At 58.8% G+C, this 54,138-nt stretch carries 59 protein-coding genes and 1 tRNA gene (1 of these 60 only partly in view); 36 read left to right on the forward strand and 24 right to left on the reverse strand.

The window, feature by feature from the left end; all coding sequences use genetic code 11:
- Positions 1-305: 305 nt before the first annotated feature.
- The 3 genes from ACR0NO_RS19985 to ACR0NO_RS19995 all read left to right on the forward strand — a co-directional run bounded on the left by ACR0NO_RS19985 (position 306) and on the right by ACR0NO_RS19995 (position 3,960).
- Positions 306-1,460: a phosphoserine transaminase gene (locus tag ACR0NO_RS19985; protein WP_480725254.1), complete on the forward strand. Its 1,155-nt coding sequence runs from the start codon at positions 306-308 to the stop codon at positions 1,458-1,460.
- Between the two features lie 57 nt (positions 1,461-1,517).
- Positions 1,518-3,113, forward strand: a complete 1,596-nt coding sequence (serA, locus tag ACR0NO_RS19990; protein ID WP_480725255.1) for a phosphoglycerate dehydrogenase — start codon at positions 1,518-1,520, stop codon at positions 3,111-3,113.
- 121 nt (positions 3,114-3,234) lie between these two features.
- Positions 3,235-3,960, forward strand: coding sequence for a metallophosphoesterase family protein (locus ACR0NO_RS19995; protein ID WP_480725256.1), 726 nt, complete (start codon positions 3,235-3,237; stop codon positions 3,958-3,960).
- Here the strand turns inward: ACR0NO_RS19995 and ACR0NO_RS20000 are convergent.
- A complete protein-coding gene (locus ACR0NO_RS20000; RefSeq protein ID WP_480725257.1) occupies positions 3,947-5,464 on the reverse strand; it encodes a malonate--CoA ligase in 1,518 nt (505 codons plus the stop codon). The two genes, ACR0NO_RS19995 and ACR0NO_RS20000, sit on opposite strands and share 14 nt — an antisense overlap.
- Positions 5,465-5,608: 144 nt before the next feature.
- On the opposite strand from ACR0NO_RS20000, the gene serB reads away from it, so the two are divergent.
- Complete coding sequence (gene serB / locus ACR0NO_RS20005) at positions 5,609-6,484, forward strand: phosphoserine phosphatase SerB (protein ID WP_170637804.1); 876 nt, start codon at positions 5,609-5,611, stop codon at positions 6,482-6,484.
- On the opposite strand, the gene ACR0NO_RS20010 is transcribed toward serB, so the two are convergent.
- Together ACR0NO_RS20010 and ACR0NO_RS20015 are read right to left on the reverse strand one after the other, a co-directional pair.
- Complete coding sequence (locus tag ACR0NO_RS20010) at positions 6,481-8,784, reverse strand: caspase family protein (protein WP_480725259.1); 2,304 nt, start codon at positions 8,782-8,784, stop codon at positions 6,481-6,483. The genes serB and ACR0NO_RS20010 overlap by 4 nt on opposite strands.
- Positions 8,785-8,801: 17 nt before the next feature.
- Positions 8,802-9,128 (reverse strand): hypothetical protein, encoded by a 327-nt coding sequence (locus ACR0NO_RS20015; RefSeq protein ID WP_170637808.1) that lies wholly within the window; start codon positions 9,126-9,128, stop codon positions 8,802-8,804.
- A 183-nt stretch (positions 9,129-9,311) separates the two neighbouring features.
- On the opposite strand from ACR0NO_RS20015, the gene ACR0NO_RS20020 reads away from it, so the two are divergent.
- The 3 genes from ACR0NO_RS20020 to ACR0NO_RS20030 are packed head-to-tail and all read left to right on the forward strand — an operon-like array spanning position 9,312 to position 10,400.
- Positions 9,312-9,641: an ArsR/SmtB family transcription factor gene (locus ACR0NO_RS20020; RefSeq protein ID WP_480725261.1), complete on the forward strand. Its 330-nt coding sequence runs from the start codon at positions 9,312-9,314 to the stop codon at positions 9,639-9,641.
- Positions 9,629-10,057, forward strand: a complete 429-nt coding sequence (locus tag ACR0NO_RS20025; RefSeq protein ID WP_480725263.1) for an SRPBCC family protein — start codon at positions 9,629-9,631, stop codon at positions 10,055-10,057. The genes ACR0NO_RS20020 and ACR0NO_RS20025 overlap by 13 nt, the downstream gene beginning before the upstream one ends.
- 22 nt (positions 10,058-10,079) lie before the next feature.
- Positions 10,080-10,400, forward strand: a complete 321-nt coding sequence (locus tag ACR0NO_RS20030; RefSeq protein WP_170637813.1) for a YciI family protein — start codon at positions 10,080-10,082, stop codon at positions 10,398-10,400.
- Positions 10,401-10,405: 5 nt separating this feature from the next.
- Here the strand turns inward: ACR0NO_RS20030 and ACR0NO_RS20035 are convergent, their stop codons facing one another.
- Positions 10,406-11,404, reverse strand: a complete 999-nt coding sequence (locus tag ACR0NO_RS20035; RefSeq protein ID WP_170637815.1) for an asparaginase — start codon at positions 11,402-11,404, stop codon at positions 10,406-10,408.
- A gap of 181 nt (positions 11,405-11,585) precedes the next feature.
- Here ACR0NO_RS20035 and ACR0NO_RS20040 point away from each other — a divergent pair, with 181 nt between their 5' ends.
- The 4 genes from ACR0NO_RS20040 (at position 11,586) to ACR0NO_RS20055 (ending at position 14,566) form a co-directional block, all read left to right on the forward strand.
- Complete coding sequence (locus tag ACR0NO_RS20040) at positions 11,586-12,119, forward strand: invasion associated locus B family protein (protein WP_170376002.1); 534 nt, start codon at positions 11,586-11,588, stop codon at positions 12,117-12,119.
- A gap of 147 nt (positions 12,120-12,266) precedes the next feature.
- A complete protein-coding gene (locus ACR0NO_RS20045) occupies positions 12,267-12,434 on the forward strand; it encodes a hypothetical protein (protein WP_170376001.1) in 168 nt (55 codons plus the stop codon).
- 117 nt (positions 12,435-12,551) lie between these two features.
- A complete protein-coding gene (gene rlmN, locus ACR0NO_RS20050; RefSeq protein WP_480725265.1) occupies positions 12,552-13,742 on the forward strand; it encodes a dual-specificity RNA methyltransferase RlmN in 1,191 nt (396 codons plus the stop codon).
- 200 nt (positions 13,743-13,942) lie between these two features.
- Complete coding sequence (locus ACR0NO_RS20055; RefSeq protein WP_480725266.1) at positions 13,943-14,566, forward strand: cytochrome P460 family protein; 624 nt, start codon at positions 13,943-13,945, stop codon at positions 14,564-14,566.
- Between the two features lie 2 nt (positions 14,567-14,568).
- Here the strand turns inward: ACR0NO_RS20055 and ACR0NO_RS20060 are convergent, their stop codons facing one another.
- Both ACR0NO_RS20060 and ACR0NO_RS20065 read right to left on the reverse strand, forming a co-directional pair.
- Positions 14,569-14,907, reverse strand: a complete 339-nt coding sequence (locus tag ACR0NO_RS20060; protein WP_480725267.1) for a hypothetical protein — start codon at positions 14,905-14,907, stop codon at positions 14,569-14,571.
- Positions 14,904-15,824 carry a DnaJ C-terminal domain-containing protein gene (locus tag ACR0NO_RS20065; protein ID WP_480725269.1) on the reverse strand — a complete coding sequence of 307 codons (921 nt, stop codon included), beginning with the start codon at positions 15,822-15,824 and terminating at the stop codon, positions 14,904-14,906. Before ACR0NO_RS20065 ends, ACR0NO_RS20060 begins: the two co-directional genes overlap by 4 nt.
- Before the next feature lie 159 nt (positions 15,825-15,983).
- Here ACR0NO_RS20065 and ACR0NO_RS20070 point away from each other — a divergent pair, with 159 nt between their 5' ends.
- Positions 15,984-16,367, forward strand: a complete 384-nt coding sequence (locus ACR0NO_RS20070; RefSeq protein WP_170644204.1) for a hypothetical protein — start codon at positions 15,984-15,986, stop codon at positions 16,365-16,367.
- Here the strand turns inward: ACR0NO_RS20070 and ACR0NO_RS20075 are convergent, their stop codons facing one another.
- Together ACR0NO_RS20075 and ACR0NO_RS20080 are read right to left on the reverse strand one after the other, a co-directional pair.
- On the reverse strand, positions 16,368-17,465 hold the full coding sequence (locus tag ACR0NO_RS20075) for a cystathionine gamma-lyase (protein ID WP_480725270.1): 1,098 nt from the start codon (positions 17,463-17,465) through the stop codon (positions 16,368-16,370).
- A gap of 3 nt (positions 17,466-17,468) precedes the next feature.
- On the reverse strand, positions 17,469-18,311 hold the full coding sequence (locus ACR0NO_RS20080; protein WP_170459791.1) for an LOG family protein: 843 nt from the start codon (positions 18,309-18,311) through the stop codon (positions 17,469-17,471).
- 79 nt (positions 18,312-18,390) lie between these two features.
- Here ACR0NO_RS20080 and ACR0NO_RS20085 point away from each other — a divergent pair, with 79 nt between their 5' ends.
- The 3 genes from ACR0NO_RS20085 to dapD all read left to right on the forward strand — a co-directional run bounded on the left by ACR0NO_RS20085 (position 18,391) and on the right by dapD (position 20,883).
- Positions 18,391-19,302, forward strand: a complete 912-nt coding sequence (locus tag ACR0NO_RS20085; protein WP_480725272.1) for a threonine/serine dehydratase — start codon at positions 18,391-18,393, stop codon at positions 19,300-19,302.
- Between the two features lie 44 nt (positions 19,303-19,346).
- The gene (locus ACR0NO_RS20090) at positions 19,347-19,946 is read left to right on the forward strand and encodes a GntR family transcriptional regulator (RefSeq protein ID WP_480725273.1); all 600 of its coding nucleotides are present in this window, start codon (positions 19,347-19,349) and stop codon (positions 19,944-19,946) included.
- Positions 19,947-20,055: 109 nt separating this feature from the next.
- Positions 20,056-20,883, forward strand: a complete 828-nt coding sequence (dapD, locus tag ACR0NO_RS20095) for a 2,3,4,5-tetrahydropyridine-2,6-dicarboxylate N-succinyltransferase (RefSeq protein ID WP_480725274.1) — start codon at positions 20,056-20,058, stop codon at positions 20,881-20,883.
- A 51-nt stretch (positions 20,884-20,934) separates the two neighbouring features.
- On the opposite strand, the gene ACR0NO_RS20100 is transcribed toward dapD, so the two are convergent.
- Positions 20,935-21,270, reverse strand: coding sequence for a cupin domain-containing protein (locus ACR0NO_RS20100; RefSeq protein ID WP_170375979.1), 336 nt, complete (start codon positions 21,268-21,270; stop codon positions 20,935-20,937).
- Positions 21,271-21,368: 98 nt separating this feature from the next.
- Here ACR0NO_RS20100 and ACR0NO_RS20105 point away from each other — a divergent pair, with 98 nt between their 5' ends.
- From ACR0NO_RS20105 to ACR0NO_RS20155, 11 genes are all read left to right on the forward strand, one after another.
- Positions 21,369-21,713, forward strand: a complete 345-nt coding sequence (locus ACR0NO_RS20105; RefSeq protein ID WP_170375977.1) for a hypothetical protein — start codon at positions 21,369-21,371, stop codon at positions 21,711-21,713.
- A 70-nt stretch (positions 21,714-21,783) separates the two neighbouring features.
- A complete protein-coding gene (locus ACR0NO_RS20110) occupies positions 21,784-23,169 on the forward strand; it encodes a trypsin-like peptidase domain-containing protein (protein WP_480725275.1) in 1,386 nt (461 codons plus the stop codon).
- Positions 23,170-23,172: 3 nt separating this feature from the next.
- On the forward strand, positions 23,173-24,486 hold the full coding sequence (locus ACR0NO_RS20115; protein ID WP_480725277.1) for a replication-associated recombination protein A: 1,314 nt from the start codon (positions 23,173-23,175) through the stop codon (positions 24,484-24,486).
- Between the two features lie 94 nt (positions 24,487-24,580).
- Positions 24,581-25,387 carry a crotonase/enoyl-CoA hydratase family protein gene (locus ACR0NO_RS20120; protein WP_480725279.1) on the forward strand — a complete coding sequence of 269 codons (807 nt, stop codon included), beginning with the start codon at positions 24,581-24,583 and terminating at the stop codon, positions 25,385-25,387.
- A 117-nt stretch (positions 25,388-25,504) separates the two neighbouring features.
- Positions 25,505-26,548 (forward strand): RluA family pseudouridine synthase, encoded by a 1,044-nt coding sequence (locus ACR0NO_RS20125; RefSeq protein ID WP_480725280.1) that lies wholly within the window; start codon positions 25,505-25,507, stop codon positions 26,546-26,548.
- On the forward strand, positions 26,545-27,216 hold the full coding sequence (locus ACR0NO_RS20130; RefSeq protein WP_475220629.1) for an HAD-IA family hydrolase: 672 nt from the start codon (positions 26,545-26,547) through the stop codon (positions 27,214-27,216). Before ACR0NO_RS20125 ends, ACR0NO_RS20130 begins: the two co-directional genes overlap by 4 nt.
- A gap of 4 nt (positions 27,217-27,220) precedes the next feature.
- Positions 27,221-27,928: an ATP12 family chaperone protein gene (locus ACR0NO_RS20135; RefSeq protein WP_480725282.1), complete on the forward strand. Its 708-nt coding sequence runs from the start codon at positions 27,221-27,223 to the stop codon at positions 27,926-27,928.
- 206 nt (positions 27,929-28,134) lie between these two features.
- On the forward strand, positions 28,135-29,151 hold the full coding sequence (locus tag ACR0NO_RS20140) for an amino acid ABC transporter substrate-binding protein (RefSeq protein ID WP_170375963.1): 1,017 nt from the start codon (positions 28,135-28,137) through the stop codon (positions 29,149-29,151).
- A gap of 125 nt (positions 29,152-29,276) precedes the next feature.
- Positions 29,277-30,509 carry an amino acid ABC transporter permease gene (locus ACR0NO_RS20145; protein WP_170375961.1) on the forward strand — a complete coding sequence of 411 codons (1,233 nt, stop codon included), beginning with the start codon at positions 29,277-29,279 and terminating at the stop codon, positions 30,507-30,509.
- 3 nt (positions 30,510-30,512) lie between these two features.
- Positions 30,513-31,811 carry an amino acid ABC transporter permease gene (locus ACR0NO_RS20150; RefSeq protein WP_170375959.1) on the forward strand — a complete coding sequence of 433 codons (1,299 nt, stop codon included), beginning with the start codon at positions 30,513-30,515 and terminating at the stop codon, positions 31,809-31,811.
- Between the two features lie 12 nt (positions 31,812-31,823).
- On the forward strand, positions 31,824-32,615 hold the full coding sequence (locus ACR0NO_RS20155) for an amino acid ABC transporter ATP-binding protein (RefSeq protein ID WP_170375957.1): 792 nt from the start codon (positions 31,824-31,826) through the stop codon (positions 32,613-32,615).
- A gap of 44 nt (positions 32,616-32,659) precedes the next feature.
- On the opposite strand, the gene ACR0NO_RS20160 is transcribed toward ACR0NO_RS20155, so the two are convergent.
- From ACR0NO_RS20160 to ttcA, 10 genes are all read right to left on the reverse strand, one after another.
- A complete protein-coding gene (locus ACR0NO_RS20160; RefSeq protein ID WP_480725284.1) occupies positions 32,660-33,157 on the reverse strand; it encodes a SixA phosphatase family protein in 498 nt (165 codons plus the stop codon).
- Positions 33,154-33,828: a ferredoxin gene (locus ACR0NO_RS20165; RefSeq protein ID WP_480725286.1), complete on the reverse strand. Its 675-nt coding sequence runs from the start codon at positions 33,826-33,828 to the stop codon at positions 33,154-33,156. Before ACR0NO_RS20165 ends, ACR0NO_RS20160 begins: the two co-directional genes overlap by 4 nt.
- A gap of 18 nt (positions 33,829-33,846) precedes the next feature.
- Positions 33,847-34,710 (reverse strand): acetylglutamate kinase, encoded by an 864-nt coding sequence (gene argB, locus ACR0NO_RS20170; protein ID WP_170375950.1) that lies wholly within the window; start codon positions 34,708-34,710, stop codon positions 33,847-33,849.
- A gap of 114 nt (positions 34,711-34,824) precedes the next feature.
- Positions 34,825-36,228 carry a PepSY-associated TM helix domain-containing protein gene (locus ACR0NO_RS20175; protein ID WP_480725287.1) on the reverse strand — a complete coding sequence of 468 codons (1,404 nt, stop codon included), beginning with the start codon at positions 36,226-36,228 and terminating at the stop codon, positions 34,825-34,827.
- A 69-nt stretch (positions 36,229-36,297) separates the two neighbouring features.
- Complete coding sequence (locus tag ACR0NO_RS20180; protein WP_480725289.1) at positions 36,298-36,666, reverse strand: DUF2946 domain-containing protein; 369 nt, start codon at positions 36,664-36,666, stop codon at positions 36,298-36,300.
- Entirely contained in the window at positions 36,663-37,316 is a 654-nt protein-coding gene (gene yihA, locus ACR0NO_RS20185; protein ID WP_480725291.1) for a ribosome biogenesis GTP-binding protein YihA/YsxC, read from the reverse strand. Before yihA ends, ACR0NO_RS20180 begins: the two co-directional genes overlap by 4 nt.
- Entirely contained in the window at positions 37,313-38,050 is a 738-nt protein-coding gene (locus ACR0NO_RS20190) for an MOSC domain-containing protein (RefSeq protein WP_480725293.1), read from the reverse strand. Before ACR0NO_RS20190 ends, yihA begins: the two co-directional genes overlap by 4 nt.
- Positions 38,047-39,876 (reverse strand): membrane protein insertase YidC, encoded by a 1,830-nt coding sequence (gene yidC / locus ACR0NO_RS20195; protein WP_170375940.1) that lies wholly within the window; start codon positions 39,874-39,876, stop codon positions 38,047-38,049. Before yidC ends, ACR0NO_RS20190 begins: the two co-directional genes overlap by 4 nt.
- 126 nt (positions 39,877-40,002) lie before the next feature.
- Positions 40,003-41,538 (reverse strand): putative bifunctional diguanylate cyclase/phosphodiesterase, encoded by a 1,536-nt coding sequence (locus tag ACR0NO_RS20200; protein WP_480725295.1) that lies wholly within the window; start codon positions 41,536-41,538, stop codon positions 40,003-40,005.
- A gap of 66 nt (positions 41,539-41,604) precedes the next feature.
- Positions 41,605-42,498 (reverse strand): tRNA 2-thiocytidine(32) synthetase TtcA, encoded by an 894-nt coding sequence (gene ttcA, locus ACR0NO_RS20205; RefSeq protein ID WP_480725296.1) that lies wholly within the window; start codon positions 42,496-42,498, stop codon positions 41,605-41,607.
- Between the two features lie 115 nt (positions 42,499-42,613).
- Between ttcA and ACR0NO_RS20210 the strand changes: the two genes are divergently transcribed.
- Positions 42,614-43,549, forward strand: coding sequence for an alpha/beta fold hydrolase (locus ACR0NO_RS20210; RefSeq protein WP_480725298.1), 936 nt, complete (start codon positions 42,614-42,616; stop codon positions 43,547-43,549).
- Here the strand turns inward: ACR0NO_RS20210 and yidD are convergent.
- Genes yidD through rpmH form a run of 3 tightly spaced genes read right to left on the reverse strand, consistent with a single transcriptional unit; the run spans position 43,546 to position 44,365 of the window.
- On the reverse strand, positions 43,546-43,782 hold the full coding sequence (yidD, locus tag ACR0NO_RS20215; protein ID WP_170482350.1) for a membrane protein insertion efficiency factor YidD: 237 nt from the start codon (positions 43,780-43,782) through the stop codon (positions 43,546-43,548). The genes ACR0NO_RS20210 and yidD overlap by 4 nt on opposite strands.
- Positions 43,779-44,204, reverse strand: a complete 426-nt coding sequence (gene rnpA, locus ACR0NO_RS20220; protein ID WP_480725300.1) for a ribonuclease P protein component — start codon at positions 44,202-44,204, stop codon at positions 43,779-43,781. The genes yidD and rnpA overlap by 4 nt, the downstream gene beginning before the upstream one ends.
- A 26-nt stretch (positions 44,205-44,230) precedes the next feature.
- Positions 44,231-44,365, reverse strand: coding sequence for a 50S ribosomal protein L34 (gene rpmH, locus ACR0NO_RS20225; RefSeq protein WP_005980833.1), 135 nt, complete (start codon positions 44,363-44,365; stop codon positions 44,231-44,233).
- A gap of 269 nt (positions 44,366-44,634) precedes the next feature.
- Between rpmH and ACR0NO_RS20230 the strand changes: the two genes are divergently transcribed.
- From ACR0NO_RS20230 to ACR0NO_RS20260, 7 genes are all read left to right on the forward strand, one after another.
- Complete coding sequence (locus ACR0NO_RS20230; RefSeq protein WP_480725302.1) at positions 44,635-45,393, forward strand: TVP38/TMEM64 family protein; 759 nt, start codon at positions 44,635-44,637, stop codon at positions 45,391-45,393.
- Between the two features lie 5 nt (positions 45,394-45,398).
- A complete protein-coding gene (locus ACR0NO_RS20235; RefSeq protein WP_480725303.1) occupies positions 45,399-46,817 on the forward strand; it encodes a dihydrolipoyl dehydrogenase family protein in 1,419 nt (472 codons plus the stop codon).
- A gap of 18 nt (positions 46,818-46,835) precedes the next feature.
- Positions 46,836-48,218, forward strand: a complete 1,383-nt coding sequence (locus ACR0NO_RS20240; RefSeq protein WP_480725304.1) for an ATP-binding protein — start codon at positions 46,836-46,838, stop codon at positions 48,216-48,218.
- Between the two features lie 64 nt (positions 48,219-48,282).
- Positions 48,283-48,359 (forward strand) — tRNA-Arg (locus ACR0NO_RS20245).
- Positions 48,360-48,507: 148 nt separating this feature from the next.
- Positions 48,508-49,686: a tyrosine-type recombinase/integrase gene (locus ACR0NO_RS20250; protein ID WP_480725306.1), complete on the forward strand. Its 1,179-nt coding sequence runs from the start codon at positions 48,508-48,510 to the stop codon at positions 49,684-49,686.
- Entirely contained in the window at positions 49,679-50,587 is a 909-nt protein-coding gene (locus ACR0NO_RS20255; RefSeq protein ID WP_480725308.1) for a hypothetical protein, read from the forward strand. Before ACR0NO_RS20250 ends, ACR0NO_RS20255 begins: the two co-directional genes overlap by 8 nt.
- 191 nt (positions 50,588-50,778) lie before the next feature.
- Positions 50,779-50,988, forward strand: a complete 210-nt coding sequence (locus tag ACR0NO_RS20260) for a MerR family transcriptional regulator (protein ID WP_480725310.1) — start codon at positions 50,779-50,781, stop codon at positions 50,986-50,988.
- A 198-nt stretch (positions 50,989-51,186) separates the two neighbouring features.
- Here ACR0NO_RS20260 and ACR0NO_RS20265 read toward each other — a convergent pair whose 3' ends face one another.
- On the reverse strand, positions 51,187-51,348 hold the full coding sequence (locus ACR0NO_RS20265; protein WP_480725312.1) for a hypothetical protein: 162 nt from the start codon (positions 51,346-51,348) through the stop codon (positions 51,187-51,189).
- Between the two features lie 226 nt (positions 51,349-51,574).
- On the opposite strand from ACR0NO_RS20265, the gene ACR0NO_RS20270 reads away from it, so the two are divergent.
- Both ACR0NO_RS20270 and ACR0NO_RS20275 read left to right on the forward strand, forming a co-directional pair.
- A complete protein-coding gene (locus ACR0NO_RS20270; protein ID WP_480725313.1) occupies positions 51,575-52,033 on the forward strand; it encodes a helix-turn-helix domain-containing protein in 459 nt (152 codons plus the stop codon).
- A 31-nt stretch (positions 52,034-52,064) separates the two neighbouring features.
- Complete coding sequence (locus ACR0NO_RS20275; protein WP_480725314.1) at positions 52,065-52,700, forward strand: hypothetical protein; 636 nt, start codon at positions 52,065-52,067, stop codon at positions 52,698-52,700.
- Positions 52,701-53,315: 615 nt separating this feature from the next.
- Here the strand turns inward: ACR0NO_RS20275 and ACR0NO_RS20280 are convergent.
- A protein-coding gene (locus tag ACR0NO_RS20280; protein WP_480725316.1) for a FecR family protein crosses the window boundary here: on the reverse strand, positions 53,316-54,138 show its 3' end. 2,795 nt of this gene lie beyond the right edge of the window; 823 of the gene's 3,618 nt are visible here — the last part of the coding sequence; its start codon lies beyond the right edge, outside the window; its stop codon occupies positions 53,316-53,318.

Genomic DNA, 54,138 nt, shown 5'->3' on the forward strand with positions numbered 1-54,138 from the left:
GGCGTCGACAAATACTGGTCCCCCGTCAACCGCGTCGACAACGCATACGGAGACCGAAACCTCGTCTGCACATGCCCTCCAATGGAAGCATACGAAGAAGCCGCTGAATAATACAATAAACCCCGCCGCGAAATCGGCGGGGTTTTCGCTTATCGGAAACCTGCGTTCTGATTTGTACGCCTCAGGCATGTCGTTTTCTGTCGCAATAGCGTCTTTTCCGCTTGCTGCATCTGCAAAGCCCCCATAGCTCTGTCCGTGGGACACCCCTCCCCAACGAGGGGCGTGTATCTGGAAGGGTAATACAGATGACAAAAGAACAACCGGTCACGCGGCCGGCGAATCCGCGTTTTTCCTCAGGCCCCTGTGCCAAACCCCCCACATTTGATCTGTCCAAACTGGCCGATGCCGCGCTGGGTCGTTCGCACCGTGCGGCCGTGGGCAAGGACAAGCTGAAAGCGGCCATCGAAGGCACTCGCGAAGTGCTGGGCATTCCGGCGGATTACAAGATCGGCATCGTGCCAGCCTCGGACACCGGTGCGGTTGAGATGGCGCTGTGGTCTCTGCTGGGCGAACGCAAGGTTGAGATGCTGGCCTGGGAAAGCTTTGGCGCGGGCTGGGTGACTGACGTGGTCAAGCAGCTGAATATCGACGCCGAGGTGAAGACCGCAGATTACGGTCAGATCGTTGATCTTGCTTCGGTCGATTTCTCCAATGACGTGGTGTTTACGTGGAACGGTACGACTTCGGGCGTGCGGGTGCCCGACGGCGACTGGATCGCCGATGACCGTCAGGGCCTGACGATTTGTGATGCGACCTCGGCGGCCTTTGCGATAGACCTGCCCTGGGACAAGCTGGATGTGACCACCTTCAGCTGGCAGAAAGTGCTGGGTGGAGAAGCTGCACACGGGATGCTGATCCTGAGCCCACGCGCGGTTGAGCGGTTGGAAAGCTATAGCCCCGCATGGCCGCTTCCGAAGATTTTCCGCCTGACCAAAGGCGGCAAGCTGATCGAGGGTATCTTTACCGGGGCTACGATCAATACGCCCTCGATGCTAGCAGTCGAGGACTACCTGTTTGCGCTGGACTGGGCACGCTCGGTTGGTGGGTTGCAGGGGCTGATCGCCCGTGCTGATGCCAATGCCGGTGCGGTTCACGCTTTCTGCGACCAAAACGACTGGATCGCCAATCTGGCCGAGGATGTGGCGACGCAATCGAACACCTCGGTCTGCCTGAAATTCACAGATGGGCGCATTCAGGACGGTGCAGTATTCGCGAAAGCCGTGGCCAAACGGCTTGAAGCAGAGAATATCGCCTTGGACATCGGTGCCTATCGTGACGCGCCTTCGGGCCTGCGCATCTGGTGCGGCGGTACGGTTGAGACCTCGGATATCGAGGCGATGCTGCCGTGGCTGGCATGGGCCTTTGAGGCCGAGATCGCGGCGCAGTCTGAGGCTGCCTGACTTTTAGCCGGGCCGTCCAAGGCCCGGACCTTCCATACAATTCAAGGACCAGAGAAAATGGCCCCCAAAGTACTCGTATCTGACAAGCTCAGCGAAACCGCCGTGCAGATTTTCCGCGATCGCGGCATCGACGTGGATTTCGTGCCCGATCTGGGTAAGGACAAAGACAAACTGGCCGAGATGATCGGTCAGTATGACGGCCTTGCCATCCGTTCGGCCACAAAAGTTACACCGACCATTCTGGAGAAAGCCGACAAACTGAAAGTGATCGGTCGTGCCGGGATCGGGACCGACAATATCGACAAGGATGCGGCGTCGAAGAAGGGTGTGATCGTGATGAACACCCCCTTCGGCAACATGATCACCACCGCTGAGCATGCGATTGCGATGATGTTCGCCGTGGCGCGGCAGATCCCCGAGGCCAGCACCTCGACCCATGCGGGTAAGTGGGAAAAGTCCAAGTTCATGGGCATCGAGCTGACCAACAAGACCCTTGGCGTGATCGGGGCGGGCAATATCGGCGGTATCGTTTGCGAACGCGCGCTTGGCCTGAAGATGAAGGTTGTGGCCTATGACCCCTATCTGGGTGAAGAGAAAGCCGCGCAGATGGGTGTCGAAAAGGTCGAATTGGACGAGTTGCTGGCTCGCGCTGACTTTATCACTCTGCACGTTCCGCTGACGGATCAGACACGCAACATCCTGAGCCGTGAGAACCTCGCGAAAACCAAGAGGGGTGTACGGATCATCAACTGTGCCCGTGGTGGTCTGGTCGACGAAGACGCGCTGGCCGAGGCGCTGCAATCGGGTCATGTTGCAGGTGCGGCGTTTGACGTGTTCAGCGAAGAGCCGGCGAAAGAAAACGCTCTGTTCAACCTGCCCAACGTGGTCTGCACGCCTCACCTTGGCGCGGCAACGACCGAGGCGCAGGAGAACGTGGCGCTACAGGTGGCGGAGCAGATCTCGAACTATCTGCTGACCGGTGCGGTGGAAAATGCGTTGAACATGCCCAGCGTCACCGCTGAAGAGGCTAAGGTCATGGGGCCGTGGATCAAACTGGCGGGCCATCTGGGCAGTTTCATCGGCCAGATGACCGATGAGCCGGTTCAGGCGATCAACATCCTCTACGATGGTGTAGCGGCTGAAATGAACCTGGCCGCTCTGAACTGCGCCGTCGTTGCGGGGATCATGAAGAAGTTCAATCCCGAGGTGAACATGGTCTCGGCGCCGGTTGTCGCCAAAGAGCGTGGCATCAAGATCTCGACCACCAATCAGGACAAGTCCGGTGCGTTTGAGGGCTACATCAAGGTCACCGTCGTGACCACCAAGCGCGAACGCTCGATCGGTGGGACAGTGTTCAGCGATGGCAAGCCTCGCTTCATCCAGATCAAAGGCATCAATATCGACGCCGAGATCGGGGCGCATATGCTCTACACCACCAACGAGGATGTGCCGGGCATCATCGGTGCGCTGGGTCAGACCATGGGCGAGAACGACGTCAATATCGCGAACTTTACTCTTGGCCGGTCTGAAGCGGGTGGGGAGGCCATCGCTCTGCTTTACGTGGACGAACCTGTCCCGGCCGAGGCGCGCGCAAAGCTGGCGGAAACGGGCTTGTTCACGCAGATCAAACCGCTGGAGTTCGACGTCGCCTGATTGGCACCCTTTGTCATTTCAGACAATTTGACACCCGCGCCAAGGACCGGCGCGGGTGTTCCTGATTGCGCTATCAACGCTTTCGCCTCTAAACTGCCGTAACAGCAGACGAGACCTTTTCATGACCAAACCGATTTACGCCATTGGCGACCTGCACGGGCAGAGCGCCGAGTTCGACCGACTCCTCTCATTGATCGACCGCGACGGCGGGCCTGAGGCTCAGGTGGTGTTTCTGGGCGACTATACTGACCGGGGACCGGATAGCCGGGGCGTTCTGGACCGCTTGATCGCGGGATGCGCGGCAGGGCGGGACTGGATTACCTTACTAGGAAATCACGACCGCATGTTTGCATGGTTCCTCGAGGATTTCCCCCGCCATGATCCGCATCTTCTGGTCGGTTACCACTGGCTGCATGAGCGTCTGGGCGGGGTCGAAACACTTGCCAGCTATGGTATCGTTTTCGAGGGACAAACCCGGCTTGAGGATCTGCACGCCATGGCGTTGCAGGCCGTGCCCGAGGATCATCGTGCGTTCCTGCGCGGGCTGGTTTTGATGCACCAGACACCCGATCTGGCTTTCGTTCATGCGGGCATCCGCCCCGGTATCGCGCTGGATCAGCAGGACGAAAACGATCTGGTCTGGATTCGGCAGGAGTTTTTGAAACATACCGCGCCCCATCCCAAGTTGATCGTCCATGGCCATACTCCGGTCGACCGGGTGACGTATTGCGGGAACCGTCTGAATCTGGATACCGGCGCGGGGTATGGACGCCCGGCCAGTGTCGTTGTCTTCGAAGGCCGCACCTGTTGGGAGTTGACTGAAAAGGGCCGGGTCAGCCTTGTGTAAAGCTGTCTTTATAGGTCTCGCGCAGGGCGTTCTTTTGCACCTTGCCCATGGTGTTGCGGGGTAGCTCATCCAGCACGATCAGTTTGCGCGGATGTTTGAACCGGGCCAGCTGATCCTGAACAGTTGTTTGAATGGAATCCAGATCCAAGACTTGTCCGGGCCGAGGCACCAGAATGCCCAACACTGTTTCGCCAAAATCCGGATGCGGCACACCGATGACCGCGCTTTCCAGAACACCGGGTTGGTCATCCAGCAGAAGCTCGATTTCCTTGGGGTAGATGTTGTAGCCGCCCGAGATGATCAGGTCTTTGCCACGGCCGACGATATGGAGATAGCCATCCTCGTCCACCCGACCCAGATCGCCAGTGATAAAGAACCCGTCCTCGCGCAGCTCAGCGGCGGTTTTCTCGGGCATCTGCCAATAGCCCTTGAATACGTTCGGACCGCGCACCTCGATCATGCCGATCTCGCCGTGTGGCAGCAGCGCGCCGGTTTCGGGGTCCGTGACCTTCAACTCGACATCCGGCAGCGGGAACCCGACGGTCCCGGCGCGGCGTTCGCCGTTATAGGGGTTCGAGGTGTTCATGTTGGTTTCGGTCATTCCATAGCGTTCGAGGATACGATGCCCGGTGCGGGCTTCGAACAACTCATGGGTTTCTGCGAGCAGCGGTGCCGAGCCTGAGATGAACAGCCGCATATGGCGCGTCAGATCTCCGGTAAACCGGTCATCGCCCAGCAGGCGAGTGTAGAAGGTTGGCACACCCATCATCGAGGTGGCCTCCGGCATCAGACGCAGGATGTCGTCCAGATCGAATTTGGGCAGAAAGATCATCGACCCACCCGAAGCCAGCACCACATTGGTCGCTACGAACAGGCCATGCGTGTGAAAGATCGGCAGCGCATGCAGCAGCACATCGTCCTTGGTGAAGCGCCATTCCTGCACCAGCGTTTCGGCATTGGACAGCAGGTTGGCCTGCGTCAGCATCGCACCTTTCGACCGCCCCGTGGTGCCTGAGGTATAAAGGAGCGCCGCCAGATCATCCTCGGACCGGCTGTCAGGTTCAAACGCAGGCAGCATCCCCAGCGCCCGGCGCATCAGGCTGCCGCCGCCATCGGCGTTCAGTGTTTCAAGGTGGGCGTTCTGTGCTTGGGCAATCGGGGTCAGGCCTGCCTCGTTCGCGGTATCGCAGACCACCAGCTTCGCGCCGCTGTTTTCGATGAAATACTGCAGCTCAGTAGTTGTATAGGCGGTGTTGAGCGGCAGGAAAATCAGCCCGGTCAGCGCGCAAGCGGCGTAGAGTGCAAGCGCCTCGGGCGATTTTTCGACCTGAACGGCGACGCGGTCTCCGGGCTCAAGCTCCAGCCCGGTCAGCGCGTTGGCCAGCCGCGCGGCCATGTCGAGAAAGGCGGCGTGGGTCAGAACTTGACCGTCGGGCAGATGCAGGAACGGCGTGGATTTCCCAGCGTGAATGCCAAACAGACGATCATAAAGCGGGTTGGCCATTCGGTGTTCCTTTCTGTGCGTCGCGGGCTGAATCTGGCTGGGAAAACCGGGACCGTAAAGCCCCGTTTGCCAGATATTTCCAACCAACTCTGGCGAAAATGCTGCACCTGCGATATGCGCTATGCAGATTGCCGGAGACCTGCCATGTACGTTGCCACCTTGCTGACAAATCCCACCACACCCTCGCTTGAGGTCCCGATGGTGGACGCGCTGCGAAATGCGTGGGGCGGAGGTGAGGTCACGTGGCTCAACACCGGTGAGGCGGCCGAGTTCAGGCTGCCCGAGATGCCAGACAATCGCTGGGATGTCTGGGCCGATCTGCAAGAGATGAGCGTTGATCTGGTCGTTCAGCCATCCGAGGGGCGGCGCAAGAAAATGCTTCTGGCGGATATGGACAGCACCATGATCCAGCAGGAATGCATTGATGAGTTGGCGGATGAGGCGGGCGTGGGCGAGCGCGTCAAAGACATCACCGCGCGCGCAATGAATGGTGAGCTGGATTTCGAAGGCGCGCTGATCGAACGGGTCGGCCTGTTGAAAGGGCTGGACGTGGCGGTCATAGACCATGTTCTGAACACGCGGATCACCCTCATGCCAGGCGGGCGCGAACTGGTGGCGACCATGCGCACGGCTGGCGGCTATGCGGCCTTGGTCTCGGGCGGGTTCACCGCGTTTACAGCCCGCGTGGCAGAGCAGTTGGGGTTTGACGAGAATCGGGCGAACACACTGTTGACCGAGAATGGGCAGCTGACGGGTGATGTGCAGCGCCCGATCCTCGGGCGGCAGGCCAAGGTTGAATCGCTGGAGCGGATCACCGCAACGCTTGGATTGTCCGAGGGCGACGTGATCGCGGTTGGTGACGGAGCTAACGATCTGGGCATGCTGGGGCGGGCCGGAACCGGTGTTGCACTGCACGCGAAGCCCTCGGTTGCGGCTGAATGCGACGTGCGGATCAATCACGGAGACCTGACGGCCCTGCTTTATATTCAAGGCTACAGCAAGGCTGACTTCAGCGTCTAGAACAAGTCAAAGCGCACCGGATTCTGCGCCCAGTACACACGCGCGGCCAGCAACAACCGGGCCTTTGGATCGCTGGCGGCCGCATAGGGAACCGGAACACCGAACTTGGCGCTGATATTTTCGAGCGCAGTCAGAGTCGCCGGGCCGACTTGGCCATCGACGGTGACATTTTCCCCAAGTTCATTCAGCGCCAGTTGCAAAGCCCGATCCAGATCCCAGCGCGAGAGGCTGTCCAGCTGCGACTGAGCTTGCGCGGCAGGTTTCTCATTCGGCAGCAGGGCCGCTTTGGCCGCCCGTAGTGCTGCATCAGCCGGACCTTTGCCCGGTACCTGACCGTCCAGAATGATATAAGCTCCGTTCGCACCGCCCCAGGCATCACCGCGTTCCAGAGATGTATCGTACCAGGCCAAAGCCTCGGTACGGGGCCGGCCCTGTAGCTGGTCCCGCATGATCATGCGGGCGATACTAGCCGGAGCGGTTGGATGCCCGCCTTGGGCTGCCGCCAGAAAATAGGATTCAGCTTTGTCGAAATCGACCGGATTGCCGCCCAGACCATTCAGCGAAACATAGGCCAGATTGTCGTATCCATAGATATCCTGCCGCAGTTCGGACGCCCGTAGATATCGCAACCCACGCTCGGGGATATAGCGTTCCGAGTTTTCACGCAGGAAATACATGCCCAGTTCATTCATCGAATAGGTATGTCCAAGTTCGACCGACCGTTCCAAAAGCTCAAAGCCGCGGTTTTTCTCTTCGGTCGTTTCACCTTTGCGCAGCAATTGTTGGCCCAGCCGGTGCATGGCATAGGGGTCTTGCTGGGCAATGGCTTCTTCTAGCAAGGCGCGCGCTTTATCCGGGTCATAAGGGGTCTTAGTGACTGCGCGGTCGATGCGCTGTGTATCCAACAAAGTTGCCAGAGCGTATTTGGCGCGGATATGCCCGCCGTTTACAGCGGTCGTGAAACTCTCAAAGGCGCCTGGCACATTGCCTGCGGCTTGTTGCAAACGGCCCAGTTGATACTGGAACCGCGCGTTTTCCGGATAGTCCTCGACCGCTTGCGAACAGGCGGCCAGACCTTTGGTGATATCCAGCTCATTCGGCAGGCGAAACACGCCAACGCCATTAAGATCCAGCGCGTCCCCCGCTTCGAGATCGCAGGCGTTCATCCCCAATTCCAGAGAGACCTCAACCGTCTGTCGCGTCTGATCGGCGGTTACGACCTCGACTGCAAAGGTATCGGCAAAATCGGTTTTGGGCAGGTCAACGGCACGTGTGTCCGTGATCTCGGGCGTATAGGTCAGAGATGTTTCGCTTGCGCTGACAGCACCCCGGTCAGGGGTTTCCGTAACGCGCACATCTACGATATCCCTTCCCAGCGCTTGGCTTAGGCTTTGGGACAGCGGGACAGATTTGTCGAACTGATAGCTGAGCGATAGGGATTGGGGGGCGCCATCCTGCAGCGCCTCAGGTTCAACCTCGACCTTTTGCTGCGCCAGATAGAACGGGCGCACCAGCGTCGAGCTTTCCCAGGGGATCTGCTGCCCCGATGTTTTGGTGTGAACCCTCTCGCGAATGACCGGAAAGAGCTGTTGGATGTTCTCAAACGGAGAGGATTGGGCAGTTTCCAGAACAGCCGCCGTATAGGGGCTATTGTGGCCGATCTCGCCATCACTGGCCACCGCACCGGGCGAGGTGGAATAGGCCACCAGAGAATTCAACGGAGTCTTGAAAACATCGAACCCTTCGCGGGTCTCAAAAAGGTTGGCGTCCAGATCGGCCGCCAATCTGAGGTCTTGAAACGGATTGTCCCTGCAAGAGTCCAGAATGGCCACGTGGGCCGCGCTACGGGCGGACAGGGTGTCAATCACGCGATCCAGCGTCATCGTTGCCAACGGCACGTCATAGACGCTTTCAAACTTGGCATCCACGGGCAGCAAATAGTTTCGCCGCCCGATCTGAATGCCGTGACCCGCATAGTAGAACAGAACATCTGCGGAATCCGGGATGTTCAGAACCGCTGTGCGGATCAGCTCTTCAAACTCGCGTTTGGTCAGGTCATAGCCATCGAAGACTTGGAAATCGAAGTCCCGCAGCATGTCCGCAATGTCTTCGGCGTCTTTTCTGGCATTTGTCAGGTCGCCAACGCTCGTGTAGTCCTGATTGCCGATGACGATCGCAACCCTGCTGTTGGCGCTGGTTGCCGACGAGGACTGAGCGCTGAGGCCGCTAGCGCAAATCGTTAAGATAGACGCAGCTGCTAGTAAATGGCGCCGACCAGTTTTAGACCCAAGCTTAAGCATGTGGTGTCGTCTCCGGCTTAACCGCCCCAGCCGCCACCGCCGCCGCCACCGTCTCCACCACCGCCGCCACCGCCGCCGCCACCACCATCTCCGCCGTCGCGGTCATACGCATTTTGAGGCGCTGTCGATGAAACGGCCGTCGGGGTCACCGCGGGGGCTGCTGCAGGGGCTACTGCCGCCGTCGTTGTGGGCGCAGGCGCGGGAGTTGTCGCTACGGCCGCCGCTGGGGTTGGTTGAGGGGCGGTTGCAGCCGGGGTGACAGTCTCAGTCTGTGACCAAGGGGACGCACAGCCTGCAACAGCAAGGGTACAGGCGATAAACAATGAAGTGGACGCGAAGCGCATCTCAAGCCTCCTAAAATAAAACAACTTATTAAACTCACACATAACACCGTAACTTGTGTCTTTGGAGCAGGTCTATGAACCTTTTCACATATACACGAAAAGAAGAGGATCGGCCAATTATCCTGATTGGCGCTGACAAAAGGTAGGCTTTCCTTAATTTAACATTTTTGTTAAATAAGAATCATGACCGATCTTATTGCCGCCTTTTCCGCACTATCTGACCGCACTCGGTTTGCCATCGTCGAGCAACTGATGGAAGGCGGTGAACTGCCCGCCGGAGACCTGATCGAAGGCAAAGGCATGTCAGGTGCCGCAATCTCGCGCCACCTGAAGGTGCTGCGACAGGCCGGATTGGTGCAACAACGCGTGCTGGGCACCCAGAGGTTGTATTCCGTCCACTCCGAAGGTCTTCGTGCGATTGCCGAGTGGACGATCTCGAAACGGCAAGTCTGGGAAAGCAGTCTGGATCGTTTGGGTGACATTTTGGAAAGGGAAAATTCATGGCCGACCTGAAATTGGAGCGGGACTTTCCCGTCAGCCCAGAAGACCTTTTTGTTTGGGTGACAGATGGCTCAAAACTGCTGCAGTGGTGGGGGCCGGAAGGCGTGCATGTGCCGGATCACAATCTGGATTTTTCAAGAACCGGCCCATGGTTTTCGGTGATGGAAAACAGCGATGGACAGCAATTCAAGGTTTCGGGGCATGTCACGCATGTTAATCCACCGAACTCGGTTGGTTTCACGTGGGGTTGGCATGACGACCAGGATCAACGCGGGCCGGAAAGCCATGTGACTTTTTCTATAGCGGCAACTGAAACCGGTGCCCGACTTGTTATCGATCACAGAGAACTCGCAGACGCCGAAGCAGCTGAGAACCACAACACAGGCTGGACATCCTCGCTGCGCAAACTCGAGGCGCAGTGCCAATAGATTTCATTCAGGGAGGACCGAAATGCCCCAATATCTATTTGTTTATCACGGGGGCCACACCCCAACTGACCCCGCAGAGATCGAGGCAACCATGGCCGCGTGGGGCGCATGGTTTCAGAACATGGGCGAGGCTTTGGATATCCCGGGAAACCCGGTAGGCCAATCCTATACCGTCAGCAACGGCGGCGTTGTCGACAATGGCGGGGCTAACCCGGCCTCTGGCTTCACGGTGATCAAAGCCGATAGCATTGATGATGCAACCGAGATGGCCAAAGGCTGCCCGATGGTCATAAACGGATCTGGCTCGGTCGAAGTGGCGGAAATCCACGAAATCGAGATGTAGCTGCCTTAGTTCGGAAAGCCCGGCGCGGGTCGGATCACGCCGCATTCCAGTCCTCGGCGGCTGTATTGCGTGGCATTCATGAATTTGCGCGTGGCCGGGTGATCAGCCTCCAACACCCCGAGGCTGACCAGAATGGCCGCGATGGCGCATTCACTGGCGCGGGTGGTGCCATCGGTGATCTTCAGAGCAACGCCCATGCGTTTATCCGGCAGGATCGCGACAAAGACGGCTTCGGCCCCGGTCTTGATCGCAGCGCGCCCATTCATTGCGCGCATCAACTCTGTGCAGGCGCGGGTTTCGCCCGCGACAAGCTCTGGGTGCTTGATCATCGCGGCGGTCAGTTGCTGCGCCGCATCGCTCGACCGGTCTGACCGATCAGCGGCCGAGGCAAACCACGCCATTGAGCGCGCAAGCCCAACCAGCGAAGTCGCGAAATTCGGGGCCGAGCATCCGTCGATGCCGTACCCGGGGCTAGTCTCGCCGGTTGTTTCCTCGATGGCAGACAAGCAGGCCTGTTGAACAGGGTGGTCGATCTCAAGGTATTCCGGTCCGGCCCCCATATGCTGAGACAGGGTCAGAAACCCGCAGTGTTTCCCCGAGCAATTGTTGTGGATCTGGCACGGCGTATCGTCGGCCAGAATAAGCCGGTCGCGCGCGGCGATGTCGGCGGGCTCTTGCGGGCCGCAGCGCAGATCATGCTCGGTGAGACCCAGATGATCCAGCCAGACTGAGACGCGATCCGTGTGAATGGCGGCCCCGTTATGCGAGGCGCAGGCCAGCGCAAGATGTTCCGAGTTCAGCCCGTATTTGGCCGCAGCGCCAGACGTAACCACAGGCAAAGCCTGGATCATCTTGGCCGAGGAGCGTGGAAAGATCACTGCGTTCGGATCGCCCCAGCTTTGCACGATCTGCCCGGTGTCATCGCAGACCACTGCATGGCCCAGATGCAGGCTTTCCAACAAATCGCCGCGCCACAGTTCTGTCATCGGGATGGGCTGCGTCATCTGGACCTCCGGATTTATGCGCAAAATTCTGCCAATCGCCCTTTCGCCTGTGGCGAAACCTGCGTTAGTGTGTGTATGTCGACAATCATCGGAATGCGCAACGTTTCCAAGACGAACTGGCAGGGTTCGCATGGCTTTCCGATGGGTATGAGGTAGAAGGTCGAGCTAGGAGGCTGGACAAATGGGATCAATGCTTACCCGCGTGCTTGCGGGTCTGTGTGTGGCGGGTATGGCCACAACTGCAATCGCACAGCAGGGGACAAGTACAAACCGCGTCGCGGCAAAAACGGATTGGAGCGTTTTTGTCGAAGATGATCCTACCGAATGCTGGAGCGTTTCGGCCCCCAAGGAAACCGTGAATACGCGGGGCGGACGTGTCGTTTCTGTGCGCCGCAGCGACATCTTGCTGTTTGTCTTCTATCGTCCGAATGCCGAGGTCAAAGGACAAGTGACCTTTACCGGTGGCTACCCTTTTGCGGCCGGTTCCACGGTGAACCTGGTTGTAGACGGGTCTGAATTCGAACTGTTTACCGAGGGCGAGTGGGCCTGGCCGGCGACTGCTCAGGACGATGCCAAGATCGTCACCGCCATGAAGCGCGGGACCGAGGCTGTGCTGACCGCACGCTCGGAACGCGGGACGCAAACAAAGGACACGTTCTCTCTGCTGGGCTTCACCGCCGCGATTGAAGACGCGGAGACGCGCTGCACCAACTGATCTTTCGGGTCGCGATCACAAGCGACCCGTCTATTTTGCAGCTTCTTGCAAAATCCCATCAAATATTCAGAAAGCTTGATCCGTATCAAAGCGCATCCTTTTGGTATCTGAACTAATTGGTTCAGCAATAACAAAGGATGTCTGAATATGTTCGACAAAACTCTGATCACTCTGATGTTGGCTTCTTCACTGGTTCTGGCGGCTTGTGAAAAAGAGCCTGAAACCTACCCGATTACAGGTGAGGAATGCGGGCCCGAAGATCCGGTGAAAACGCTGGATGCCGAGGATTGCTTTATCCCGCCTGCAGGGGTCTGATCCGGCGAGAAAAGCGCGTAAGGGTCAATACGATTCCTTTTGATCTTTGCGCGCAATCCTATATAGAGGCGCATCCAAATCCGGAATTCACCTGAGATACGCCCAGTAGGTACCCAAATGTCGCCCAAAGCGCCGATCACTCAAGACGTCATGACCATTCCCCGCAAACTGCCTGAGGGGAAGGTGAACCTTGTCGGTCTGACTCGCGATCAGCTCCGCGCGACACTGATCGAACATGGCACGCCGGAAAAGCAGGCCAAGATGCGGACCGGTCAAATCTGGCAGTGGATCTACCAATGGGGCGTGCGCGATTTCGCACTGATGACCAACCTGGCCAAAGCCTATCGCGCGCAACTGGCCGCGAGTTTTGTGATCGAAATTCCCGAAGTGGTCACCCGTCAGGTGTCCGAAGACGGCACGCGCAAATACCTGTGTCGTATTGCGGGCGGGCACGAGGTCGAGGTCGTTTACATCCCTGAAGAGGATCGTGGTACGCTGTGTATCTCGTCTCAGGTGGGGTGTACGCTGACCTGCTCTTTCTGCCATACCGGCACTCAGAAATTGGTGCGCAACCTGACAGCAGCCGAGATTGTGGGTCAGGTGATGATGGCCCGCGATGATCTTGAGGAATGGCCCACGCCCGGTGCGCCTAAGGATGAAACCCGCCTGCTGTCGAACATCGTTTTGATGGGCATGGGTGAGCCGCTCTACAATTTCGAGAACGTCCGCGACGCGATGAAGATCGCTATGGACCCTGAAGGGATTTCCCTGTCGCGCCGCCGGATCACGTTGTCGACGAGCGGCGTTGTTCCGGAAATCGCGCGCACGGCCGAAGAGATCGGCTGCCTTTTGGCGATCTCGTTCCACGCCACCACCGATGAAACCCGCGACGTTCTGGTGCCGATCAACAAGCGCTGGAACATTGAGGAGTTGTTGCAAGCGCTGGCCAGCTACCCCAATGTCTCGAATTCCGAACGGATCACGTTCGAATACGTGATGCTGGATGGCGTGAACGACAGCGACGAGGACGCGCATCGTCTGATCGACCACATCAAGCGTCATAGAATCCCGGCCAAGATCAACCTGATTCCGTTCAACGAATGGCCCGGCGCGCCGTACAAGCGCAGCTCGAACAATCGTATCCGGGCCTTTGCGAATATCATCTATCAGGCCGGTTATGCCTCACCCATCCGCAAAACGCGCGGTGAGGATATTATGGCGGCCTGCGGTCAGTTGAAATCGGCAACCGAGCGTGCGCGCAAATCGCGTAAACAGATCGAAGCGGAGGCTGGGTTGAGCGGTAACTAAGCCATTTCTGCCAAGGGTTGCAGCGGTAAACTTAATGTTTCCGGTGCTGATTTTGTCTTCAATATTTGCTATGTGTTAGGGCGTCCGGTCCTGTTTCGGACGCTCGGCTTTCCCTTGAAACGCCGGGGCTTTTTCGCCGCGAGCCTATTTCTTCGCTACGCGCGGCATGTAGGCAAACTGATATTTCAGGTGAGCCCCAAATGATTGAACGACCTCGAAGTAAATTGAAAACCATTGCATTTGCAGTCCTATTTGTACCGCTATCTGCGGCGGGCGCTTTTGCGGAAGACCCTGACGCTCATCTGGCCATCGAAAATCCGGCCGAGCTGAGTAAGGACGAAGCCAACGCGCATTATCGCGCGCTGTCGAAACGCATGGCGCGTGGCTACGCGACGTCGCAGTTGGATCTCATTTTGAATTACCAAAGCTGGCCGCTGTTCAATGATGCGCCCTATATCTCGGCAACACACGGGCAGCGGTTCGTGAACAGCTACGCCAACCGCATGGCGCTGAACTACGGGACCCTGCAACCGGGTGAGCTTTTGCCCATGGGCTCGGTTCTGGCCAAGGACAGCATGACGGTAACGGATGAGGGCAAGATCTACCCCGGTGCGATGTTCGTGATGGAGAAACTGGCCCAAGGCGCCAACCCCGCGACAGCAGACTGGCGGTACATTATGGTGCTGCCCGATGGGTCTTTGTTTGGCGACACTCTGGGCGATCGGGCCGGGGCCGTGGCCTATTGCCATGACTGCCACGTGCAGGTGGCCGACAGGGACTACACCTTCTACGTTCCCGAGGACTACCAGATCAAAGGTAACTAGACCTACCCACGACGAAAGCGGGCGGTTCCGATAACCTCAATCAGTTGCTGCCGCACGGGATCGGGTTGCGCCTCGACCGCGTTCAGAACCTCACGCAGTTCGGCGCGTAGCCCGTGCATCTGATCGATCAGAGAGATCATCATCGACAGGGCATCGGCCTCCATATCGTATTGCTCGTGCAATTCGCAGGCCAATTCCAGCCGGGCGACGTCGATGCTGTGGTAGACGACCCCTTGGTCTGATTGCTCGGGGATCACGATCTCTGCCGCCAGATACTCGGTCAGGCGGTCCGAGGTCAGGCGAGAGATGGTTTCGATCAGTTCCTCTTCGGTCAGGGTCATGACGGCATTCCTTTCCGAGGATCATAGTGATGGGCGTCGCGCCATGTCTCCATGAATTGCTTGAGATCGTCGTCGATCTGGTCGGGCAGGGCGACGGTAAGTTCGATCAGTTGATCCCCCCGTTCGGACGAGCCGCGTTTTTTGACTCCCTTGCCCCGCAGGCGCAGGGTTTTGCCGCTGCTGGTGCCTGCCGGGACGGTGACATTGACGCCACCGTCGATTGTGGGGGCAGGGACTTTGCCACCCAAGACAGCCTCATCAATGGTGATCGGCAATGTGATGTGAATGTCATCCCCCTGCCGGTCGAACAACGGATGGTCCGCGACCGAGATCGTGACCAGCGCATCCCCAGGAGGCCCCTCACCATAGCCCGGAGCGCCCTTGCCTCGCAGTCGGATGGTCTGGCCCGTGGTGATACCCGCCGGGATTTTAACCTCGATCCGGTTACCATCGGGCAATGTTAGTTTCTGGCTGGCCCCAAACACTGCATCCAGAAAGCTGATCTGCAGTGAGTAATTCAGATTGTGACCCGGCGCATGGAATTCCTGTGTGCGCTGGCCGCCAAACCCACCGCGGCCACGCATGAATTCGGCGAAGATGTCCGACATGTCATCCGGGTCTGCCTGCCGTCCGCGATAGGGGTTTCCGGCGGCCTCGGCATAGTCGCGATAATATTGCTGTTGAGGGCGCTCCTGACCCGAAGCGTCAATCTCGCCATTGTCATAGCGGGCACGGGTTTCAGGGTCTTTCAGCAGATCGTAAGCAGCGGCGGCGGCTTTAAACTTGGCCTCGGCCTCGGCATCACCGGGTTTGAGGTCCGGGTGGCATTCCTTGGCGATGCGCCGATAGGCTTTCTTGATCTCGGCGGCACTGGCGTCTTTGGCGACACCGAGGACGGAATAGGGATCGTCGCTCATCTCACCTCTCGCGGATGTGGGTCGGTCTGATCTTTATGAATGTGTTTTATCATGCGATTTCAACCGACCAAAAGGAAGAGGCAATTGAATTGGCTCGAAAAATCCTACAGGTTTGATAATATCTGCATGTCTGTACCTGTTCATACACGGAGAGCCTGAATGTCGCGCAGAATCAAATCCGCTCTGGCCTTGCTGGCCGGGAATGCCATCGGCCTGTTGCTGGCGTCGCTCATTTTGAACGGCTTTGCCATCAAGCCGATCTCATTCATCGTTGTGGTGCTTGTGTTCACCGTCGTTCAGGTGATTGCCGAGCCGCTGATCCTGAAGCTTGGGGAAAAGAAGGCGCCGGCGCTCAAGGGTGGGATCGCGTTGATCGTGACCTTTGTGGGTCTGCTGGTCACCGACCTGATTGCCTCGGGGCTGACGGTTGGGGGTGTTTCCAACCTGCTGGCCGCAACGCTGTTGGTCTGGCTGGGGGCGTTGATCGCAAGCGTGGTGCTGCCGATCTACGTGTTCAAGGAATTGCGTGAAGCTAAGAAATAGTCAGAGCGCCTTCAGGCTGGCCTCGAACGCCTGCCAAAGCTCTTCAACCGGCTCACACCCGACCGACAGGCGGACAAAGGCGGGGTCGACAGCGTCACCCCACCGGGCGCGGCGCTCAGCCGAGCTGTGAACGCCGCCGAAGGACGTGGCGGGCCGCAGCAAAGGGCAGGTATTGATGAAGGCCTCGGCCTTGTCTTCGCTTTCTAGCGTAAGGGATAGCAGGAACCCGAACCGTGTGGTCTGAGCCTGCGCAAGTGCGTGGGATGGATCGTTCGATAAGCCGGGATAGCGGATGTGCTTGACGGCCGGATGCGCTGCCAGACGCTCGGCCAGCACTTGGGCCGAGGCGCACATGCGATCAAAACGCACGTCCAGAGTCTCGAGCCCGCGATGCAGAAGCCATGCTTCGTGCGGTCCGGGGATTGAACCTGAGACGCGGCGCCATTCCTCGACCCGCTCCATGATCTGCGCGTCGCGGCTGGCGACGTGGCCCATCAGCATGTCCGAATGCCCGCCCATGGCTTTGGTGTCTGAGGACACGACCACGTTGATGCCCAGATCCAACGGTCGCTGGCCCAATGGCGTCATGGTGGTGTTGTCGGCAATCGTCACGCCTCCGGCGGTGCGTACTTGCTCGGCCACTGCGCGCAGGTCGATCATGTCTAGACCGGGGTTCGAGGGGCTTTCGACAAAGACCACATCGAACCCGTCAAATCCGCCTTGGGCGAAGGCGGTGGTGGCGCGTTCCTCGACCTCGACACCCAGACGCGACAGGAAACGATCAGCCAGCAGGCGGGTGACATAGTAGCCATCCGAGGGGATCAACAGGCGCGACCCGGCCTGAACGGTTGCAAACAAAGCGGCCGAGATGGCAGCCATACCCGACGGGAAACTGAGGCAGGGCGCGTCTTCGAGATGTGAAAGCACATGTTCCAAATGCACCCAGGTCGGGTTGTCGACGCGGCCATAGGTGGCATGCCCGTCCGGTAAACCGGGCAGGTGGTACATGCTGCTTTGGGTCAGCGGCAGGGCGACGGGTTCGCCCTTTTCCAACGCGTTACCACGCAGGTGAAGCACTTCTCCGGGTTTGTTGGCCATGGCTCAGCGTCCCGGAATGGCGTCGCGAGGCGGGGCGGGTTCCCAGTTTTCGATGATCTCAACCGCTTCTTGCGCGGTGTCGACAAAGCGGAACAGGTCGAGGTCTTCGTCCGAGATCGTGCCCGCATCGGCCAGCGCTGACCAATTGATGACCTTTTCCCAGAATTCGCGACCAAACAGCAGGAAGGGCACACGCTCCATCCGTCCCGTTTGGATCAGGGTGAGGGACTCGAACAGTTCATCCATCGTGCCAAAGCCGCCGGGGAAGATGGTGATGGCACGAGCGCGCATCAGGAAGTGCATCTTGCGGATGGCGAAATAGTGGAAGTTGAAGCTGAGGTCCGGCGTCACATAAAGGTTCGGCGCTTGTTCATGCGGCAGAACAATGTTCAGACCGATGGAGCAACCACCGGCATCCTGCGCGCCGCGGTTTCCGGCCTCCATCACGCCGGGGCCGCCACCCGTGACGATGACATTTTCGCGGCAGCCCGTCTCGTTCGACTTCTCGGTCATCAGCCGCGCGAATTCGCGCGCCTCGTCATAATATTGGGACAGACCGGCCAGCGTTTCGGTGCGGGCGGTGTGTTTCTGTGACGGTTCCGGAATGCGTGCGCCGCCAAACATAACGATGGTCGAGGTGATCTCACGCTCGCTCATGATCATCTCGGGTTTCAGCAGTTCAAGCTGCAAACGCACCGGGCGCAGCTCATCACGGCACAGGAATTCCTCATCGGCGAAGGCCAGACGATAGGCCGGAGACCGCGTTTGGGGCGTGTCCGGCACCTCGCTCGCGGTCGAGCGGTCGGTCTGCGCGTCGCGGAAAGGGCTGTGGCGGTCTTCTCTCATTGGTGAACGATCCCTGCTTGCGTGTTTGACAAACAGCTATAGGGTTCGCGGGCAGAGTGCCAGTCACGGAAAGACAAGAATGGATTGGAAGACGGAAATTAAGGCGGCAGCAGAACGCATTGCCGGTCACGCGCAGATAACCCCGGTCATGGAGAGCCATATTCCCGGCTATCCGATCGAGCTGAAGCTTGAGCATATGCAACACACCGGCAGCTTCAAGGCGCGCGGGGCGTTCAACACGTTGCTGAGCATGGAGGTGCCGCAGGCGGGGGTCGTGGCGGCCTCGGGTGGGAACCACGGGGCGGCAGCGGCCTATGCGGCGCGTGCGTTGGGGCACCCGGCCAAGATTTTTGTGCCAGAGATCGCGGGTCCGTCCAAGATTGCCCTGATCGAACAGATCGGCGCGGACCTCAGCGTCGTGCCCGGCGAATATGCCAGCGCGCTGGCGATGGCGCAGGCGCATGAGGACAAGACCGGCGCAATGCAGATTCACGCGTATGACGCGCCCGCCACAGTTGCCGGGCAGGGCACTTGCTTCGCCGAATGGGAGGCGCAGGGGCTGGAGGCCGATACCGTCCTGATCGCCGTTGGCGGCGGCGGGCTTATCGCGGGTGCTCTGGCCTGGTTTCAAGGCGCGCGTAAGGTTGTGGCGGTTGAGCCTGAGACTTCTTGCGCGTTGAACGCCGCCCTGCAGGCTGGTGAGCCGGTGGATGTTTCGGTTTCCGGCGTTGCGGCCAACGCGCTGGGCGCGCGGCGGATCGGTTCGATCTGTTTTGAACTGGCCCAGGGGATGGAGTCGGTACTGGTATCCGATCAGGCCATATCTGAGGCGCAGCGCGTATTGTGGCAAGCGCATCGCATCCTTGTCGAACCTGCCGGAGCGGCCGCGTTGGCGGCGCTAATGTCGGGCGCCTACACGCCAGTGCCGGGCGAACGCGTCGCCGTTCTGGTCTGTGGCGGGAACATTGCACCGGACCCTTTTGCAGGCTGAATTATCGCCTTGTGAAAACAGGTTGAGGATTTTATCTATAATTCATGAGCGCCACGATTGCCGATACAATCTACGAAAATCTCAGGCAGCAGATCATCACCGGTGATCTGAACGCCGGTGAGAAGCTGCGCCAGGATCACATCGCCAAGGCCTTTGAGACCAGTCACGTACCAGTGCGCGAGGCTCTGCTTCGGCTCGAGGGGCATGGCCTTGCCAAAAGCGAACCGCGGCGCGGTATGCGTGTCGCAGTTCTCGACCCGACCGAGGTGCGCGAAGTGGTCGAAATGCGCGTGGTGCTTGAGCCTTTGGCCCTGCAGCATTCCGTGCAGAACATGACGCCCGGCGATGTGAAGCGAATGGATGAGGCGCGGATGGCCTGCGATGAGGCGCAGACCATGCCGGACTGGGAAACACGTAACCGGGTCTTTCACCGGGCGCTCCTGACGCCCTGCGGCATGCCGCGCCTGCTGCACACGATTGATGACCTTCATATCGCCAGCGCGCGTCATCTGTTTGCCCATTGGAGACCCAAGTGGAAACAGCGCGTCGACAAGGATCATCTGGCGATTGTTCAGGCGTTGAAACACAAGGATCTTGCCGCGGCAACGACCATCCTGATCCGCCATATCCGCCGCGCCAGCTGAGGGTCGGACGATTCCGCCGCAAAAGAGCCCCTGTTCGTCGCATTGCGCCGTGGGCTTGGCTTTCGTATAGGCCACACCGACACGAACAGATTCTGTAGGGAGACGCCCAATGTCCAATGCGCAACTGGAAGCCGCCATCGAATCCGCCTGGGAGGCGCGCGATACCATCACGCCCGCAACAACAGGCGAACAGCGCGAAGCCATCGAAGACACGCTGAACGCGCTGGACAGCGGCGCATTGCGCGTTGCCGAAAAACTGGACAGCGGTGACTGGCACGTCAACCAGTGGGCTAAGAAAGCGGTTCTGCTGGGCTTCCGTATCAAGGACATGGAAATTCAGACCGGCGGCCCTCAGGCTGGTGGCTGGTGGGACAAGGTGGACAGCAAATTCGCCGGTTGGAGCGAAGACCACTGGAAGGCCGCCGGTTTCCGTGCCGTGCCCAACTGCGTTGTCCGTAAGTCGGCCTATATCGCGCCGGGCGCAGTACTGATGCCGTCTTTCGTGAACCTCGGCGCCTATGTCGACGAAGGCACCATGGTGGATACATGGGCGACCGTCGGGTCCTGCGCGCAGATCGGCAAGAACGTTCACTTGTCGGGCGGCGTCGGGATCGGCGGCGTGCTGGAGCCGATGCAGGCTGGCCCCACCATCATTGAAGACAATTGCTTTATCGGCGCGCGCTCTGAGGTGGTCGAAGGCTGCATCGTGCGCGAAGGCTCAGTTCTGGGCATGGGCGTTTTCATCGGCAAATCGACCAAGATCGTTGACCGTGAGACCGGCGAGGTCACCTATGGTGAGGTTCCGCCCTATTCCGTGGTTGTTGCAGGTTCGATGCCATCGCAGAACAACATCAGTCTCTATTGCGCGGTGATCGTGAAGCGGGTGGATGAAAAGACCCGCTCGAAAACCGGTATCAACGAATTGCTGCGTGACTAAGCGCGATTCATCGAAACGATTGGCCGCAGCCCTGTGCTGCGGCCTTTTTTGTTAGGCTTTGACAGGATAGCGGTCCGGCTCTTCAAACACGTCGATCACGCGTGAGCCTGCCTTGATCTTACCGCCATGCTCGACCCCGTCCGGGATGGAGTAGCTGTCGCCAGGGCGATAGATTCGGGTCTCAGCCCCTATCGTCAGCTCTACTTCGCCTTCGATGACAGTGCCCCATTGGGCCTTGTGGGCGTGCATCGGCAATTCAAAATCCTTTAGGAAAGTGAAAAACGCGACTAGCCCGGCATCAGAGCGGATCACGGCTGTTTGCACGACGTCCTCGGGGAAGGGAACGTCCAGGCTGGGAAAGTCGGCAATGAAATCTGGAAAGGTCATCAAACATCCCTAGTGGCTCGTGAAAATACCACTATGCAGAGTTGTCAGCTCCATGCAAATGCTTGACCGTGCAAGGGTGCAGGTCTATGGCCCCCTGCATGGAAAAGCAAAAGAAACCCTCTCGTCAGCAAGTCTATACCCTGCTCGTGCAGATCGGCCGCAAGGAGGGCGACGGCCTGCCAGACGGCGCGACCGGAGCGGCCCTGATGTGCTTTGCCAGTGGCGTGGATGAGGCCGAGGCCGTGCGTGAAACGGTTGCGATCCTGAAACAGGCCGACACCGCCCCTCTGGACGTGACCGGCTATGGCACATTGGCCGAGCGCGAGGCGCAGGGGCATGACATCGACCCTGATGAACGCGCCTTGATGCAGCGGGCACTGGACGAGAACGCGGTCATTGTCGCGCAGATGACGCCGTTTTTTGACGAAGGTGCAAAAGGCTGACGACTGGCCTTCTTGCATTGACGATCCGCTCGGCGCATATCCAGAGGGCTTTACTGGATTGAGGTTCCTCATGCGTCGCTGGATTTTCATCGCTGTTTCGGTCGCCATGGCATCGGTTGCCCATGCCGAGACGCGCGTCCCTCAATCCCAAGCCGAAATCTCGCTTGGTTTTGCCCCCGTAGTGAAAGAGGCCGCGCCTGCGGTTGTGAACATCTATGCCAAGATCGTACGGCAGGGGCGGTCGCGGCCGTTGTTCTCGGACCCGTTCTTTCAGGATTTCTTTGGGCGTGGATTTGGAGAGCCACAGCAGCGGGTCCAGAACTCGCTGGGTTCTGGCGTGATCTTGTCCGAGGATGGGTATGTGGTGTCGAATTACCACGTGGTCGGCTCGGCCACTGAAATTCGTGTGGTCACGACCGACCGGCGCGAATTCACCGCCGAGGTGGTGTTGGGCCACGAAGAAAGCGATATCGCAATCCTGCGGCTGGAAGAGGCGCAGGACCTGCCCTTCCTGACCCTGCGCGATTCGGATCATGTTGAGGTGGGTGAGTTGGCCTTGGCGATCGGTAATCCGTTTGGGATCGGACAGACGGTGTCCTCGGGCATTATATCGGGATTGGCGCGCACTGGCACGGCGACGGGGAACGCGCGCGGCTATTTTCTTCAGACCGATGCGGCGATCAACCCGGGCAACTCGGGCGGGGCTCTGATTGACGTGAATGGTGATCTGATCGGGATCAACACCTCGATCCTGACGCGGTCCGGTGGTTCAAACGGGATCGGTTTCGCCATCCCGGCCAATCTGGTGGCCGAGTTTCTGCGGCAGGCGCAAGAGGGCAATGAAACTTTTGTCAGCCCCTGGGCGGGCATGAGCGGCCAGCACATGAGCGCCGACATTGCCGAGTCTCTGGGCTTGGTGATCCCTATGGGCGTGGTGATCTCGGATTTGCACGACCTTAGCCCTCTGGCCGAGGCCGGATTGCGGGTTGGCGATGTGGTCACACATGTGGACGGGGATGAGGTGAACTCTCCGGCCGAGATGAAATTCCGCATGTCCGTGGCGGGGGTCGGCGGCACATCCGTTCTGACCCGCTTGCGCGGTGAGGAAAGTGACGACGTTGAAGTGGCGCTGATCCGTGCGCCTGATACGCCAGATGCCGAAAAGACGACCTTGGATGAAAGCACCGTACTGCCCGAACTGACCGTCTCGGGCGTCAACCCGGCTGTGATCATTGATCTGGGGCTTAAACTGTCCCAATCCGGCGTCGTTGTTGTTGACCCGGGACCATACGGTGCCCGTGCGGGTCTGCGTGTCGGCGACGTTCTGGAGGCAATCAATGGCGCAGACATCGCGCGCCCACAGGACGTGGTGCGCGCGCTGACCGATCCGGGGCGCAGGATCAACATGCTGATCCAACGTGGCGGCCGCAGCCTGTCCCTGCGATTCCGGCTTTAGCGCATGAGCGATCTGTTCGACACCGGCGCGGCCGAGCCAGCTGCGAACCCGCACCGCCCCTTGGCGGATCGCCTGCGTCCACAAACGCTGGCCGAAGTGATCGGGCAAGAGCAGGTTCTGGGCCCTGATGCGCCCTTGGGGGTCATGCTGGCCTCAGGCAGCCTGTCCAGCCTGATTTTCTGGGGGCCTCCGGGCGTTGGAAAAACGACCATCGCGCGATTGCTGGCGCAGGAAACCGATCTGCATTTCGTTCAGATCAGCGCGATCTTTACAGGTGTGCCGGACCTGAAAAAGGTGTTCGAAGCGGCAAAGATCCGGCGTCAAAACGGACAGGGGACGTTGCTGTTCGTGGATGAGATCCACCGCTTCAACAAAGCCCAGCAGGACGGGTTTCTGCCCCATATGGAAGACGGGACCATCCTGCTGGTCGGGGCCACAACCGAAAACCCGTCGTTCGAGTTGAACGCCGCGGTCCTGAGCCGGTCGCAAGTTCTGGTGTTGGAGCGCCTGAGCCTCGCAGATCTGGAACGTCTGACCCAGCGGGCCGAGAAAGAGCTGGGCAAAGCGCTGCCCCTGACGCTTGCCGCACGTGATGCACTGCACGAAATGGCGGATGGTGACGGGCGGGCCTTGTTGAACCTGATTGAACAGGTTGCGGCGTGGAAGGTTGACGCGCCACTGGATCCGGATGCGTTGGCGACGCGCCTGATGCGGCGCGCGGCGAAATACGACAAGTCGGGGGACGAGCATTACAACCTGATCTCGGCCTTGCACAAATCGGTGCGCGGGTCCGACCCGGATGCGGCGCTCTACTGGTTTGCGCGGATGCTGACCGGGGGCGAGGATCCGCGCTATCTGGCCCGTCGGATCACGCGAATGGCGGTTGAGGATATCGGTCTGGCCGACCCCCAGGCGCAGGCGATCTGCTTGCAATCGTGGGAGACCTATGAACGGTTGGGCTCTCCTGAGGGAGAGCTGGCGCTGGCGCAGGCGCTGGTCTATCTGGCGCTGGCGCCGAAATCGAACGGGGCCTATGTGGGCTACAAGGCCGCGATGCGCCTGGCGAAGCAATCAGGCAGTGAGCCGCCGCCAAAGCATATCCTGAACGCGCCTACCTCGTTGATGAAGGATCAGGGCTATGGCGACGGTTACGCCTATGACCACGATGCCGAAGATGGGTTCTCGGGTCAGAACTACTTCCCAGAGACGATGAAGCGGCCTGTGCTTTATCAACCGGTCGAACGTGGGTTCGAGCGAGAGTTGAAGAAGCGGCTGGACTATTTCGCCAAGCTACGCACGCAGCGCAACAGCGGGTAACGCAGGGTCAATTTCGTGCTGCCGTGGCGTCACAGGCGACAGGTGGCACGCATCCGGCTTCCCTTGGGTCAATGACCATGAGGGAGGACATGTCATGCCCGTTTCCATAGACAAAACCGAAGACGTCTGGACCATCATCCATGACCGACCCGAGGCGCGGAACGCTGTTGACCCGGATCACGCGAAGGCTCTGGTGGATGCGTTTCTCGAGTTCGAACACGGCCCCGCAAAGGTTGCCGTTTTTTGGGGGAAGGGGGGCAATTTCTGTGCCGGGTGGGATTTGAAGTTGGCCGCCAGTCTGTCTGACCCGGAACTGGGTGAGTCCTATTACGAAAAACACAGCTTTCCTATTGGATCCGCCACCTCGACGCTCGGGCCAATGGGGCCATCTCGGCTGGAATTGTCAAAGCCAGTCATCGGAGCCATCGACGGTGCAGCCGTCGCCGGCGGGATGGAGTTGGCCTTGTGGTGCGACGTACGGGTGATGGCTGAGACGGCTTACCTTGGGGTTTTTTGTCGCCGCTGGGGAATTACTCTGATGGACGGCGGTACAGTTCGCTTACCGCGCTTGGTTGGGCAGGGCAAAGCGCTTGAAATCGCTCTGACCGGGCGCAAGGTTGAGGCTGAGGAGTGCTATCGGATCGGGTTGGCAGAGAAAGTCGTGCCGCATGGAGAAGCGCGGGCCGCTGCCGAGGCCATGGCCTACGAAATTGCCCGCTTCCCGCAGGAGGCTGTGCGGGCCGACCGACGCTCGATCATCGAAACGCGTGGGATGTCGGTGCGCGATGGGCTTAAGGTTGAATGGGCCAACGGTCTGGAGGCGATCCGGCGCGAGGGGACCGCAGGCGCAGGGCGGTTCCGAGACGGGGCCGGGCGACATGGGGATTTCTTGAACATCTGAAACACCTACGATTGCTTGACTCTCGACCCGTTGCAGGCCACAGACGCGCATGTTTTCTAGGATAGTGGTAACAGGATACTCCGGGCGGATCGGCCGTGCGGGACAAGGGGCGATGGCATGAGTGGCGTGCAGATGATTACGGTCGCAGAAGGTGACGGAGCCCAGCGTGTGGATCGCTGGCTGCGCCGCCTGTTTCCGCATGTCAGCCAGGGGCGGATCGAAAAGATGTGCCGCAAGGGTGAGCTGCGCGTAGATGGCAGCCGGGCCAAGGCCTCGACCCGGCTGGAGGTCGGGCAGGTCGTCCGTGTGCCTCCGCTGCCGGATGCCGATCACAAACCGGCCGAGGTGAAGCGCAGCGTGTCCGAGGCGGATGCGAAGATGATCCAGTCCTGCGTGATCTATCGCGACGATCACGTCTTGGCGCTGAACAAGCCGCACGGCCTGCCGGTGCAGGGCGGCAGCGGCCAGACCCGTCACGTCGACAGCCTGTCTGAGGCTTTGCGCTTTGGCTATGATGAAAACCCGCGGTTGGTCCATCGGCTCGACAAAGACACTTCGGGCGTTTTGCTGATGGCGCGCACGCGCGAGGCCGCCAAGGGGCTGACTGCTGCCTTCCGCCACCGCGATACACGCAAGATCTATTGGGCGTTGGTTGCCGGTGTGCCGACGCCCTATCTGGGCGAGATCAAGACCGGTCTGGTCAAGGCCTCTGGTCATGGCAAACAGGGCGAGGGCGAAAAGATGATCCCCGTCCATCTGGGCGACATCGACAGCACGCCGGGTGCGAAACGGGCACATACCCATTACGCGACGCTCTACCGTGTCGCGGGCCGCGCCGCTTGGGTCGCGATGGAGCCGATTACGGGCCGTACCCATCAGCTGCGCGCGCATATGGCCGCGATTGGCCATCCGATCATAGGCGACGGCAAATATGGTGGCTCGGGTCAGGAAAACCTCGGCGATGGCTGGGGCGCGCAATTGGGCGGGATCATCAGTAAAAAGCTGCACCTGCACGCACGGCGCTTGTCTTTCCAGCACCCGATGACCCGTAAACCGATCACGGTCGAGGCCCCTCTGCCCGAGCACATGAAGCACAGCTGGGATACGTTTGGCTGGACCGAAGACCTTGCCGCCGACGACCCCTTCGAGGAGCTGCAATGAGCGCACCCCTGCGTTTGGTCCTGTTCGATGTCGATGGCACGCTGGTCGACAGTCAGGGCAGTATCGTTCATTCGATGACGGCCAGTTTTCAGGCGGCCTCGGTCGAGGTGCCAAGCCGCGAGGCCATTCTGTCGATAGTCGGTCTGTCGTTGCCTTTGGCCATTGCACAGCTTGTGCCACAGCAGTCGACGACGGTTCAGGCGCAATTGGTTGAAGGGTACAAACAGGCCTATCACGCGCACCGGCTGGATCTTGGCGCGGCGAGTTCCCCCCTTTATCCCGGCGCGCGCGACGCGATTGAAGCCCTGCATGCAGTGCCCGAGATTCTTCTGGGCGTCGCCACAGGCAAATCGCAACGCGGTCTGGATGCGCTGATCGAAGCGCATGGGTTGGAGCGCTATTTCGTGACCCGGCAGGTGGCGGATCATCACCCCTCAAAACCTCATCCCTCGATGGTTCAGACTGCGTTGGCGGAAACCGGTGTTGAGGCTGCGCATGCGGTCATGATCGGGGATACCAGCTTTGACATGGACATGGCCGCCGCTGCAGGCGTCACCGGGATCGGGGTGTCGTGGGGGTACCATGACACTGCTGCGCTAAGTGCGGCCTCGTGTGTGATTGAAACATTCGACCAGCTGCCGGATGCGCTGGCCACTCTTTGGAAGTGAAGACATGAGCGACTGGAAACCGAAACGCTTTTGGACAAACAGCACTGCGGTCGAGGTCGAGGACGGCTACACGGTCGAACTGGATAGCCGCCGGGTCAAAACGCCAGCCAAGGCGGCATTGATTCTGCCGACCAAAGCGATGGCTGAAGCCGTTGCCGCTGAATGGGATGCGCAAGACAAAGAGGTGGACCCGACCACCATGCCCTTCACCCGCTCGGCCAATGCGGCGATCGACAAGGTACGCATCCAGCACGGCGAAGTGGCGGATATGCTGGCGGACTATGGCGACTCCGATCTGTTGTGCTATCGCGCCACCCATCCTCAGGAACTGCAAGAGCGTCAGGCCGCAGACTGGGATCCCGCGCTGGACTGGGCCGCCGAGACCCTGCAGGCCCGACTGATTCCCGTGGCGGGGGTTCTGCACCAGCCCCAATCGGCTGAGGCTTTGGCGCAGTTGCGTCAGCGGGTCCATACGTTGGATGCGTTTCAGTTGGCGGCCTTCCACGATCTGGTCAGCTTGTCTGGTTCGTTGATTCTGGGATTTGCGGCGGCACAGGATTGGCGCGAACCGGACGAGATATGGCGCATTTCGCGACTTGATGAGAACTGGCAGATCGAACAATGGGGCCACGATGACGAAGCCCATGCCGTTGCGGAAACAAAGAAAGCCGCGTTTTTGCACGCCAAGACCTTCTTCGATCTCTCTGTTTGATCCTTCCAACGTTGGTTTTTTTACGCATCTGCCTAATCCAGAGGCGGAGACCCATCGTTTTCCCTGATCCGACCCTTGACGTTTGTTTATGAATGCGACCAAACTCAAGCCCACTAAAGGGGAGACACCTTTGGGGTAACCTTTCCGGCATCCACTTGCCGGGCAGAGCCGCCCTTACCGGGGCGGAAAATCAGGAAGAGGTAAAAATGAAAAAATCCGTAATCTTGGGCGCGGCAACAGTGGCCGGTCTGGCCGCAGGTGCTGCCGCGGCGGGAACTGTAGACGACGTCAAGGCGCGCGGCACTCTGAACTGTGGTGTGACCACCGGTCTGGTTGGCTTCGCTGCACCTGACGCGAATGGCGAATGGAAAGGCTTCGACGTATCGCTGTGCCGTGCCGTTGCCGCCGCTGTTCTGGGTGACGCAAACGCAGTTGAATTCGTTCCGACCACCGGCAAGACGCGCTTCACCGCTCTGGCCTCGGGCGAGATCGACATGCTGGCCCGTAACACCACATGGACCTTCAGCCGCGACGTCGACCTGAAGTTCGAGTTCACCGGCGTGAACTACTATGACGGTCAGGGCTTCATGGTTCCCAAGGCGCTGGGCGTAAGCTCGGCCAAAGAACTGGACGGCGCAACCGTCTGCATCCAGACCGGCACCACCACCGAGCTGAACCTGGCCGATTTCTTCCGTGCCAACAACATCAGCTACGAGCCGGTTCCGATCGAAACCAACGCCGAAGCGCAGCAGCAGTACCTGGCTGGCGCATGTGACGTTTACACCACCGACGCTTCGGGCCTGGCCGCAACCCGCGCCACGTTCGAAAACCCTGGTGACCACGTCCTGCTGCCCGAAATCATCTCGAAAGAGCCGCTGGGCCCGCTGGTCCGTCACGGCGATCACGAGTGGGGCGATGTTGTCCGCTGGACCCTGAACGCTCTGGTTTCGGCTGAAGAGCTGGGCGTGACCTCGGCGAACATCGACGAGCTGGCAGCTGGCACCGACAACCCGGAAGTCAACCGTCTGCTGGGCACCGAAGGTACCCTGGGCGAGATGCTGGGTCTGGACGCACAGTGGGCCATGCGCGCCATCAAGGCGGACGGCAACTATGGTGAAGTGTTTGCCAAGAACATCGGTGAAGAAACTCCGATCGGTCTGGCACGCGGCCTGAACGCTCAGTGGACCGAAGGCGGCCTGCTGTACTCGCCGCCTTTCCGCTAAGACATCCACGGAGAAGGGCGCAGGACATCCTGCGCCCTTTTTCACTAAAGCTTACGCGAACGGACGCAGAGCGGGGACAACCTCGCCACAAAAACAAAGTCCGCTAGCTACGGGGATTCCAAAATATGTCGACTATGACTGACCCGCCGAAAGCTGATTTTCGGCTGTCGATGCTCATAAACGATACCCGCTACAGATCGCTGACTTTTCAGGTGATCGCGGCTATCGCTATTGCGCTATCCATTTGGTATCTGGGCAACAACCTGATCCAGAACCTTCGGGCCGCCGGCCTGAACATATCCTACACATTCCTCGGCGATTCCGCCGGGTACGACATCAACCAACGTCTGATCGAATATGACAGCCAGTCCTCGCATGGGCGGGCTGCAGTTGTGGGGCTACTGAACACACTGCTTGTGGCGTTTCTTGCCTGTATCACCGCCACGATATTCGGTGTGATCGCCGGGGTTCTGCGGCTCTCAAACAACTGGCTCGTCTCAAAGCTGATGGCGGTCTATGTCGAGATCTTCCGCAATATTCCGGTTCTGATCTGGATCATCATCATCTTCACGATCATGACGGCCGTTCTGCCGGGCCCGCGGGCGTTCCGCGGTGACAACCCGACCTCGAGCATGCTGTTTGATGCTTTCGCTTTCACAAACCGTGGGGTCTACATCCCCCGTCCGGAATTCGCGCATGGTCTGTTCAGTGCAACCATTCTGAACTGGCTTCTGGTGATTGCCGGTCTGGTCGGATCATGGTTCGCCTCGCGCGAGATCGAAAAGCGGGCGACCAAGAAGCAAGAAGAGACCGGTGAACGCCCCAGAACGCTGCTGGTGAAACTGGGCGTCTGGCTGGTGCCGTTTGCGTTGCTGATGGTTCTGATGGGCCTGACCTGGGACATTCCCGCGCTGAAGGGCTTTAACTTCAGTGGAGGTATCAAGGTCGGTGGTCCTCTGATCGCTTTGTGGTTCGCGTTGTCGATCTACACCGGGGCCTTCATCGCGGAAAACGTGCGGGCCGGTATTCAGGCGATTTCGAAAGGTCAGACCGAGGCTGCGGCCGCGCTGGGTCTGCGTCAGGGTCGGATCATGAATCTGGTCATCCTGCCGCAAGCGCTGCGGGTAATTATTCCGCCGCTGATTTCGCAGTATCTCAACATCACCAAAAACTCGTCTCTGGCGATTGCCGTGGGCTACGCGGATATCACCGCGACGCTGGGCGGTATCACCCTGAACCAGACCGGTCGTGCGATCGAATGTGTTCTGCTGCTGATGCTGTTCTACCTCACCGCCTCGCTGGTGATCTCGATGGTGATGAACGTCTACAACGCATCCGTCAAGTTGAAGGAGCGCTGAGCCATGGCCGATCAAACAACCAATCCGATCGCTTTCGTGGCCGAAGGTACCATCCCTCCCTCTCCGCCCCCGGCGAATGAGACGGGTGTGGTCAAATGGCTGCGCGAGAATCTGTTCTCGGGCGTTACCAACACCATCCTGACGGTTCTGTCGCTGATCCTAATCTACATCCTTCTGAAGAATACACTGCCGTGGATTCTGAACGGGGTGTGGAACGCGAACTCACTAGCCGAGTGTCGTGAGATTCTCGGTGGCAAGACAGGCGCGTGTTTCGCGGTTCTGACCGAACGCTGGCCTCAGCTGATCTACGGCTTCAAATACCCGGTTGACGCTTACTGGCGCCCCAACCTGGCATTTGTGCTGATGTTGGTGGCCTTTGCGCCGGTGCTGTTCTTCGACCTGCCGCGCAAGATGCTGATCTTCACGGCGCTCTACCCGTTCATTGCGTTCTGGCTGATCTGGGGCGGTACCATTCTGGTCCCGCTTGTGGCTCTGCTGGGTTGCGTCGCGGGCGGTGCCGTGTTCCAGAAATTCGGCAAGAACAGCTTTGCGGCAGGCTTCTTCGGGGCAATCGTTGTGGCGCTTGTCGTTTGGAATGTCGGCGGAGCGCTGATACCGGAAGGTGCTTCTGAAGACGCGATGCTTACAGCTGTTCCCAGCCGTGATCTTGGTGGCTTCATGCTGAATATGATGCTGGGTGTCACCTGTGTGTCGCTGTCGGTTCCACTGGGCATCGCCCTGGCACTGGGCCGCCAGTCCGACATGCCGCTGATCAAGTGGGTGAGCGTTATCTTCATCGAATTCATCCGTGGCGTGCCTCTGATCACGCTGCTGTTCGTGGCTTCGGTGATGCTGGCCTACTTCTTCCCGCCTGACAGCACGGTCGACCTGTTCCTGCGCGTTGTGATCATGATCACCATGTTCTCAGCCGCCTATATCGCCGAGGTGATCCGCGGCGGTCTGGCAGCGCTTCCACGTGGACAGTATGAAGCGGCAGACAGCCTTGGTCTGGATTACCCGCAGGCGATGCGTCTGATCATCCTGCCGCAGGCTCTGAAGATCTCGATCCCTGGTATCGTGAACGTGGCCGTTGGCCTGTTCAAGGACACCACACTGGTTTCGGTCATTTCGATGTTCGATCTGGTGGGCATGATCCGGGGCCCCATCCTGGCGTCAACCGAATGGAACGGCGTCTATTGGGAGCTTCTGGGCTTTGCCGCGCTTCTGTTCTTCGTCGTCTGCTACGGCATCTCTCAATATTCTCAGTGGCTCGAGCGTCGCCTTGCCACCGATCATCACTAAGGAGTTCAACACATGTCTGAACTTGCAATTGACCGCGAAATCGACCGCTCGAAGATGCAGGTGAGCGACGAGGTCGCCATCGACATCAACGGAATGAACAAGTGGTACGGTTCGTTTCACGTGCTGCGCGACATTAATCTGACCGTCAACCAAGGCGAGCGGATTGTTATCGCGGGCCCGTCCGGCTCGGGTAAATCCACCCTGATCCGCTGCCTGAACGCGTTGGAAGAACACCAGCAGGGCAAGATCGTGGTGGATGGGATCGAACTGTCGAATGACCTGAAGAACATCGACAAGATCCGGTCCGAGGTTGGTATGGTGTTTCAGCACTTCAACCTGTTCCCGCATTTGACCATTCTGGAGAACTGCACGCTGGCCCCGATCTGGGTGCGCAAAACGCCTAAGAAAGAGGCCGAAGAGCGCGCGATGCATTTCCTTGAGAAGGTGAAAATCCCCGATCAGGCGCTGAAGTACCCAGGTCAGCTGTCCGGTGGTCAGCAACAGCGTGTGGCGATTGCCCGCTCGCTTTGCATGATGCCGCGGATCATGTTGTTCGATGAACCGACATCGGCGCTGGACCCCGAGATGATCAAAGAGGTGCTCGACACCATGATCGAACTGGCCGAGGAGGGCATGACCATGCTCTGTGTGACCCACGAGATGGGCTTTGCCCGTCAGGTCGCCAACCGCGTGATCTTTATGGATGCCGGCCAGATCGTCGAGCAGAACGAACCGGAAGAGTTCTTCAACAACCCCAAGAGCGAACGCACCAAGCTGTTCCTCAGCCAGATCCTCGGACACTGATCGAGATTACATCAAAGGAAAGGCGGGGTTTGCCCCGCCTTTTTTCATTTCAGAAGCTCGCGCGGGATCGCGAAGCCCAAGACCTTACCGCTGTGCTTCTGGATGTCGGACCACTTGTCGATCTCAAACTGGATCACCGTTGTGGCGCAGGTCGGGTAGTCGTGGAACCGAGCGTGCTCAGGCGCGGTTTCGACAAGCTGAGCCGCGAATTGGGCAATCCCGGGGTTGTGACCCAGCATCATCACGGTTCGGCCTGTTGCCGTCTTTAACTCAGCCAGCATCGCATCCGGCCCCGCCAGATAGAGGTCATAGGCGTAGTAGGCGTTTTCAGCATTCAGACCCATGCGGTCCCAGGTTTCACGCGTTCGGACCGAGTTCGAGCTCAGAAGCTCATCCGGGACCCAGCCGTTTCGTTTTAGCCAAGATCCAATCGCCGGGGCTGAGGCGCGCCCACGTTTGTTCAGTGGTCGTTCATGATCACTGAGGTTGGGGTCATCCCAGCTGGACTTGGCATGGCGGGTCAGGATCAGAGTGTGTGTCATGACGGATGAAAGGCCCTCATATGATGTGCGGATTGGTCCGGGTCTCGGCCTGAGCGGGCGCTGACAGGGCAGGAGAGGCGCGCGAGGCATCCTCCGGTCATGCAGACCTGCCCCTCGGGCGTGGCAAGGTGAGTGTGGCAGGCGTCGACATTGTAGAAGCTTTGATCATTCAACGCGCCTACCGGGCAAGTCTGTGTGCAAGGCGCTGCGCATGAGGTGCATGGCGAAGGGGCGTTTGCCAGGGGTATTGGGAATTCATCGGCGAAATGAAGCGCGCCGCGCAACGAGATCATCATGCCCATCTGGTCATGTACCAGCGCGCCCACCGGGCTGCTGAAGGTCCGCCCTGATTTCAACGCCCAGTCGATGAATGGCGCGTAAGGAGGGCCGCCAAAGGGAAAATGCGCCTCGGCACCCAAGTCCTGTGCCAATTGCCCAACCACACGGAGCGACCAACGATCTACCGGGTCTTTGCCCTGCCATTCCGGCGCGGCTTTCAACTGGGGCCAGAACTCGGGCCCTGCGCCCAAAAGGATCAGCGTTCCGCCATCCAGTTGTTTCGCTTGAACCTGACGCGGGTGTAGCGCGCCCATGACGATCAGCCCAACCCGCTGCGCTGCGTGTTCGACACGGTCATAAACGTTGTGAGAGGAGGCGGGCTGTTGGGTCATATCTCCTCCGGTTTGGAATTAGTCGGGGCGTATCAACGACCCGGCGCCGTGTTCGGTGAACAGCTCCAGCAGGACCGCGTTGGGCGCGCGACCGTCCAGAATGACCACCGCGCGCACTCCACTATGCAGCGCATCCAGCGCGGTTTCGGTCTTTGGGATCATACCACCGGCGATAGTCCCTTCCAGAGTCATTTCGCGAATCTGGCCAGCCTTCAGCTCAGTCACCACGTCGCCAGCAGCGTTCTTTACGCCCGAGACATCCGTCAGCAGCAGCAGGCGATCCGCTTTCAGCGCCGAGGCGATAGCCCCCGCAGCGGTGTCGCCGTTGACGTTAAAGGTCTCTCCCTCGGTGCCCGCGCCAAGTGGTGCGATGACCGGGATCACGTCATGCGAGAACAGGTCGTGCAGAACCTTGGGGTCCATCTTCGACGGAGACCCCACAAAGCCCAGCGAAGGATCGGTCTGTTCGCAGGTCATCAGGTTGGCGTCCTTTCCCGACAGGCCCACAGCGGTGCCGCCCTGACGGTTGATCGCCTGCACGATCCGCTTGTTCACGAGGCCGGACAGGACCATCTCGACCACTTCGACCGTCGCTTTGTCGGTGACGCGCTTGCCGCCCACAAACTCGGACTGGATGTCCAGCTGTTTGAGCATCGCGTTGATCATCGGTCCGCCGCCATGCACGATCACCGGGTTCACACCGACCTGCCGCATTAGCACGACGTCGCGGGCAAAGCTGTCCATGGCCTCGTCGCTGCCCATGGCGTGGCCACCCAGCTTGATGACGACAATCGCGCCATCGTAGCGCTGCAAATAGGGCAAAGCGCTGTTAAGGGTTGCAGCGGTGGCGATCCAGTCCCGGTTCATGTCTCGTGTCTTCATGGCTGTCAGTCCTCTGATCCACCCTGTTAGGGCGTTTGGACCGGGCTGCCAAGACCATACCGCTGCAAATGCAGGCTATGGGGCCGCGCCGGGTTGGCGCGACCCCTGTTCAGATCAGCTCATCGCGCGTTTCATCGCGGGAATATTGCTGAGGATCAGCAGGTCGAAGGCCAGTACACCCAACAGGGTCAGCCCTACCAGCGGGAAAGCCATAGCTGTGAACAACCCGATCAGGACCGCGCCCTTCCACAGCGGCAATTCCGCAGGCATCGGTGGAGCCGCCAGACGACGCGCCTTTTGCGGGCGGCGTTTGACCCACATCACCACGCCCGAGACGCAGACGAAGATCACCGATAGGCAGAACACCACGTTGAGAATGAAGTTCCACGTGCCCATCAACCCCATATGGAATGGGATCCCAACGGCCATGGATTTGCCCATCAGCGAATAGTCCTCATACCGGACATCGGCCAAGATTTTGCCGGTGTACTGGTCGACATGGACAGTTCGGTCGTTTACCGGATCGGTCGAGTCGCTACTCATGCTGTCGCGGTTGAGCGTCCAGACGCCATCTTCGCTGCCCGGATAGGCCACGCGGAATCGTCCGCTCATATCCAATGCCGTCCCCAAAGCGACTATCGCGTCGATATTGACTACAGTGCCCTCTGGCACGCCCTCTATGCCGGCGTCAGAGCCGGAGGCAGGCATGGGTGTTTGCTCTAGCGCCCACGGCACATCGTTCTGATGACCGTGGTTCATGCTGGCGTGGGTTTCATCCGACAAGGGTACGTTGTCCCACTTCTCGGCTGGGAAGCTGCTCCAAGGTTGAACGATCATACCGCCCCAAACCCCGGCCCAGGACAGGCCCGAGACTAGGAAGACGATCAGCAAGAGCGACATCCAGAAGCCGACCACTGCGTGCAGTGACTTCCACAACGCGCGCCCTCGTGCCTTGAGGTTGGGCACAAGACCCGCCATCGCATTGCCGCGTGGCCACCACAGATAAAGGCCGGTGAACACCAGAACGAGGCTCAGGCCTGCCGCAATTTCAAGGATGCGGTCGCCAGTGGTACCGATGAGAAGGGTCGAGTGGATATTGTCCGCCAGATCATACCATCCGGCACGGCGATCCCAGATTTCCAGAACCTGACCAGCGTAGGGGTCAACCGCGACCAAGCGTTGGCCTGCATCGGTTTTGATACGGAAGACGGTCGCCAGATCCTCGGCCTTGGGGCCGATCCATTCGACGACCTGCCCGGGAACCTCGGCCAAAGCGACTTCGGCCTGTTGCGAGACGGGCAGGGCTTTGCCTTCGACCGTGACGGCGATTTTCTCGCCATCGCGCCCGTCAAACTGGGTTATGAACATCATCATCAAACCGGTGACGGCGAGGATGATCAGAAACGGGATTACGAAAATCCCGGCGTAAAAGTGCCACCGCCACGCGGCGAAGTAGAATTTTTGCGCAGCTGTATTCTGCATCGGGGCCGTGCCCGAAGTTTGGCTATCCATTGCCATTGTTAATCTCCATATACAGACATCCCTCGCGGGCAGGTGCGCGCAGGGTCAAAACAAGGTTTCGCTGTTTCAGGAGAAGCGAGGTGGCCCCCGCGCATCGTAGCGGGCGTAGAACCCCGCACTGCGATGGGTGAAATCGGAATGAGCCCAGCGCGGCTGCAATTGGAAATCCGCTGGAATTATCAACTCAAACCCGGGCAAATTGGCATCCGCAGTGAGCCCCGCAAAAGGGCACATGGAGCGTGTGTCATGCTCATCATGGATTGGATCGTCCGGGTCCAGATCGACCCATTGTTCGACCGTTCCCTCTCCGGTGCAAAGTACCAGTAGGATCTTGCCGTCATTGGCTTGCGCCGGCATCCAGCCCTGTGGAATTGCACTGGTCGTGAGCAGTGCAAGCAGGGTCAGGACACCAAAGACGCGCAGGATCAGGATCATTCCAGGTGGGCGATGATCGAGCGGAGCGTCGGAACCCCATCCCCTTTTTCCGAGGATGTCAGAACGATCTCAGGGTAAGCGGCGGGGTGTTTGGATAGGGCTGTACGCACTTGGTTCAGCACTTTCTCGCGGTCGTTGGCTTTCACTTTGTCGGCCTTGGTCATGACGCATTGAAAAGTCACGGCGCTGGTGTCCAGCAGCTTCATGATCTCGTCATCCACAGGCTTCACCCCATGGCGTGAGTCGATCAGAACAAAGGCCCGACGTAGGGTTTGCCGCCCGCTGAGATACTGCTTCAACAGCCGCTGCCATTTCTCAACTACCTTGACCGGAGCATTGGCGTAACCATAGCCGGGCAGGTCCACCAGATACAGCTCAGGACCTTGGGTGAAAAAGTTGATCTCTTGCGTGCGGCCCGGTGTGTTTGAGGCACGTGCCAGACCTTTGGTACCGGTCAGCGCGTTGATCAGGCTGGATTTCCCCACGTTCGAACGTCCGGCAAAACAGACCTCAAGCCGGTCGGGGGCGGGCAGGCCGTTCATCGCGACGACGCCTTTGACGAACTCGGATTCACCTGCAAACAGCTTGCGCCCACGCTCCAGCGCGAACGCGTCAGGATCTTCAGCAAGAGGGAAGGGCAGGGTGTTCATAGCAGTTGAACCTTGTCGTCAATGCGGATTTCACCGCCTCGGATCACCTCGGCATAAACGCCGAAATCCTGATGGTCCCAACTGTTTAGGGCACCAAGTGTGTCTGCATCCCGCTCGCCCGTGTCGGGGTTGGCAGTGGTTGCCAGACAGCGCGTGATACGTTCGCGCACGTGGAACACGGCCTGTCCAATCTGAACTTCACGCCCGAGCCAGTCAAACTCCTCCCACAAGGGCAGGCCATTGAACCAGATATTGCCGCGCCAGCGGATAGGCGACAGCTCACGGCCCAGCTTCTGTTCTACCGCGCGGTGGCTGGCCATGTTGCACAGGCTGATCGAGGGGAAATCACTGTCGGTCATGCCCCGACCGGGCACACGCACGATCCGTGCGGAGGCGGCGCGATCCGCAGGCATCAGCGGTTTGACCCACTCCAGAAAGATGTCTTGCTGGGTATCAGGTGCAAAGCTCAGATCCGGACGATCAGGGTGGCGCAAGGTCACGCTATCGCCATGGGATTCAGCCGAGATCGCCATCAGCTTGGGCGCCTTCGCGCCGCGGCTGAAATTTACGCAGGGTGCCCATTCCGAGCCGTCGGTCCTGGCCGCCTCATGCGCAACGGCCCAAACACGATCCCCGGGCATGGTCTGCCCGGGGAGTACAGTGACCTCGGTTAGGGCTTCACGCCCATGGCTCTTGATCGGGTGCCGCCAGATGGCTAAGACCTGCCCGTTCATTTGCCGTCCGTTTTCGGCGTGCGCTTGAAGCCGGATTTGATGTTGCCGAACACGTCCGGCTTATACCCTTGGCTGCGCATGATCAGATACTGCTGGGTGAAGGTGATGGTGTTGTTGGCAATCCAGTAAACCACCAGACCGCTGGCAAACCCGCCCAGCATGAACATGAAGACCCAGGGCATCCAGGCAAAGATCATCGCCTGTGTCGGATCGGTTGGTGCCGGGTTCAGCTTTTGCTGCAGCCACATCGAGATACCTAGCAGCAGGGGCAGGATCCCGATAAAGATTAGCGCGAGGAAGCTTTCGGGCGCGGGTGCGGCCCAGGGCAACAAGCCAAACAAGTTGTAGATCGAGGTCGGGTCCGGCGCGCTGAGGTCCTGGAATGGACCAAACCACGGGGCCTGACGCAGTTCGATGGTGACGAAAATCACCTTATACAGAGAGAAGAAGATCGGGATCTGCATCAGGATCGGCAAACAGCCCGCGGCGGGGTTTACCTTTTCCTTCTTGTACAGCTCCATCATGCCCTGCTGCATCTTCTGGCGGTCGTCGCCCGCAGCCTCTTTCAAGGCTTCCATCTGCGGCTGAAGCTCCTTCATCTTCGCCATCGAGACGTAGGATTTGAACGCCAGTGGGAACAGGATCGCCTTGATGATCAGCGTCAGGCCGATGATGGACCAACCCATGTTGCCGATCAGAAGGTTGATGTTGTGCAGCAGCCAGAAGATCGGTTTTGTCAGGAAGAAGAACCAACCCCAGTCGATGCTGTCGATGAATTTCTGAACACCCTCGGATTGGTATTCCCGAATGGCTTCCCATTCCTTCGCACCCGCGAACAGGCGGGTGCTGACCTCTTCCGTTGCACCCGGAGCCACTGTCAGGGTCGGAAGCACTGTTTCGGTCTGATAGATTTTGCGGCGAGAATCGTATTTTGCGGCTGCTTTGAAGGCCGATCCGGGCTCGGGGATCAGTGTTGTCATCCAGTAGTGATCGGTGAACCCGATCCAACCGTCTTCTTTGACCTGATAGACCTCGGCCTGCGCGCGTTCGTTCGGGTCGATGTCGAAGTCACGGACATCGCCATAGTCGACCTCGGTCAAGGTTCCGTCGGCCATGCCGATCACGCCTTCATGCAGGATGAAGAAGTTCTTGAGGCCCGGCAGATCGCCGTCTTCGCCAATGCCATGGCGGGCCAGAATGCCGTAAGGGGCCATGCTAACCTCGGCGCCGGTGGCGTTTTCGACGGATTGGGTCACCGAGAACATGTAGTTTTCGTCCACCGAGACTGTGCGGCGGAAGGTCAGGCCGTTTCCGTTGTCCCACGCCAGTGTGATGGGGGTGTCTACGCCCAATGTCTCGCCCTGCTCAAGCGTCCAAAGGGTGTTAGGGCCGGGAACATCCGTGCCGCTCACGCCGGATCCGGGGGCCCAGCCATAGAGGGCGTAATAGGCCGAGTCCGACCCGACCGGGGCCAGAAGTTCGACGATCGGTGCGTCTTCCTCAAGCGAGACTTTGTAATCCTTCAGGAACAGCTCATCAATGCGGCCGCCCGACAGCGACAGGCTGCCTTTCAGACGGGGCGTATCAATCGCAACGCGCGGCGCTTGCTCTTCGGGCTGAGCCTCCTCCGCGGTCGCGGTCGCCTCGCCAACCGTTCCGGTGCCGCTTGCGCTGGGCGTTTGAATCTCTGACCCTTCGGTTGCTGCAATCTCGGTCTGTTCCGTTCCGGGCGTGGGTTCCGGCGGAGGGAACAACACGAACCAGACCAGGATCACGAGAAAGCTGAGCGCGGTTGCAAGGATGAGATTCTTGTTCTGATCGTCCATCTGGGACAGCCACCTTGAGCAGTGAAAGACACCCGCAGGGTTCAATAGAGTGCAGGCCCAAAGGTCAAGCGGAATCGGCCGTAAATTCGTCGCGCCGTGGCATTCCAGGCCACTCTTTCACGGAATTCAGCCGGTTTGGCGTCCGATTTTCGGAACCCCGTTCATCCTGCCGTTGTGCGCGGCCATCCAGTCCAATGTCTTTTCGAACGGCATTGGCTTGCCAATACCAAAGCCCTGCACGTGATCACATCCAAGCTGGGCCATTATGGCATGTTCCCCTGGTGTCTCGACCCCTTCCGCCAGCGTCTCGAGGTTCAAACGTTCTGCCATGGTCAGGATGGCGCTGGCCATCTGTTGCTGACTGGGGTCTTGATCGGATTTGGCAACGAATGAGCGGTCGATCTTGATCCGCGTGACGTTGAACCGCTTGATCGACGCGATTGAGGCATGGCCGGTGCCGAAATCATCCAAATCAATACAACACCCCAAAGCCGCAAGGCCGGTGACATTGCGGGTGATCACGTCGTCGGGGCGGCGGGAAAAGACGGTCTCTAACACTTCGACGGTCAGCCTGTCGGGGGTCAGGTCGAATTGATCAAGCTCCCATTCGAGGCGGTCGATCAAACTAGGTCCGCGCAGCTCATCCGAGGAGAAGTTGACGCCCATACGTGGCACAATAACGCCCGCCCTGTCCCAGGACCGCATGGCGGTGAAGGCGTGGTTCCGGACGGCCTGACCCAAACGCTCCATCAAATCGGCTTGTTCGGCGAAGGGCAGGAAGACTTGAGGGCTCAGTACACCTTTCTGCGGATGTTCCCACCGGGCCAGCGCCTCAAAACCCGTAACGCGGCCGGTATCCGTGGATACCTGTGGTTGGAACCACGGGCGGATATCGCCATGATCCAGTGCCGCCTCGAACTCCTTGCGCAGATTGCTTCGGACCAGTGACCTGCGCCGGGTCTCGGAGGAATAGGCCCGAATCGTCGAGGGCCCACTGCGCTGTGCCTCGGTCAGCGCATCGGCACTGGCGGCTTTCCAGTCCGAGACCGTATCGCCGGCAATTGTTTTGCTCATGCTGAACCCAATCGAACAGGTCAGGTAGAGGCCGATTCCATTGAGCATGATCGGCTCTTCTACCGCAGACTGGATGCGCCCTGACATCTGAATACAAGCCTCGAGATCCAACTGTTGCGACGGATGCAGCCCGATCATCAAACCATCGTCCCCGACCAACATCGCAATGTCATCGTCGCGGATCATCGAAAGAACCCGGCTAGAGAACTGCTGGTGGATGTGATCGGCGGCGGCCTGGCCGTGAATATCCACAACCTCGGGAAAGCCGTCGATTGCAATGGCGATGCAGGCTGTACCAGCCTCTTGCTGGTGCGCGATTTCAAGCTTTTCTGACAGGGCCAGATTGAACTGATCACTTAGCAGCACACCCCCGATTGCCTGCGCTGCATGCGTTTTCGCCTGACTGTCCACACTCCCTGCCACCGCGAACATCAACGGTACCCCAAGCGTCACACTGACAAGCACGCGTTCGCCGCCCAGCCAAAAAGCCCCAAGGCTGAGCGCTGGCAGAAAGGCCAGCGCAGATGGCCCGCTAAGGGCAGAGGTCACAGGACGGAGAAAACGGTCAAAATCAGGAAGTTTCCGCATAGCTATTCCAGGCCTTGGGCATCGAGCGCTCAAGGTGAATGGTAGGAGACCAGTCTGAGTTAGACGTTAACGCAACTGCGGAATTTCAGCAGAATTTTCGCCTTTTTTGCTGAAATCCAGGGAAAGCCCTGAAAAGTCGAACAATTTCGGGTCCAGCAAATGGGAAGGGCGGGCGTTGGTCAGGGCGCGGAACATGACCTGACGGCGACCGGGGCTGTTCTTTTCCCACTGATCGAGAATCTGTTTGACCTGCTGGCGCTGCAACCCATCCTGACTGCCACATAGATCGCAGGGAATGATCGGGTAATTCATCGCCTTGGCGAATTTCTCGCAATCGGCCTCGGCCACATGGGCTAATGGGCGGAACACAAACAGGTCGCCTTCCTCATTAACCAGTTTGGGCGGCATGGTTGCCAGACGCCCGCCGTGGAACAGGTTCATGAAGAAGGTTTCCAGAATGTCATCGCGGTGATGGCCCAGCACCACGGCCGAGCAGCCCTCTTCCCGCGCGATGCGATACAGGTTGCCCCGGCGCAGGCGCGAACACAGGGCGCAATACGTCCGGCCTTGGGGAACCTTGTCCATCACAACGGAATAGGTGTCCTGATACTCAATCCGGTGGGGAACGCCCATCCGCTCCAGAAACTCGGGCAGGACGGTGGCGGGAAAGCCGGGTTGCCCCTGATCCAGATTGCAGGCCAGCAAATCGACCGGCAGCAACCCGCGCCATTTCAGCTCATAGAGAACGGCAAGCAGGGTGTAGCTGTCCTTGCCACCCGACAGGCAGACCAGCCAGCGTGGCGGCTTACCGTCCTTGTCATGGGCGGAGGGGGCGATCATCCCGTACTGCTCGATCGCCTCACGGGTCTGGCGCACGATGCGTTTGCGCAGCTTCTTGAACTCGGTCGTCGAGGGCGCGCCCGCAAACAGAGGATGGATATCGTCGGCTTCATCAAACATGGGCCGTGATTACAGCGCAGGATGCGTACGGGCAAGGTGTCGTGAGCCCGGGCCAGTTTTTTGGGGGACGCCGCCGCCTGTGCTATGCTCCGCGGATTTATCGACGGAGTTTAAAATGGACTATTTCTTTACTGTCCGTGGACGCAGCGGCAATACCTATTCAAACAAACTGGGCAAGGCGCGCTATCTGGCGATACCGTCCAACGTAAAGACGCCGGCGCGCAAATATGAAATCCGAATCTCGGACTGGCTGGACAAGGTGCAGCAGGCCGCCGGGGCGACGGATCATGAAAAGGGCCACATCGTCTTTTTCGTGCATGGCTTCAACACCGAGCAGTTCGAGATGTTGGAACGCCACCGCAAAATCCGCAAAGGGCTTGAGGCCCATGGGTTCAAAGGTGTGATCGTCAGCTTTGACTGGCCAAGCGATGGATCCGTCTTGGGCTACAGCTCGGACAGGGCCGATGCGCGGCGCTCGGCGGATAAGCTGTTCAATAACGGGATCAGACGTCTGTCCAAAATGCAGACTCCTGATTGCCCCCACAATGTTCACGTTCTGGCGCATTCCATGGGAACCTTTCTGGTGCGTGAGGCTATGGACTACGCCGATGACGACCATGAGATCGCACAGCACAGCTGGACCACCAGTCAGATCGCCTTTGTCGCGGCGGATGTCTCGGCCAAGTCTTTCCGTGAGGGTAGCGCCAAGACCTCATCCCTGATGCGACGGTGTACGAGGCTGACCTGTTACTACAGTCCGTTTGATGAGGTTCTATCGATCTCTGAGGTCAAGCGCGTGGGCGTTTCGCGTAGGTTGGGGCGTGTGGGTATGCCTTCGGATCATCCTGAAAAGGCGGTTAACCTGTATTGCGGCAAGTTCTTCAATGACAATCGCGCGGATTACCCGGATGGGCCATCCGCCAGCCACAGCTGGTATTTCGACTCGCCCCGGTTCTATGAAGATTTGCACCACACTCTGCTTGGTAAGTTGGATCGTGAGGTTATCCCGACCCGAAGGTTCACGGACCGAGGGAATCTGGCGCTGGTCTAATCGGTGTCTGATTTCTCGGGCACGGGGTCATAACCCGTACCACCCAATGGGTGGCAGCGTCCGATTCTTCGGGCGGCCAGCCACGCGCCCTTGATCGCGCCGTGTTTCTCTAGCGCTTCCAGCGCATAGGCCGAGCATGTCGGCTGGTAGCGACAATTGAATCCGACCCACGGACTGAAAACCAACCGGTATGCGCGCACGGGTAGGGCGAATATGCGCGCCAGCAGTGTCATTTGCGAGGGGAGTGGATTTTGTGCAGCGCATAGCGCAGATCGGTGAGCATGGCGTCAAACGCCCGCCCGGCGGTGACCTCGGCGCGGCCGATCAGGACATAGTCCCAGCCCTCATGTCCCTGTATGGGCAATACGGCGCGGGCTGCTTCGCGTAGGCGGCGCTTGGCGCGGTTGCGGGCCACCGCATTGCCGACCTTTTTGGAGCACGTAAACCCGACGCGAATGCCCGTGCCTTCATCCGGCGTACGCTTGCGGGCCTGCACCATCATCGAGGATGTGCCTTGTCGACGCGCCCTTGCCGCTTTCAGGAATTCAGAACGATTCTTGAGAACGGTCAGAGGTTTGGGCGCGCAAACGGACGCCGCCGGGGGCTTGACCCTCGGTTGGTTGATACCATCCTCAGGGGCCTCCGGCGGCGTCATGTTCATAACCTGATCGGTGAGGCGGTTTACGCGCTCAGCGATTTGCGGCCGCGTGCACGGCGCGCGTTCAGGATTTTGCGGCCGGCTTTGGTGGCCATGCGCGCGCGGAAACCGTGGCGGCGTTTGCGAACCAGGTTCGAAGGCTGATAGGTGCGTTTCATCGCTCCGTCTCCAATCTATAGCGGTGGGTGCGGCGCGGATTCGCCTGGCCCGAGTGTTCGAAGCCCGTCCTCTACTGCCAAGCGGGGGGTAAGTCAAACCCCAAGGCACGGGTTTTCGCGCCTTTTGCAACAATTCTGTAAGCTGGCCGGTCAAAAGATTTCAGAATCCCGTTTTTTGCGCCCCGAACCCTCACATTCCCTACCGTAGAGTTCAAGGCCGCGTGAGGGGCCTGTTGCAGGACCACAGGGAAGCGCATGTTGGGGTCAGAATGAAACAACCAAAGCCGGACAGCCAGATGAGCGAAACGACCCAAGCACCGCGCAGCGGGTTTGCGCGCCATATTCCATTGCTTGTGATCCTGACCGTTGCCGCGGTGGGGTTCTTCACCCTTGGGGACTACCTGAGTTTTGAAACCCTGCGCGACAATCGTGAGGCCTTGTTGGCCTGGCGGGATGAGTATTACTGGGCTATGGCCGCAGCTTTTGTTGGGATCTATATCGTGATCGTGGCGTTTTCACTGCCCGGGGCCGCTGTCGCCTCGATGACCGGTGGTTTCCTGTTCGGCCTGTTCGCAGGCACCGCGTTCAACGTGTTCGCAGCCACCATCGGCGCATCCGCCATCTTTCTGGCCGCGCGCTGGGGCTTGGGTGAGTCGTTGACGGCGCGGCTGGAATCCTCGGAAGGGACCATCAAGAAACTCAAGGACGGCCTGCGCGAGAATGAAATCTCGGTCCTGTTCCTGCTGCGTCTTGTGCCCGTGGTTCCGTTCTTTGTGGCCAATCTGGTCCCGGCTCTGGTGGGCGTGAAGTTCCGCAACTTCCTGTTCACGACGGCGCTGGGCATCATTCCGGGCGGGATTGTCTACACCTGGATCGGCGTCGGCCTAGGCGGTGTCTTTGATCGCGGCGAAACGCCCGATGTTTCGCTGCTTTGGGAACCCTTTGTTATCGGTCCGATCATAGGCTTGTGCGTATTGGCCGCTCTGCCCATTCTGATCAAAGCCCTGCGCGGTAAAAAGGACGCCTGAATTCCATGAAAGAGCTGAAAACAGATATCCTGGTCATCGGCGCCGGGTCGGGCGGTTTGTCGGTTGCGGCAGGGGCGGCGCAGATGGGGGCCGAGGTGATCCTGCTGGAAGGCCACAAGATGGGCGGGGATTGCCTGAATTTCGGCTGTGTCCCTTCTAAGGCCCTGATCGCCAGTGGCAAGATGGCTTATGGGCAGGCCCATTCAGCGCCGTTTGGCGTGGCCGATGTTGTGCCGCAGGTGGACTATGCCGCCGCCAAGGATCACGTGCATGGTGTCATCGCTCAGATCGAGCCGATGGACAGTCAGGAGCGGTTCGAGGGCTTGGGTGTCAAGGTGATCCGCGAATTTGGCACCTTCCTGTCTGCGACACAGGTGCAGGCCGGTGAGAACGTGATCACTGCCCGGCGGGTTGTCATCGCCACCGGGTCTTCGCCGCTTGTGCCGCCGATCCCGGGGCTGGACTCGGTGCCGTTCTACACGAATGAAACCATCTTTGATCTGAAGGACAAGCCCGACCACCTGTTGATTATCGGCGGCGGCCCCATCGGGATGGAGATGGCGCAGGCCCATATTCGGCTGGGCTGCAAGGTCACCGTGATCGAAGGCGCAAAGGCGCTGGGCAAGGATGACTCCGAGGCCGCTGCCCTTGTTCTCGAGACCCTGCGGGCCGAAGGGGTCGATATTCAGGAGGAAGCCATGGTCGCGCAAATCCGAGGCTCGGCTGGCGCGATTGAAGTCGTCACCCAGAACGGAGACATCTTTGCCGGTACCCACCTTCTGATGGCGGCCGGACGCAAGGCAAATGTCGAACGTTTGAACCTTGAGGCCGCCGGGATCGACCGCACGCGCACTGGGATCAAGGTGGATGATGCCCTGCGCACGACCAACCGCAAGGTCTATGCCATCGGCGATGTGGCTGGAGGTCTGCAATTCACCCATGTGGCGGGGTATCATGCGGGTATCATCATCCGCTCGGCCCTGTTTGGCTTGCCGTCAAAGGCCAAGACAGCTCACATCCCTTGGGCTACCTATACGGACCCAGAACTGGCTCAGGTCGGTCTGACCGAAGCGCAGGCCCGTGAACAGCATGGCGACGCGATGGGGGTCGCCCGGTTCGACTACCACCACAATGACCGTGCCATTTCCGAGCGTAAGACAAAAGGGTTCATCAAGGTCATGGTCGTGAAGGGTCGCCCCGTGGGCGCGACAATCGTCGGTCATCAGGCCGGAGAGCTGATTAACTTGTGGTCCCTTGCGCTGGCCAATAACCTCAAGATGGGGCAGATCGCCGCGATGGTTTCGCCCTATCCGACGATCGGAGAGCTTAACAAACGTGTGGCGGGGGCTTATTTCTCGCCAAGGCTGTTTGAGAATCAGACGGTTAAACGCGTGGTCAGGTTCGTGCAACGCTGGATCCCCTGACCGGAAGAGGAGCGCCAATTGAACTCGCTGTCCGGCCGATTTCTGATCCTGACGACGGTCTTCGTGATGTTGGCCGAAGTCCTGATCTTTGTGCCGTCCATCGCGCGTTTCCGAGAAGACTTCCTGCTGAACCGGCTGGAACGCGCGCAGATTGCGTCTTTGGCGCTGCTGGCCGATGATATGCTCGCTGACGATCTCGAGGCCGAGCTACTGGCAAATGCGGGTGTCTATAACGTCGTCCTGCGGCGCGATGAGGTGCGGCAGCTGATGCTGTCTTCACCCATCCCGGAGCGGATCACCAACACCTATGACCTGCGCGATGCGGGCCCGTGGATCCTGATCCGCGATGCGATGACCCGTATTTTCACCACCGAGAATGAGGTCATCCGCGTGATCGGTGAGCCGGTCAAAGGGGCCGGTCTGCTGATCGAGGTCACTATTGATAGCATGCCTTTGCGCATGGCGATGGTCGACTACGGGCTGCGCATTCTGGGGCTGTCCTTCGTTATTTCGATCATCACGGCCTTCTTCCTGTTTCTTGCGGTGCGCGTCGTGCTGGTGCGTCCGATCAAAAGCGTTGTCGGCTATATGCAACGCTATGCCAGCGCGCCCGAGGATGCGCGGGGCATTATCACTCCCAACTCCAAGGTTACCGAACTGCGTGAGGCGGAGGAGGCCTTGAAGATGTTGCAGACCGACCTGACGCAGGCGCTAAAACAGCGTGAGCGCCTGGCGCAACTGGGTGGTGCGGTGGCCAAAGTCAGCCATGATCTGCGCAATATTCTGACGTCAGCGCAACTGTTCACCGACCGGATCGAAGCCAGCGATGACCCCTTGGTCCGCCGCATGGCACCCAAGCTGGTCAACTCGATCACTCGCGCGGTTTCGCTGTGTGAAAGCACCCTTGCCTTCGGTCGGGCGGAAGAGCCTGCGCCGACCCTGACCATGGTGCGCGTCCGCGACATCGCCGAAGATGTTGCCGCCAGCGAGCAGTTGGCCGTTGCCGATGCCTGCGTCGAAATCGTGAACGAGGTGCCCGACGATCTGGTCGTGCGCGCAGACCCAGAGCAGCTCTTCCGCGTGATCATGAACCTTGTGCGCAATGCCCGGCAGGCTCTGGTCTCCTCAGGCAAACCCGGGCGCGTCACTGTCACCGGCTGCGCCATGGAGGCCAGCTGGTGCATCGAAATCCGCGATACCGGCCCCGGCCTGCCGCCCAAAGCCCGCGAGAATCTGTTCACGCCATTCCAAGGTGGCGTGCGCAAGGGCGGCTCGGGCCTCGGGCTTGCGATTTCACAGGAACTGGTGCGCGGACATGGTGGAGATCTTGTGCTGAAAGAGACCGGACCCACCGGTACAACCTTTGAAATAAGCCTCCCACGCGGCGATCTAACTTTTTGAAGATTTTTTGCAGAATCGGCTTGCACGTCTCCCGCACCGGGTCTAAACACCGCTTCACCAACGCGGACCGATAGCTCAGCTGGATAGAGTACTTGACTACGAATCAAGGGGTCGGGGGTTCGAATCCTCCTCGGTCCGCCATTTGGTGATTTTCTCAAACCTCAATGAGATACACTAGGTTGCTTAAACCTCTGTGTTTTATGGCTGTGGTCGCGTTGGCTGGTTTCGTTGGATTTTATCCGATCATACCCGTATACTTTCATTGAGTGGTATATTTTGTGGTATTTTCATGGCTGCGCTCAGCGGGAAGCTGACAAAGAAGCTGGTAGAGAATCTCGGTCCGGGTCGGCATGGCGACGGTTCTGGCCTGTACCTTGTTGTTGATCCATCGGGTGCGCGGCGCTGGATTGTGCGAGTAACGGTCAAAGGACAAAAGAACCGCAAGGGCGCTCCGCTGCGCACGGATTTCGGGTTGGGTGGCGCTGATGTTGTCACTCTGAATCAAGCCCGCGAAAGAGCTCTCGAGTATCGACGAATGGCAAAGTCAGGGCTGAACCCTCGTTTCAATGCCCAGCGCGAAATCCCAACTTTCGAGGAGCTCAGCCGACAGGTCCACATCGACCGCCTGCCAACATGGAGGAATGCCAAGCATGGGCAGCAATGGCTCAACACCTTGCGCGACTATGCGTTCCCAAAGATCGGACGCATGCCAGTCGACAGCATTGATCAGCCCGAAGTGTTGATGTGCCTGTCCCCGATCTGGACCGAGAAACATGAAACCGCAAAGCGACTGTCGCAACGGATCAAGACAGTGCTCGACGTGGCAAAGTCCAAGGGCTTCCGCTCGGGCGAGAACCCGGTGACCGCGATCCGCGAAGGCAAGGTGCTGCCCACCGTCAAAGCCAAGGTCCAGCACCATGACGCGATGCCGTGGCAGGAGGTGCCCGCGTTCTATGCCGAGTTGCAGACACGCTCGGCCATGGCCGCCAAGGCGTTGCAGTTCACTATTCTGACCGCCTGCCGAACCTCAGAGGTGCTGGAGATGAAATGGCCCGAGGTCGACGTCGATGCGCGTCTGTGGACCATCCCGGCGGAGCGCATGAAGGGCGGACAGGTCCATCGTGTGCCTCTCACCGACGAAATGCTGGCCATTCTGGAGCCCCTGCGCGCGCTGGCCTCGGATTATGTGTTTGAGGGGCAAAGGCGGCACCAGCCTTTGTCGAACATGTCCATGCTGATGCTGCTGCGCCGGATGCGGCAGGATGGCGTTACCGTGCATGGCTTCCGCAGTTCGTTTCGGGATTGGGCGGCAGAGGCGGCGAACGCGCCGCGCGAACTGGCGGAGGCGGCTTTGGCCCATCAGGTTGGGTCCGATGTGGAGCGGGCGTATGCACGGTCAGATTTGTTGGAGCGTCGGCGCTCTCTTCTTGCCGAATGGAATTCATTTGTTGGAGGATTTGATGGTTAGCAACAACGAAGATCCACTGTTCTACTGGAAACTGTGTGACGAATTGTCAGTAGTTGACGCTGCCATACTAATAATTGGTGAAAACCCATCTCAGCATGTCGAGCTATGGGATCAAGAGGACAACGTCAGAATCTATGATGAGCATGGCGTGCCAAAGACCAAACAGCGCCAAGACTACGATGATTTGAAGCCTGTACTAAAGGCTCTGAGAGCCGCGATTTTAGGAAACCGTCTTCGCGCGAAAATTAGCTACCCGGCCCGTGGAGTTAAAAACTACTCGCCAGATTTAAGCATAATGGGAGAGCCGGTCTATCATACTGTCAAACTAGAACTGGACCCATATCAAGAAGAGCGAGTTGAATTCGATCATTTGGTAAGTTGTCAATCGGGCGAAGGCCGCCTGCATATAGGTGGGCCAATTCAGGTGGCCAGGGGCGCCGATGAGTTGTGGGTTTTCAAAGAGCCGAATTGGGAGCAGACAACTGTCGAGGTAGACGACCTAAAACGCTGGCTCAATGGTCGAGGCATTCGACCGCGTTTCTTCTTTCCAAACTCTTCTACAGGGGGCTTGGACGACAAAACCGGACCCAGGTACTCACCTAAACTGGCCTGTGCTGTGGCAGCTTGGCAGGCTGTTTTGAAACAACAGAAAAATAAAAGCGTTAAAGAAAGCCTTGCGATGTGGGTGCAAGCAAACGGTGTGCAATTCGGACTTGGCGATGAAACCGGTTTGGTTCCGAAAAAGGCGGTGGACGAAATCTCAACTGTAGCGAATTGGAATACCAAGGGAGGGGCCACGCCAACCTACATAGAGGATGAAACCGAATTCCCCGAAGCCGTGGATAATTTTGATAGTGCGATCCAAGGCAACGAAGACGACGGTTCCGAGATTCCGTTCTGAGTGATACGGTTCTGGCAGTGGTGGTCAGGTTTAAATTATTGTAATTTTGTAAAAATTTACAATTTCAAAAAGCTTTCACAGCAAACTGCAGTGTTAACTCGTTGCAAGTTTTTCAAAGTTCGGCAGCTATTAGTGGGCCTGCCGGAAGGGCAAGTTAATGCCATCGCAACTGATCCAAGAGGATTTCAACGATGGCAAACGTCTTCAATGACGACCGGGTCTATTTCCCAGAAGACCCTGAAATGCAATTGCTGGGAAATCGCGAAAAGCTGGCTCAATGGCGCCACCGCATGTGTGGTCCGGCCTTTATCCGCATCGGTCGGCGGATCGCCTATCACGGTGCTGATCTGAACTCCTGGCTGGAAGCGCGGCGCACCGATCCCAACAACGAGGCTGCATAATGAAAAACCCCAACTCCAAGCGCGGAGATGGGGCTTTTCCAGTGACATCAACTGCCACCCTAGCAAGTCCGGTTGATGCCACAGGATGCCCCGCGCCGACAAGACAAAACGAGCGCCGGTACTACTGGTCGCCTTTGAGCCATTCGGTTGAACGGGTGATTGTACGGAAAGGACGGATCAAGCATGGCTGATATGTCCTTATCCAAGTCGATCAATGCCAGACACGACAGTGGGCCAGACACAGGCCCGCTTCCACGAACTGATCATCGCGAAACTGCTGAGAACTACAGCGGCGAACTCTTGCGCCATGGTGTCTACCGCATCGCCGTATGTCGGGACGGCGTCCAATGGCTGTTTCAACGCCAGAGACCCCAATTTCCAGCCGGGGGAGCGGCGTGGGACACGCTCGGGTACTGTGTGACCAAATTCGGCCTAACCCGGCTCGTCCGGGCGCATATCAACTGTGACATACCCGAACTGGATAGTTTGCACGAGCATTTCCCACGGAGGTGTCGCGATGAGTAGGCGGAGGTTTCCTGCGGGCAAACGATCAGATGAGGGGCAATACATCCCTCTGCCCTACGCCATGATCAAATCTCCGGCGTGGCGGGCCTTATCCGGACCAGCAGTGAAGCTCTGGCTGGAGATTCACACCCGCTTCAACGGCGGCAACAACGGCAAATTGTTTCTGTCGATGAACGAGGCGGCAGAAAATTTGGGGTTGGGCAAGGCCACGGTTCAGCGTGCCTTCAAAGATCTACAGAACAAAGGCTTCCTCGTGCTCGAGCAGGAAGGTGATTGGTACCATCGCCGGGCTCACGAGTGGCGGTTGACGACCAAGGCGACCCAGACCCGGTCTGGCAAGAAAGCCGCCACCAATGATTGGCGGTTCTGGCAGCCCAAAAAAACAAACCGCGGTTCTGAGACGGACCCGTCAGCATCCTCTGTGGTTCCGTTTGAGAACCCAAGGACCTCCCATGGTTCCAAATTAGAACCCGTCAGGCCGGTTTCTCGTCGGTCCTTCGGTTCTGAAACGGAACACTAATACTAACCACTCCCTGTTACGCGAGGCGGACATGAGCAAAGCACAAAAAGACAAAGGCAACGATCTGCAGAAAAAGGACTCCGAGCTTACCGAAGCGGAGACCAATGTGGTTGCCGATCTGAGAGAACGGAAGAGATCACGCGTCAGGGCGCCGGATATCAAGTTAGACTTCGATGAAGACGCACGCAGGCTCACACTTGGGCACAAGGGAAAAGACCCAAAAGCGGCTTGTGCCTTGGCGATGCATGAGCTCGGCACCGTTGATTATCGGTTCTTCGAAGGGGTCATGGATCAAGTAGCCATACTCGGACAACAGGACAGCTCTGTCTCCGAGACCGCATCGAACTTTGTGATGTCCGTTGTTGCCGGGGTCAGGCCCCAAGACGAGATCGAAGCCATGCTTGCGATCCAGATGGGCGCGATCCATCAGGCCACGATGATGATGGCGCGCCGCCTGAACCACGTGAAAACTCTCCCGCAGCAAGATTCTGCGGAACGGGCGCTCAACAAACTTGCACGGACCTTCACGAGCCAGGTTGAAACCCTGAAACGGTATCGCTCCAAGGCAGATCAGACTGTCCGCGTCGAACGCGTCGAGGTCAAAGAAGGTGGTCAGGCCATCGTAGGCAATATCCAAAACGGGGGGCGGGTAGATGGCAAAAAGTGACGACAACCTCATGGACCCCGCCAAAAGGCTCAGAGATGCGCCCAGATGCACTGCGACGGCCAAGTCCACAGGTCAGCGTTGTTGTGCTCCAGCTGTTAGAGGTTGGAGTGTCTGCCGAATGCATGGTGCCAAAGGTGGGCACGTTGCCGGTCCAAGTCATCCGACTTGGAAACACGGAGACAGATCGCGAAAGGCCGAAGAACTGCGCAAGATCATCAATGACCTAGTCCGCGCCGACAAAGAACTACAGAAATTGGTAAAACAGGGTGACTCAAAATCGAAATAGACTTGAGAAAACTATAGATACTGTGAAACCGGCCAACGATACGGTGTGATAGAGAGCTATGGGGAAAGTTAGTGGTAAGCGATTGCGATCATCTGCTGTTTTGGGCCGACGCACTTACTGTTTTCACCGCACACACTTACGATGTCTCGTGGGGTTGACCCGCCCACCCGTAAAAAGCGAGGGGTCTGCTTGCGAAAAACTGCGTAGGCAAAAAAACACTGACCATCCGCTTGTCTGAGCCACTAGAGACCTGCGAAAGGCGATTTAGACCAAGACAGGCTAAACTATATATTTGAATGTATCGCTAGCCTGCCGCTTGACTAATCCGTTCAATTGCTTCCTGTCATGACTGCACCAAATGAACCTGTCGCCTCGTAACCACCCCCATTGGTGATATCAAATGAGCCGATTAGGCCGCCTGGAACCAAGCCGTCACTATCGATTGGACTCATGGAATTGTGAACGAATTCGCCAGAAACCGTGGCAGAATGCGTACCGGCTACGTCGACTCCAATTCCTCCATATAGAAGACCACCAGCGCCAGCATTGAATGAAGTTGTATCCCCGGAGTAGAGCCTTTGGTCGAAGTCCATCTCAAAGCTACCTTGGTTATTGCGGAAATTGAAATTGTCGGTGTAAGTTCCCACGACCAAGCGTGAGGCACCATCGTCGACAACCGTTCCGACTGCATGTCCTTCATACATCGCGGTCGTCTTGGCCATCGTTAAGTTCGACATGTCGATACGATCACCTGCTGCGAATGCACCAGCATGAATGTGCGCCGTTCCGCCAGCCAAACTCTGGTCACCCATAAAAAAGCCCCATTGGGTGTGAACCGATGACTGAGGTGCCGGGATATTCACATTGGTAGTTGTCTGAAACTTGTTATCCAAGGCCTCAGCAATGTTGGAATTGCCTTCGGCAGATCCAATACCAACTTCGCCAGAGATCAAGGCCAAGTTGGTGTCATTGTTATCTGTTTCTCCTAGGTCGAAAGTCGTCGCACCAAATTCCAATCCGCTCACGTACGCCGATGAATTGAACTCGATTGGGCCTTCTGGCCCGTCGATCACCAATGGGAACGTGAAAGCCGTTTCACTGGGAGCACCGAATTGCATGTTGGAAGTGGAAACCGCGAGGGGCGCCACACCA

It is taken from the genome of Ruegeria sp. CL3 (assembly GCF_056536505.1).

What these genes read in the sequence shown, in the direction of transcription:
- ACR0NO_RS20025 (WP_480725263.1), top strand. Translation starts at nt 9,629, where the DNA reads ATGGCCGACCTGAAATTGGAGCGGGACTTTCCCGTCAGCCCAGAAGAC.
- ACR0NO_RS20120 (WP_480725279.1), top strand. Translation starts at nt 24,581, where the DNA reads ATGCCCGTTTCCATAGACAAAACCGAAGACGTCTGGACCATCATCCAT.
- ACR0NO_RS19985 (WP_480725254.1), top strand. Translation starts at nt 306, where the DNA reads ATGACAAAAGAACAACCGGTCACGCGGCCGGCGAATCCGCGTTTTTCC.
- dapD (WP_480725274.1), top strand. Translation starts at nt 20,056, where the DNA reads ATGTCCAATGCGCAACTGGAAGCCGCCATCGAATCCGCCTGGGAGGCG.
- ACR0NO_RS20010 (WP_480725259.1), bottom strand. Translation starts at nt 8,784, where the DNA reads ATGCTTAAGCTTGGGTCTAAAACTGGTCGGCGCCATTTACTAGCAGCT.
- ACR0NO_RS20080 (WP_170459791.1), bottom strand. Translation starts at nt 18,311, where the DNA reads ATGAGAGAAGACCGCCACAGCCCTTTCCGCGACGCGCAGACCGACCGC.
- ACR0NO_RS20110 (WP_480725275.1), top strand. Translation starts at nt 21,784, where the DNA reads ATGCGTCGCTGGATTTTCATCGCTGTTTCGGTCGCCATGGCATCGGTT.
- ACR0NO_RS20090 (WP_480725273.1), top strand. Translation starts at nt 19,347, where the DNA reads ATGAGCGCCACGATTGCCGATACAATCTACGAAAATCTCAGGCAGCAG.
- ttcA (WP_480725296.1), bottom strand. Translation starts at nt 42,498, where the DNA reads ATGTTTGATGAAGCCGACGATATCCATCCTCTGTTTGCGGGCGCGCCC.
- argB (WP_170375950.1), bottom strand. Translation starts at nt 34,710, where the DNA reads ATGAAGACACGAGACATGAACCGGGACTGGATCGCCACCGCTGCAACC.
- ACR0NO_RS20275 (WP_480725314.1), top strand. Translation starts at nt 52,065, where the DNA reads ATGAGCAAAGCACAAAAAGACAAAGGCAACGATCTGCAGAAAAAGGAC.
- ACR0NO_RS20075 (WP_480725270.1), bottom strand. Translation starts at nt 17,465, where the DNA reads ATGGCCAACAAACCCGGAGAAGTGCTTCACCTGCGTGGTAACGCGTTG.
- ACR0NO_RS20200 (WP_480725295.1), bottom strand. Translation starts at nt 41,538, where the DNA reads ATGCGGAAACTTCCTGATTTTGACCGTTTTCTCCGTCCTGTGACCTCT.
- serB (WP_170637804.1), top strand. Translation starts at nt 5,609, where the DNA reads ATGTACGTTGCCACCTTGCTGACAAATCCCACCACACCCTCGCTTGAG.
- ACR0NO_RS20165 (WP_480725286.1), bottom strand. Translation starts at nt 33,828, where the DNA reads ATGACCCAACAGCCCGCCTCCTCTCACAACGTTTATGACCGTGTCGAA.
- ACR0NO_RS20115 (WP_480725277.1), top strand. Translation starts at nt 23,173, where the DNA reads ATGAGCGATCTGTTCGACACCGGCGCGGCCGAGCCAGCTGCGAACCCG.
- ACR0NO_RS20040 (WP_170376002.1), top strand. Translation starts at nt 11,586, where the DNA reads ATGGGATCAATGCTTACCCGCGTGCTTGCGGGTCTGTGTGTGGCGGGT.
- ACR0NO_RS20155 (WP_170375957.1), top strand. Translation starts at nt 31,824, where the DNA reads ATGTCTGAACTTGCAATTGACCGCGAAATCGACCGCTCGAAGATGCAG.
- ACR0NO_RS20065 (WP_480725269.1), bottom strand. Translation starts at nt 15,824, where the DNA reads ATGAGCGACGATCCCTATTCCGTCCTCGGTGTCGCCAAAGACGCCAGT.
- ACR0NO_RS20270 (WP_480725313.1), top strand. Translation starts at nt 51,575, where the DNA reads ATGATCAAATCTCCGGCGTGGCGGGCCTTATCCGGACCAGCAGTGAAG.
- ACR0NO_RS20190 (WP_480725293.1), bottom strand. Translation starts at nt 38,050, where the DNA reads ATGAACGGGCAGGTCTTAGCCATCTGGCGGCACCCGATCAAGAGCCAT.
- ACR0NO_RS20255 (WP_480725308.1), top strand. Translation starts at nt 49,679, where the DNA reads ATGGTTAGCAACAACGAAGATCCACTGTTCTACTGGAAACTGTGTGAC.
- ACR0NO_RS20140 (WP_170375963.1), top strand. Translation starts at nt 28,135, where the DNA reads ATGAAAAAATCCGTAATCTTGGGCGCGGCAACAGTGGCCGGTCTGGCC.
- ACR0NO_RS20055 (WP_480725266.1), top strand. Translation starts at nt 13,943, where the DNA reads ATGATTGAACGACCTCGAAGTAAATTGAAAACCATTGCATTTGCAGTC.
- ACR0NO_RS20210 (WP_480725298.1), top strand. Translation starts at nt 42,614, where the DNA reads ATGGACTATTTCTTTACTGTCCGTGGACGCAGCGGCAATACCTATTCA.
- ACR0NO_RS20250 (WP_480725306.1), top strand. Translation starts at nt 48,508, where the DNA reads ATGGCTGCGCTCAGCGGGAAGCTGACAAAGAAGCTGGTAGAGAATCTC.
- ACR0NO_RS20015 (WP_170637808.1), bottom strand. Translation starts at nt 9,128, where the DNA reads ATGCGCTTCGCGTCCACTTCATTGTTTATCGCCTGTACCCTTGCTGTT.
- yidC (WP_170375940.1), bottom strand. Translation starts at nt 39,876, where the DNA reads ATGGACGATCAGAACAAGAATCTCATCCTTGCAACCGCGCTCAGCTTT.
- ACR0NO_RS20100 (WP_170375979.1), bottom strand. Translation starts at nt 21,270, where the DNA reads ATGACCTTTCCAGATTTCATTGCCGACTTTCCCAGCCTGGACGTTCCC.
- rnpA (WP_480725300.1), bottom strand. Translation starts at nt 44,204, where the DNA reads ATGACGCCGCCGGAGGCCCCTGAGGATGGTATCAACCAACCGAGGGTC.
- ACR0NO_RS20045 (WP_170376001.1), top strand. Translation starts at nt 12,267, where the DNA reads ATGTTCGACAAAACTCTGATCACTCTGATGTTGGCTTCTTCACTGGTT.
- ACR0NO_RS20175 (WP_480725287.1), bottom strand. Translation starts at nt 36,228, where the DNA reads ATGGCAATGGATAGCCAAACTTCGGGCACGGCCCCGATGCAGAATACA.
- ACR0NO_RS20020 (WP_480725261.1), top strand. Translation starts at nt 9,312, where the DNA reads ATGACCGATCTTATTGCCGCCTTTTCCGCACTATCTGACCGCACTCGG.
- ACR0NO_RS20030 (WP_170637813.1), top strand. Translation starts at nt 10,080, where the DNA reads ATGCCCCAATATCTATTTGTTTATCACGGGGGCCACACCCCAACTGAC.
- serA (WP_480725255.1), top strand. Translation starts at nt 1,518, where the DNA reads ATGGCCCCCAAAGTACTCGTATCTGACAAGCTCAGCGAAACCGCCGTG.
- rpmH (WP_005980833.1), bottom strand. Translation starts at nt 44,365, where the DNA reads ATGAAACGCACCTATCAGCCTTCGAACCTGGTTCGCAAACGCCGCCAC.
- ACR0NO_RS20150 (WP_170375959.1), top strand. Translation starts at nt 30,513, where the DNA reads ATGGCCGATCAAACAACCAATCCGATCGCTTTCGTGGCCGAAGGTACC.
- ACR0NO_RS20130 (WP_475220629.1), top strand. Translation starts at nt 26,545, where the DNA reads ATGAGCGCACCCCTGCGTTTGGTCCTGTTCGATGTCGATGGCACGCTG.
- ACR0NO_RS20145 (WP_170375961.1), top strand. Translation starts at nt 29,277, where the DNA reads ATGTCGACTATGACTGACCCGCCGAAAGCTGATTTTCGGCTGTCGATG.
- ACR0NO_RS20125 (WP_480725280.1), top strand. Translation starts at nt 25,505, where the DNA reads ATGAGTGGCGTGCAGATGATTACGGTCGCAGAAGGTGACGGAGCCCAG.
- ACR0NO_RS20180 (WP_480725289.1), bottom strand. Translation starts at nt 36,666, where the DNA reads ATGATCCTGATCCTGCGCGTCTTTGGTGTCCTGACCCTGCTTGCACTG.
- ACR0NO_RS20035 (WP_170637815.1), bottom strand. Translation starts at nt 11,404, where the DNA reads ATGACGCAGCCCATCCCGATGACAGAACTGTGGCGCGGCGATTTGTTG.
- ACR0NO_RS20160 (WP_480725284.1), bottom strand. Translation starts at nt 33,157, where the DNA reads ATGACACACACTCTGATCCTGACCCGCCATGCCAAGTCCAGCTGGGAT.
- ACR0NO_RS20105 (WP_170375977.1), top strand. Translation starts at nt 21,369, where the DNA reads ATGGAAAAGCAAAAGAAACCCTCTCGTCAGCAAGTCTATACCCTGCTC.
- rlmN (WP_480725265.1), top strand. Translation starts at nt 12,552, where the DNA reads ATGTCGCCCAAAGCGCCGATCACTCAAGACGTCATGACCATTCCCCGC.
- ACR0NO_RS20135 (WP_480725282.1), top strand. Translation starts at nt 27,221, where the DNA reads ATGAGCGACTGGAAACCGAAACGCTTTTGGACAAACAGCACTGCGGTC.
- ACR0NO_RS20260 (WP_480725310.1), top strand. Translation starts at nt 50,779, where the DNA reads ATGGCAAACGTCTTCAATGACGACCGGGTCTATTTCCCAGAAGACCCT.
- ACR0NO_RS19995 (WP_480725256.1), top strand. Translation starts at nt 3,235, where the DNA reads ATGACCAAACCGATTTACGCCATTGGCGACCTGCACGGGCAGAGCGCC.
- ACR0NO_RS20070 (WP_170644204.1), top strand. Translation starts at nt 15,984, where the DNA reads ATGTCGCGCAGAATCAAATCCGCTCTGGCCTTGCTGGCCGGGAATGCC.
- ACR0NO_RS20000 (WP_480725257.1), bottom strand. Translation starts at nt 5,464, where the DNA reads ATGGCCAACCCGCTTTATGATCGTCTGTTTGGCATTCACGCTGGGAAA.
- yihA (WP_480725291.1), bottom strand. Translation starts at nt 37,316, where the DNA reads ATGAACACCCTGCCCTTCCCTCTTGCTGAAGATCCTGACGCGTTCGCG.
- ACR0NO_RS20060 (WP_480725267.1), bottom strand. Translation starts at nt 14,907, where the DNA reads ATGACCCTGACCGAAGAGGAACTGATCGAAACCATCTCTCGCCTGACC.
- ACR0NO_RS20235 (WP_480725303.1), top strand. Translation starts at nt 45,399, where the DNA reads ATGAAAGAGCTGAAAACAGATATCCTGGTCATCGGCGCCGGGTCGGGC.
- ACR0NO_RS20085 (WP_480725272.1), top strand. Translation starts at nt 18,391, where the DNA reads ATGGATTGGAAGACGGAAATTAAGGCGGCAGCAGAACGCATTGCCGGT.
- ACR0NO_RS20230 (WP_480725302.1), top strand. Translation starts at nt 44,635, where the DNA reads ATGAAACAACCAAAGCCGGACAGCCAGATGAGCGAAACGACCCAAGCA.
- yidD (WP_170482350.1), bottom strand. Translation starts at nt 43,782, where the DNA reads ATGACACTGCTGGCGCGCATATTCGCCCTACCCGTGCGCGCATACCGG.